The sequence below is a fragment of the Rhizobium sp. Root483D2 genome (assembly GCF_001426685.1).
GTDB lineage: Bacteria > Pseudomonadota > Alphaproteobacteria > Rhizobiales > Rhizobiaceae > Pararhizobium > Pararhizobium qamdonense.
The window spans coordinates 39002-82141 of record NZ_LMFB01000023.1; the positions used below are offsets into that span (position 1 = coordinate 39002).

47 protein-coding genes and 1 pseudogene are annotated in these 43140 nt (G+C 56.7%); 21 read left to right on the forward strand and 27 right to left on the reverse strand.

Going from position 1 to position 43140, the window contains the following annotated elements; genetic code table 11:
• Positions 1-94: 94 nt before the first annotated feature.
• The 3 genes from cysN to ASD32_RS19980 are packed head-to-tail and all read right to left on the reverse strand — an operon-like array spanning position 95 to position 3404.
• A complete protein-coding gene (gene cysN, locus ASD32_RS19970) occupies positions 95-1600 on the reverse strand; it encodes a sulfate adenylyltransferase subunit CysN (RefSeq protein ID WP_060639812.1) in 1506 nt (501 codons plus the stop codon).
• Positions 1600-2553: a sulfate adenylyltransferase subunit CysD gene (cysD, locus tag ASD32_RS19975; RefSeq protein WP_060639813.1), complete on the reverse strand. Its 954-nt coding sequence runs from the start codon at positions 2551-2553 to the stop codon at positions 1600-1602. Before cysD ends, cysN begins: the two co-directional genes overlap by 1 nt.
• A gap of 41 nt (positions 2554-2594) precedes the next feature.
• Positions 2595-3404 carry a phosphoadenylyl-sulfate reductase gene (locus tag ASD32_RS19980; RefSeq protein WP_060639814.1) on the reverse strand — a complete coding sequence of 270 codons (810 nt, stop codon included), beginning with the start codon at positions 3402-3404 and terminating at the stop codon, positions 2595-2597.
• A gap of 315 nt (positions 3405-3719) precedes the next feature.
• Here ASD32_RS19980 and ASD32_RS19985 point away from each other — a divergent pair, with 315 nt between their 5' ends.
• Both ASD32_RS19985 and ASD32_RS19990 read left to right on the forward strand, forming a co-directional pair.
• Positions 3720-3995 (forward strand): YlcI/YnfO family protein, encoded by a 276-nt coding sequence (locus tag ASD32_RS19985; RefSeq protein WP_060639902.1) that lies wholly within the window; start codon positions 3720-3722, stop codon positions 3993-3995.
• Positions 3992-4291: a type II toxin-antitoxin system RelE/ParE family toxin gene (locus tag ASD32_RS19990; RefSeq protein WP_060639815.1), complete on the forward strand. Its 300-nt coding sequence runs from the start codon at positions 3992-3994 to the stop codon at positions 4289-4291. The genes ASD32_RS19985 and ASD32_RS19990 overlap by 4 nt, the downstream gene beginning before the upstream one ends.
• Positions 4292-4293: 2 nt before the next feature.
• On the opposite strand, the gene betA is transcribed toward ASD32_RS19990, so the two are convergent.
• The 4 genes from betA to betI form a co-directional block, all read right to left on the reverse strand.
• Complete coding sequence (gene betA / locus ASD32_RS19995) at positions 4294-5946, reverse strand: choline dehydrogenase (protein ID WP_060639816.1); 1653 nt, start codon at positions 5944-5946, stop codon at positions 4294-4296.
• 157 nt (positions 5947-6103) lie between these two features.
• Complete coding sequence (betB, locus tag ASD32_RS20000) at positions 6104-7567, reverse strand: betaine-aldehyde dehydrogenase (RefSeq protein WP_060639817.1); 1464 nt, start codon at positions 7565-7567, stop codon at positions 6104-6106.
• A gap of 1 nt (position 7568) precedes the next feature.
• Positions 7569-9092 (reverse strand): choline-sulfatase, encoded by a 1524-nt coding sequence (gene betC, locus ASD32_RS20005; RefSeq protein WP_060639818.1) that lies wholly within the window; start codon positions 9090-9092, stop codon positions 7569-7571.
• Positions 9089-9691 (reverse strand): transcriptional regulator BetI, encoded by a 603-nt coding sequence (betI, locus tag ASD32_RS20010; protein WP_060639819.1) that lies wholly within the window; start codon positions 9689-9691, stop codon positions 9089-9091. Before betI ends, betC begins: the two co-directional genes overlap by 4 nt.
• Positions 9692-9847: 156 nt before the next feature.
• Between betI and ASD32_RS20015 the strand changes: the two genes are divergently transcribed.
• From ASD32_RS20015 to ASD32_RS29700, 4 genes are all read left to right on the forward strand, one after another.
• On the forward strand, positions 9848-10285 hold the full coding sequence (locus tag ASD32_RS20015; RefSeq protein ID WP_060639820.1) for an EamA family transporter: 438 nt from the start codon (positions 9848-9850) through the stop codon (positions 10283-10285).
• A gap of 119 nt (positions 10286-10404) precedes the next feature.
• Positions 10405-10953, forward strand: a complete 549-nt coding sequence (locus tag ASD32_RS20020; protein WP_060639821.1) for an HdeD family acid-resistance protein — start codon at positions 10405-10407, stop codon at positions 10951-10953.
• A 155-nt stretch (positions 10954-11108) separates the two neighbouring features.
• Positions 11109-12914, forward strand: coding sequence for an EAL domain-containing protein (locus ASD32_RS20025; RefSeq protein WP_060639903.1), 1806 nt, complete (start codon positions 11109-11111; stop codon positions 12912-12914).
• Between the two features lie 856 nt (positions 12915-13770).
• A complete protein-coding gene (locus ASD32_RS29700; RefSeq protein ID WP_156383256.1) occupies positions 13771-13932 on the forward strand; it encodes a hypothetical protein in 162 nt (53 codons plus the stop codon).
• A gap of 279 nt (positions 13933-14211) precedes the next feature.
• Here the strand turns inward: ASD32_RS29700 and ASD32_RS20030 are convergent, their stop codons facing one another.
• The 3 genes from ASD32_RS20030 to ASD32_RS29070 all read right to left on the reverse strand — a co-directional run bounded on the left by ASD32_RS20030 (position 14212) and on the right by ASD32_RS29070 (position 17092).
• Positions 14212-15039 (reverse strand): M10 family metallopeptidase C-terminal domain-containing protein, encoded by an 828-nt coding sequence (locus ASD32_RS20030; RefSeq protein ID WP_060639822.1) that lies wholly within the window; start codon positions 15037-15039, stop codon positions 14212-14214.
• Between the two features lie 1026 nt (positions 15040-16065).
• Positions 16066-16725, reverse strand: coding sequence for a hypothetical protein (locus tag ASD32_RS20035; protein ID WP_060639823.1), 660 nt, complete (start codon positions 16723-16725; stop codon positions 16066-16068).
• 121 nt (positions 16726-16846) lie between these two features.
• The gene (locus tag ASD32_RS29070) at positions 16847-17092 is read right to left on the reverse strand and encodes a helix-turn-helix transcriptional regulator (RefSeq protein WP_082546844.1); all 246 of its coding nucleotides are present in this window, start codon (positions 17090-17092) and stop codon (positions 16847-16849) included.
• Positions 17093-17255: 163 nt separating this feature from the next.
• Here ASD32_RS29070 and ASD32_RS20040 point away from each other — a divergent pair, with 163 nt between their 5' ends.
• Positions 17256-17924 (forward strand): hypothetical protein, encoded by a 669-nt coding sequence (locus ASD32_RS20040; RefSeq protein WP_060639824.1) that lies wholly within the window; start codon positions 17256-17258, stop codon positions 17922-17924.
• 610 nt (positions 17925-18534) lie between these two features.
• Here ASD32_RS20040 and ASD32_RS20050 read toward each other — a convergent pair.
• Together ASD32_RS20050 and ASD32_RS20055 are read right to left on the reverse strand one after the other, a co-directional pair.
• A complete protein-coding gene (locus ASD32_RS20050; RefSeq protein ID WP_210171111.1) occupies positions 18535-20091 on the reverse strand; it encodes a hypothetical protein in 1557 nt (518 codons plus the stop codon).
• Complete coding sequence (locus tag ASD32_RS20055; RefSeq protein WP_060639827.1) at positions 20022-20942, reverse strand: hypothetical protein; 921 nt, start codon at positions 20940-20942, stop codon at positions 20022-20024. The genes ASD32_RS20050 and ASD32_RS20055 overlap by 70 nt, the downstream gene beginning before the upstream one ends.
• A gap of 395 nt (positions 20943-21337) precedes the next feature.
• On the opposite strand from ASD32_RS20055, the gene ASD32_RS29705 reads away from it, so the two are divergent.
• Together ASD32_RS29705 and ASD32_RS20060 are read left to right on the forward strand one after the other, a co-directional pair.
• Entirely contained in the window at positions 21338-21730 is a 393-nt protein-coding gene (locus ASD32_RS29705; RefSeq protein WP_156383258.1) for a hypothetical protein, read from the forward strand.
• A 188-nt stretch (positions 21731-21918) separates the two neighbouring features.
• Positions 21919-22098, forward strand: a complete 180-nt coding sequence (locus ASD32_RS20060; RefSeq protein WP_060639828.1) for a Flp family type IVb pilin — start codon at positions 21919-21921, stop codon at positions 22096-22098.
• Positions 22099-22383: 285 nt separating this feature from the next.
• On the opposite strand, the gene ASD32_RS20065 is transcribed toward ASD32_RS20060, so the two are convergent.
• The 3 genes from ASD32_RS20065 to ASD32_RS20075 form a co-directional block, all read right to left on the reverse strand.
• Positions 22384-23037: a recombinase family protein gene (locus ASD32_RS20065; protein WP_060639829.1), complete on the reverse strand. Its 654-nt coding sequence runs from the start codon at positions 23035-23037 to the stop codon at positions 22384-22386.
• Positions 23038-23120: 83 nt separating this feature from the next.
• Positions 23121-23336 (reverse strand): hypothetical protein, encoded by a 216-nt coding sequence (locus tag ASD32_RS30080; RefSeq protein ID WP_162252684.1) that lies wholly within the window; start codon positions 23334-23336, stop codon positions 23121-23123.
• Between the two features lie 253 nt (positions 23337-23589).
• Positions 23590-23829 carry a hypothetical protein gene (locus ASD32_RS20075; RefSeq protein WP_060639831.1) on the reverse strand — a complete coding sequence of 80 codons (240 nt, stop codon included), beginning with the start codon at positions 23827-23829 and terminating at the stop codon, positions 23590-23592.
• A 105-nt stretch (positions 23830-23934) separates the two neighbouring features.
• Here ASD32_RS20075 and ASD32_RS29710 point away from each other — a divergent pair, with 105 nt between their 5' ends.
• The 3 genes from ASD32_RS29710 to ASD32_RS20090 all read left to right on the forward strand — a co-directional run bounded on the left by ASD32_RS29710 (position 23935) and on the right by ASD32_RS20090 (position 24895).
• Positions 23935-24240 (forward strand): hypothetical protein, encoded by a 306-nt coding sequence (locus ASD32_RS29710; RefSeq protein ID WP_156383259.1) that lies wholly within the window; start codon positions 23935-23937, stop codon positions 24238-24240.
• A 91-nt stretch (positions 24241-24331) separates the two neighbouring features.
• The gene (locus tag ASD32_RS20085) at positions 24332-24607 is read left to right on the forward strand and encodes a hypothetical protein (protein WP_060639833.1); all 276 of its coding nucleotides are present in this window, start codon (positions 24332-24334) and stop codon (positions 24605-24607) included.
• 90 nt (positions 24608-24697) lie between these two features.
• Entirely contained in the window at positions 24698-24895 is a 198-nt protein-coding gene (locus ASD32_RS20090; protein WP_060639834.1) for a hypothetical protein, read from the forward strand.
• Positions 24896-24897: 2 nt separating this feature from the next.
• On the opposite strand, the gene ASD32_RS20095 is transcribed toward ASD32_RS20090, so the two are convergent.
• From ASD32_RS20095 to ASD32_RS20110, 3 genes are all read right to left on the reverse strand, one after another.
• On the reverse strand, positions 24898-25197 hold the full coding sequence (locus ASD32_RS20095; RefSeq protein ID WP_156383260.1) for a hypothetical protein: 300 nt from the start codon (positions 25195-25197) through the stop codon (positions 24898-24900).
• Positions 25198-25298: 101 nt separating this feature from the next.
• Positions 25299-25532: a hypothetical protein gene (locus ASD32_RS20100; protein WP_060639836.1), complete on the reverse strand. Its 234-nt coding sequence runs from the start codon at positions 25530-25532 to the stop codon at positions 25299-25301.
• 498 nt (positions 25533-26030) lie between these two features.
• Positions 26031-26336, reverse strand: coding sequence for a hypothetical protein (locus ASD32_RS20110; RefSeq protein WP_162252685.1), 306 nt, complete (start codon positions 26334-26336; stop codon positions 26031-26033).
• 498 nt (positions 26337-26834) lie between these two features.
• Between ASD32_RS20110 and ASD32_RS20115 the strand changes: the two genes are divergently transcribed.
• Positions 26835-27110: a hypothetical protein gene (locus ASD32_RS20115; protein WP_060639839.1), complete on the forward strand. Its 276-nt coding sequence runs from the start codon at positions 26835-26837 to the stop codon at positions 27108-27110.
• A 528-nt stretch (positions 27111-27638) separates the two neighbouring features.
• On the opposite strand, the gene ASD32_RS20125 is transcribed toward ASD32_RS20115, so the two are convergent.
• Together ASD32_RS20125 and ASD32_RS20130 are read right to left on the reverse strand one after the other, a co-directional pair.
• Positions 27639-28997, reverse strand: a complete 1359-nt coding sequence (locus ASD32_RS20125; RefSeq protein WP_060639841.1) for a tyrosine-type recombinase/integrase — start codon at positions 28995-28997, stop codon at positions 27639-27641.
• 370 nt (positions 28998-29367) lie between these two features.
• Entirely contained in the window at positions 29368-29628 is a 261-nt protein-coding gene (locus ASD32_RS20130; protein ID WP_060639842.1) for a DUF1344 domain-containing protein, read from the reverse strand.
• Between the two features lie 314 nt (positions 29629-29942).
• On the opposite strand from ASD32_RS20130, the gene ASD32_RS20135 reads away from it, so the two are divergent.
• Positions 29943-30941, forward strand: coding sequence for an NAD(P)H-quinone oxidoreductase (locus ASD32_RS20135; protein ID WP_060639843.1), 999 nt, complete (start codon positions 29943-29945; stop codon positions 30939-30941).
• 328 nt (positions 30942-31269) lie between these two features.
• Here the strand turns inward: ASD32_RS20135 and ASD32_RS20140 are convergent, their stop codons facing one another.
• From ASD32_RS20140 to ASD32_RS20150, 3 genes are all read right to left on the reverse strand, one after another.
• Positions 31270-31581, reverse strand: coding sequence for a type II toxin-antitoxin system RelE/ParE family toxin (locus ASD32_RS20140; RefSeq protein ID WP_082546842.1), 312 nt, complete (start codon positions 31579-31581; stop codon positions 31270-31272).
• An 8-nt stretch (positions 31582-31589) separates the two neighbouring features.
• A complete protein-coding gene (locus ASD32_RS20145) occupies positions 31590-31868 on the reverse strand; it encodes a ribbon-helix-helix protein, CopG family (RefSeq protein ID WP_060639845.1) in 279 nt (92 codons plus the stop codon).
• Between the two features lie 75 nt (positions 31869-31943).
• Positions 31944-32681: a DUF3750 domain-containing protein gene (locus ASD32_RS20150; protein ID WP_060639846.1), complete on the reverse strand. Its 738-nt coding sequence runs from the start codon at positions 32679-32681 to the stop codon at positions 31944-31946.
• Between the two features lie 75 nt (positions 32682-32756).
• On the opposite strand from ASD32_RS20150, the gene ASD32_RS20155 reads away from it, so the two are divergent.
• From ASD32_RS20155 to ASD32_RS20165, 3 genes and pseudogenes are all read left to right on the forward strand, one after another.
• Complete coding sequence (locus ASD32_RS20155) at positions 32757-33764, forward strand: asparaginase (protein ID WP_060639847.1); 1008 nt, start codon at positions 32757-32759, stop codon at positions 33762-33764.
• A 48-nt stretch (positions 33765-33812) separates the two neighbouring features.
• A pseudogene (locus ASD32_RS20160) lies at positions 33813-34129 on the forward strand (HigA family addiction module antitoxin).
• Positions 34130-34284: 155 nt separating this feature from the next.
• On the forward strand, positions 34285-34902 hold the full coding sequence (locus ASD32_RS20165) for a glutathione S-transferase family protein (RefSeq protein WP_060639904.1): 618 nt from the start codon (positions 34285-34287) through the stop codon (positions 34900-34902).
• A gap of 47 nt (positions 34903-34949) precedes the next feature.
• Here ASD32_RS20165 and ASD32_RS20170 read toward each other — a convergent pair whose 3' ends face one another.
• Entirely contained in the window at positions 34950-35147 is a 198-nt protein-coding gene (locus ASD32_RS20170) for a hypothetical protein (RefSeq protein ID WP_060639905.1), read from the reverse strand.
• 92 nt (positions 35148-35239) lie between these two features.
• Here ASD32_RS20170 and ASD32_RS20175 point away from each other — a divergent pair, with 92 nt between their 5' ends.
• Positions 35240-36142, forward strand: a complete 903-nt coding sequence (locus ASD32_RS20175; RefSeq protein ID WP_060639849.1) for a LysR substrate-binding domain-containing protein — start codon at positions 35240-35242, stop codon at positions 36140-36142.
• A gap of 21 nt (positions 36143-36163) precedes the next feature.
• Here the strand turns inward: ASD32_RS20175 and ASD32_RS20180 are convergent, their stop codons facing one another.
• Positions 36164-36829, reverse strand: a complete 666-nt coding sequence (locus ASD32_RS20180; RefSeq protein ID WP_060639850.1) for a glutathione S-transferase family protein — start codon at positions 36827-36829, stop codon at positions 36164-36166.
• Between the two features lie 106 nt (positions 36830-36935).
• Positions 36936-38309: a TIGR03808 family TAT-translocated repetitive protein gene (locus ASD32_RS20185; protein WP_060639851.1), complete on the reverse strand. Its 1374-nt coding sequence runs from the start codon at positions 38307-38309 to the stop codon at positions 36936-36938.
• A 339-nt stretch (positions 38310-38648) separates the two neighbouring features.
• On the opposite strand from ASD32_RS20185, the gene ASD32_RS20190 reads away from it, so the two are divergent.
• Both ASD32_RS20190 and ASD32_RS20195 read left to right on the forward strand, forming a co-directional pair.
• The gene (locus tag ASD32_RS20190) at positions 38649-40841 is read left to right on the forward strand and encodes an EAL domain-containing protein (RefSeq protein WP_082546845.1); all 2193 of its coding nucleotides are present in this window, start codon (positions 38649-38651) and stop codon (positions 40839-40841) included.
• Between the two features lie 217 nt (positions 40842-41058).
• The gene (locus ASD32_RS20195; RefSeq protein WP_060639852.1) at positions 41059-41847 is read left to right on the forward strand and encodes a L,D-transpeptidase family protein; all 789 of its coding nucleotides are present in this window, start codon (positions 41059-41061) and stop codon (positions 41845-41847) included.
• Between the two features lie 89 nt (positions 41848-41936).
• Here the strand turns inward: ASD32_RS20195 and ASD32_RS20200 are convergent, their stop codons facing one another.
• On the reverse strand, positions 41937-42404 hold the full coding sequence (locus tag ASD32_RS20200) for a MarR family transcriptional regulator (protein ID WP_156383263.1): 468 nt from the start codon (positions 42402-42404) through the stop codon (positions 41937-41939).
• Positions 42405-42555: 151 nt separating this feature from the next.
• Between ASD32_RS20200 and ASD32_RS20205 the strand changes: the two genes are divergently transcribed.
• On the forward strand, positions 42556-42978 hold the full coding sequence (locus tag ASD32_RS20205; RefSeq protein WP_060639854.1) for an organic hydroperoxide resistance protein: 423 nt from the start codon (positions 42556-42558) through the stop codon (positions 42976-42978).
• Positions 42979-43140: the final 162 nt, after the last annotated feature.

The window sequence follows — 43140 nt, forward strand, 5'->3', positions numbered from 1 at the left end:
ATAGGTTATTGCTCTCGTCAAACAAGCGTCTACAGGGTTTGTGAGCAGCCTGAAGGGGCCTCGCGGCCCCTTTTATCATAGGCGTTTGGCCGCCTTACCCATCAAGCCCGTTCAGGACGTCGGCGGCCCGGCCGGCGGAGATGCGGCGGATGTCGGCTTCCTCGCGGCGGGCGGCGAAGAGTTCGGTCGCCATCAGCTGGTCGGCGAGATCGGCCGGCAGCGACAGGAGCACCCGGCTTTCTTCGGTATGGATGCCGCCCAGCGACGAGCGCTTGGCGGTAATCATGCCGCCGGCCACCGTATTGTTGGTGTCGGGATCGATCAGGATGAAGGCCCCGGTGGTGCGGTTCTGCTCGTAGGCGTCGAACACGGCCTGTTCGTCGAAGGAGAGATGCACCTTGCCGATGGCGTTCATCGCAAGGCCGTCCGTGTGATGGCTCCATTTGCCGCTCTTCAAGTCCAGCTGGCTCGATGGCTGCACGGTGACGCGCTGGCGGCGCGAGCCGCTCTTCAGCCAATAGCGCTTGCCGGGCTGGATGCCGTCCGATTGCAGGGCAACGAGATGGGCATCAAAGGCAAGGCCGGTCTGCGGCTGGCTTTCCAGCGAAACGATCATGTCGCCGCGCGAGACATCGACCTGGCGGTCGAGCACCAGCGTGATCGCATCGCCGGCAACGGCGGCATTGCGCACGAGATCGAAGGTGACGATCTTGGTAACATTGGCAACCATGCCCGACGGCAGGATGACGACCGAATCGCCGGGCTTCACAGAGCCGCCGGCAACCGTGCCCTGATAGCCGCGAAAGCTTTCGCCCGGACGCGAAACGCGCTGGACGGGCAAGCGGAAGCCGACCGTCTGGGCGGAGCGGACCGTGGCCAGTTCCAGAACCTCGACCAGCGTCTGGCCCTCGTACCAGGGCATGGATGCCTTGCCGTCATAAACGACGTTCTCGCCCTTTAGCGCCGACATCGGGATGGCGGTGATCTGGCGCACGCCGAGCGACAGAGCCAGTTCGCGGAATTCATGGCTGATCTGGTCGAAGCGGGCGCGGTCATAGCCGACGAGATCGAACTTGTTGACGGCCAGCACGAACTGCTTGATCCCCATCAGCGAGGCGATCGTCGCATGGCGGCGGGTCTGCTCCAGCAGGCCGGTGCGGGCATCGACGAGCAGGATGGCGAGATCGGCGGTGGAGGCGCCGGTTGCCATGTTGCGGGTATATTGCTCGTGGCCGGGCGTGTCGGCGACGATGAAGGAGCGGTTGCCGGTGGCGAAATAGCGATAGGCGACATCGATGGTGATGCCCTGTTCGCGCTCGGCCTGCAGCCCGTCGAGCAGCAGCGCGAAATCGGGCAGGCCGAGATCGTTCTGCTTGCCGCTATCACGGCGCAGTGTTGCCGCCTGGTCTTCCTTGACCGCCTTGGTATCCCAAAGCAGCCGGCCGATCAGGGTGGATTTGCCGTCATCGACGCTGCCGCAGGTGATCAGCCGCAGCGGCCGGGTGTCGCGCACAACGCGCGTGGCCTCAGTCGCCGGGAAGGCGGTGACGGTGGCTGTGGACGGCTCGATCGTGTTTTGAGCGATTGCGGAAACGGTCATCAGAAATATCCTTCGCGCTTCTTCTTTTCCATCGAACCGGACTGATCGCGGTCGATGGCGCGGCCCTGCCGTTCAGAAACCGTGGCGATCTCCAGTTCGGCAATGACCTCTTCAAGGTTGGTGGCCTGAGACGGAATGGCGCCCGTCAGCGGGAAATCGCCAAGGGTGCGGAAACGGATCGAGCCGTGCTGTATCTCTTCGCCCGGCTGCAATTCGAGCCGCGGATCCTCAGCCAGGATCATCATGCCGTCGCGCTCGATATAGGGGCGTTCCTTGGCATAGTAGAGCGGCACCAGCGGGATTTCTTCCACCTGGATGTAGCGCCAGATATCCACCTCGGTCCAGTTCGACAACGGGAAGGCGCGCACGCTTTCGCCCTTGCGGATCATGCCGTTATAGACGTTCCAAAGTTCCGGGCGCTGCGCGCGCGGATCCCAGCGATGCTCGGGCGTGCGGAAGGAATAGATGCGCTCCTTGGCGCGGCTGGCTTCCTCGTCGCGGCGCGCACCGCCGAATGCGGCGTCGAAACCGCCGGCATCCAGCGCCTGGCGCAGGCCTTCCGTCTTCATGATATCGGTAAACAGCGCCGAACCATGGGTAAACGGCGTGACGTTCTCGGCCTTGCCGCGCGGATTGATATGCTCGATGAAGTCGAGATCGTATTTTTTGACGATATCGTTGCGGAACGCGATCATCTCGGCAAATTTCCAGCCGGTGTTCACATGCAGCAGCGGAAACGGCACGCGGCCGGGATAGAACGCCTTGCGCGCCAGGTGAAGCAGCACGGACGAATCCTTGCCGACGGAATAAAGCATGACCGGCTTTTCGAACTCGGCCGCCACTTCGCGGAAGATGTGGATCGCTTCGTTCTCGAGCGCCTTCAGATGCGGGTCGAGCGGGGTCTTTGCAGTCTGCGGATTATGCAGTTCCGTTTCCGGAAGAGTACTGGGCATTTCAAGTCTCCGGGAGTGTCTGTGAGGCGGGCCTGCGCGGATTATCGCGCAATGCTGCTGGAAAGGGGGCCGCTGGAAAGGGGGCTGCTGGAAATCGGGCTGCTTGCGGTCGTCTGCGGGATGACCGAAGGTGAAGCCTCGGCGACATGCAGGCCGCATTCGCGCGTCTCGTCGTTTTCCCACCACCAGCGGCCGGCGCGCTCGGGCTCGCCCGGCTTGATGGCGCGCGTACAGGGCTCGCAGCCGATCGAAGGATAGCCGCGCGCATGCAGCGGATTGACCGGGATCGCTGCATCGGCGACATGGGCGCGGATCTTTTCGATGTCCCAATCGGCAAGCACATTGATCTTGATCAGGCCACGGTCGGTATCGGCCTCGGCAAACGGCGTTTCAGCACGGTTGCCCGACTGCCCGCGGCGCAGGCCGGTGATCCAGAAGGATGCCCCGTCAAGTGCGCGCGCAAGCGGCTTCACCTTGCGCGCACCACAACAGGCATGCCTGGCTTCGATACTGTCGTAGAAACCGTTCAGGCCATATTTGGCGGCATAGGCGTCGATATCGTCCTGTTCGGGATAAAAACGCTTGATCAGGATGCCATAGGTCTGCTCGGTCTTGTCGATCAGCGCCACGGTCTCGTTGAAGAGACGGCCGGTCTCGAGCGTCGAAACCTCGATCGGATGCCTGCCGGTGCCGATGGCAGCGGTAATGACCTGATCTTCAATGCCAAGGCTGGTGGTAAAAACCGATTTGCCGTCAAGCGACGCGATCAGCGCCAGCCGGCCGGAGAGATCAAGGCTCTCCAATTGGCTGTTGAGCGCGCTGGCGCGATGTTCAAGCGATGCGGACGTCATGGGAGGATATCCTGTTCTGTTGTCAGGGAATATCGCAGCCATGTGTGACAAAAGACAGAAAAACGGATTTCTAATGTTGGAGGTTCAGAGCAAATATCTCTCCGAACAGCAAAAAACGCAGAATACTCTCTGAAATGACAGAGTTAACGGCTAAAATCTATCAAATTTATAGTTTATTGTTTTAGAAATCACCGATTTTTGCAGGCTGTCGTTCCCTTCCATGACGGGCACCCGTCGATCGCTTTGTCCGGTACGTTGAATTCGTTTGCCGCTTTTGCTATCCTGCATCGCAATTGCGACGCATCGGGTCCGGTCATGAAAACTGCCACGCTTCCTTCGCTCCGGGTCGATCCGGAATTGAGAGCCGCCGCCGAAGGCGTGCTGGAAAAAGGCGAGACGCTGTCGGCCTTCGTGGAAAATGCCGTCAAGGCGCAGGTGCATTTTAGAAAGACACAGGCCGAATTCATCGCCCGTGGGCTTGCATCACGCGAAGAGGCCAAGCGCACCGGAATTTACTACAGCGCAGACGAGGTCCTCGGAGGGCTAAAGGGGATGCTTGAGGCCAAGCGTGCTGAAAACCGTTCGAAATGAGCTATTCGGTCAGGCTGACGGCAAAGGCACGGGAGGATATCAAGCGGCTCTATGCCTATCTGCTGGATCGCGATGAGCCGGCAGCAGGGCGTGCCCCTGATGCGATTGAAAAAGCGGTGACGGTGCTCGAGAGCTTTCCGTTCAGCTGCCGCCAGGCGCCCGGCGACAATTCATTTTTCCGCGAACTCGTCATCTCGTTCGGCTCGTCCGGCTATGTTGCGCTGTTCGAAATCGAGAACCGCGAAACGGTCACCATCCTGGCCGTCCGCCACCAGGGCGAAGACGACTACCACTGAACCTACCGGTCACTCACCTCCCAGCGCGGATTGATCCAGGGTTCCTGGTTGCTGCGGGGCAGGGGCTGTTTGCCGAGGATGTGGTCGGCGGCTTTTTCGCCGGTCATGATCGAGGGGCCGTTGAGGTTGCCGTAGGTGACGTGCGGGAAGATCGATGAATCGGCGACACGCAGATTATCGACGCCGATGACGCGGGTTTCCGGATCGACCACCGCCATCGGATCGTTGCTGTCGCCCATCCGGCAGGTGCCGCAGGGGTGATAGGCGCTTTCCAGATGCTCGCGCAGGAAGGCATCGATCTGGTCGTCGGTCTGGATGCTTTCGCCCGGCTGGATTTCCGGACCGCGATACTGGTCGAAGGCCTGTTGGCCGAAGATCTCGCGGGTGAGGCGCACGCAGTGGCGGAATTTTTCCCAGTCTTCCGGATGGCTCATATAGTTGAACTGAATGACCGGATCGGCCTTCACATCGGGTGAGCGCAGCGTGACAGAGCCGCGCGATTTTGAATGGTTGTAGCCGACATGCACCTGGAACCCGTGGCTCTTGGCCGCCGCCTTGCCATCGTAGGAAATCGCCACCGGCAGGAAGTGATACTGGATATCCGGCTGCTTGACGCCCGGGGCTGAGCGCAGGAAAGCGCAGGCTTCGAACTGGTTGGAGGTGCCGAGCCCGGATTTGGTGAACATCCACTGCGCGCCGGCAACACCCTGCCAGAACCAGGGCAGCCAGGAATAGAGCGACACGGGCTTCAACGAGACCTGCTGGAAATAGAATTCCATATGGTCCTGCAAATTGGCGCCGACGCCTGGGCGGTCGGCCTTGACTTCGATGCCCATGTCTTTGAGATGCGCGCCCGGGCCGATGCCCGACAGCATCAGGAGCTTGGGCGAGTTGAACGAGGAGGCCGAAACGATCACCTCGCGATTGGCCTTCACCACCTCGATCTTGCCGCCGCGCTCGATTTCGACGCCAACGGCCCGGCCGTTCTCGATGACGATCTTGCGCGCATAGCAGCGCAGCAGTTCGACATTGGGACGCTTGAGGGCCGGCTTCAGATAGGCGGATGCCGCCGACCAGCGCCGGCCATTGTGCACCGTCTGCTCCATCAGGCCGAAGCCTTCCTGCTTGGAGCCGTTATAGTCGTCGGTCAGCTCGAAGCCGGCCTGCTGTCCGGCATCGACGAAGGCCTTGAACAGCGGGTTCTTGTAGGAGCCGCGCCGCACATGCAGCGGCCCGCCGGTGCCGCGCCAGCCGTCCTCGCCGCCATGCGAATTTTCCATCCGCTTGAAATAGGGCAGCACATCGGCATAGCCCCAGCCGCGCGCGCCGAGCCCCTCCCACTCGTTATAGTCTTCCATCGAGCCGCGCACATAGACCATGCCGTTGATCGAGGACGAGCCGCCGATCACCTTGCCGCGCGGCGCGGTGATGCGACGGTTGTTGAGGTTGGGCTCCGGTTCGGAAAGATAGCCCCAGTTGTAGCGGCTCATGCTCATCGGCCAGGCGAGCGCTGCCGGCATCTGGATGAACGGCCCGAAATCGCTGCCGCCGAATTCCAGCACCAGCACCGTATTCTTGCCGTCCTCGGACAGGCGGTATGCGAGTGCGGAGCCTGCGGAGCCCGAACCGATGATGACGAAATCTGCGCTTTGCATGGTTGTGTTCCCAGGTTTTATGAGGCGCCTTGTTCACCCTCCCCTTGAGGGGGAGGGTCGGAGCGAAGCGACGGGGTGGGGTGACTTTGTGCGTCCCTGACCGTCACCCCCACCCGCGACTGCGTCGCGACCTCCCCCCTCAAGGGGGAGGTTAAGATCAATACGGCGACTGGACCGGGCTCATCGCCACATAGACGCTCTTTAGCTCTGTGTAGTGATTGAGCGCCGCCAGCGAGTTTTCCCGTCCGAAGCCAGACTGTTTGGAACCGCCGAACGGCACCTCCACCGGCGCCAGGTTATAGGTGTTGATCCACAGCGTGCCTGCTTCCAGCCGGTCGGCGACCCGGTGCGCGCGGGTAAGGTCCGAGGTGAAGACGCCAGCCGAAAGCCCGAATTCGGTGCCGTTGGCGCGTTCGATCACTTCGTCCTCATGGTCGAAATCGAGCACGCACATGACCGGCCCGAAGATTTCCTCGCGCGCGATGGTCATTTCGTCGGTGACATCAGCAAACACGGTCGGCTGGATATAGGTGCCTTCGGCAGAGACGTCATTGGGAATGCCGCCGCCGGTCAGAAGTGTTGCGCCCTCGGCCTTGCCCTTTTCGATATAGGCGAACACCTTGTCGAGCTGGGCGCGCGAGATCATCGGGCCGAGCTGGGTTTCTTCAATCATCGGATCGCCGATGATGATCTTTTCGGTGCGCTCCTTCAGCCGCGACAGGAACCGGTCCTTGATGCCCTTCTGGACGAACACGCGGGTGCCGTTGGAGCAGACCTGGCCGGTCGAATAGAAATTGCCGAGCATGGCGCCGCCGATGGCGCTTTCGAGATCGGCATCGTCAAACACGATCAGCGGCGACTTGCCGCCCAGTTCCATCGTCACATGCTTCAGCTGGGACGCGGCAGCGCCTGCCACCTTGCGGCCGGTCTCGACCGAGCCGGTCAGCGAGACCTTGGCGACGTCCTTGTGGTTGACCAGCAGCGGACCTGTCGAGCGGTCGCCCTGGATGACATTGTAGAGGCCCTTCGGCAGGCCGGCCTCAAACAGGATTTCGGCAATCTTCAAGGCGCCGAGCGGCGTGTTTTCCGAGGGCTTGAACACCATCGCATTGCCGGCGATCAGCGCCGGTGCGCCCTTCCAGCAGGCGATCTGCTGGGGATAGTTCCAGGCGCCGATCCCAACGCAGACGCCGAGCGGCACGCGCTTGGTAAAGGCAAAATCGCCGCCGAGCGGGATGTAATCGCCATTCAGCGCCGCAGCCGCGACGCCGCCGAAGAATTCGAACGCATCGGCGCCCGAGGTCGGATCGGCAACGATGGTTTCCTGGATCGGCTTGCCGGTATCGAGCGTTTCCAGCTCCGACAGTTCGCGGTTGCGGGTGCGCATGATGTCGGCGGCGCGCTTGAGGATGCGGCCGCGCGCCGTCGGGCTCATCGCGGCCCATTCGCCCTGTGCCCGCTTGGCGGCCGCGATCGCCCTATCGACGATGGCGGGCGTGGCGGCATGCAGCCGGGCGATCACTTCGCCGGTGGCGGGATAGATGCTGTCGAAGGCGGTGCCTGCGGTATCTTCGACATAGTCGCCGTCGATGAAGTGGGAGGCTGGTGGCTGGGCTTTCATCTTATTCCCCTCGCGGAAAGCGTTTGGATTCTTCGAGATTGTCGAGATTCATATGGTTGCGCATGTAGCGCTCGGATGCCCTTTGCAGCGGCTGGTGGTCCCAGGGGTAGTAGGCGCCGTTGCGCAGCGCCTCGTAGACCACCCAGCGGCGTGCCTGGCTTTCGCGCACGGCAGCATCGAACGCCTCCATGTCCCAGCGGCTGTCACGCATTGCCTGGAAGGCGCGCAGTGTCGGCGCGTGGGCGGGCACCGCCGCCAGGTTGGTCCTCTCCAGCGGATCGGCGTCGAGATCGTAGAGCTGGTCGGGGTCAAGCACGCAGTGGATATATTTCCACTTGCCTTCGCGGATGCAAACCAGCGGCGCATAGGAGCCTTCGGCGGCATATTCCATCAGCACCGGCGCGATACGCTCTGCGCCGTTGATCAGCGGCACCAGGCTTTCGCCGTCGGTCCAGGGCATGATCTCGTCCATCGAAATCCCGGCGAGGTCGCACAGCGTCGGCGTGAGATCGAGATTGGATGTCGGCGCCAGATGCAGGCCGGGGGTGATGCCGGGACCGGCGACCATCAGCGGCACGCGGGCCGAACCCTCGAAGAAGTTCATCTTGAACCAGAGCCCGCGCTCGCCGAGCATGTCGCCATGATCCGAGCAGAACAGGATCAGCGTATCGTCGAGCATCCGGGTGCGGGTCAGCGTATCCACGAGTTCGCCGACCTTTTCATCCAGGTAGGAAATATTGGCGAAATAGGCCTGGCGCGAGCGCCTGACATTCTCCTCAGACACCGAAAAGTTCTGGTAGTCGCAGGCATGGATCAGCCGCTGCGAATGCGGGTCCTGGTCGGCAAGCGGGATATCGCCGACGTCGGGAAGCAGCTGGCCGCAATCATTGTAGAGATCCCAGAATTTGCGGCGCGCCACATAGGGATCGTGCGGATGGGTGAACGAAACCGTCACCGCCCAGGGGCGGCGGGCTTCGTCGCCGTGTTCGCGGCTGAGATGATAGAGCTTCTGGTTGGCGAGAAAGGCGACCTCGTCGTCATATTCCATCTGGTTGGTGATCTCGGCCACGCCCGCGCCGGTGACGGAGCCGAGATTGTGATACCACCAGTCGATCCGCTCGCCGGGCTTGCGGTAATCCGGCGTCCAGCCGAAATCGGCGGGGTAGATATCCGTCGTCAGCCGCTCCTCAAAGCCATGCAGCTGGTCGGGTCCGACGAAATGCATCTTGCCCGACAGCGCGGTGTAATAGCCCGCGCGGCGCAGGTGATGCGCATAGGTCGGGATCGACGAAACATATTCGGCGGCATTGTCATAGACCTGCGTGCGGCTCGGCAATTGCCCGGCCATCAGCGAGGCGCGGGCAGGGGCGCAGAGCGGCGAGGAGGTGTAATTGTTGCGAAAACGCGCCGAACGCTTGGCCAGTGCCTTCATATGCGGCGCATGCAAAAAGTCCGCCGGACCATCGGGAAAGAACTTTCCGTTCAACTGGTCGACCATGATGATGAGAATGTTCGGCCGGGTCATGCGGCATCTTTCTGTGTCTGGCAGGCATTGAGGTTGAGCGTGATGTAATCGTCGGTCAGCGCGATCGAGGCTTGCGCCGTCACCGGCGAGGAACCGAGCGCCCGGCGAATATAAAGTCCGTCGATCATGGCAGCCGTACCCTCTGCGATGCGCTGCGCATCATCTGCGACACAGAGCGCCTTCAGGTTGGCGACGAGATTGGAATGCAGCCGCCGGGCATAGATGACGAGAAACCGCCGCGTCTCTTCGGAACGTTGCGCCTCGCTGTAGAAGGCAAGCCAGGCGGCGATGGTTTCCGGCGAAAACTGGTCGGCCTGGAAGCTCACCCTAACCATCGCCGACAGGCGCTCGCGCGGCGTTGCGGCTGCCGTGAGCGCCTTCACCGTATCGTCACGCAACTGCTTCAAAAGGGAGCGGACCGTCTCGACCAGCAATTGCTCCTTGCTGCCGAAATAATGATGCGCCAAAGCCGCCGAAACGCCGGCCTGGCGCGCAATGTCGGACATAGTCACCGACAGCGTGCCCTGGTCGCCGATCACATGCAGCGCCGCATCCACAAGCGCCTTGCGGCGCACCGGTTCCATTCCGACTTTCGGCATTCATTGTTCCCTTCGTTGCCGCCACTGTATTTTTGATTGATCCATCAATCAATAAAAAATAAGCGCTGCACCCAAGGATTTTCTTGCCATTCGTAGGACTGCGGCCTCAACTGGCGATGGCCGCGTCACGCGGCGCGGCGAAAGGAATGGGTACCCATGAAAATGCTGTTTTCGTCCTGGCAGGCATGGGCGCTTCTCTCGGCCGCCTTTGCGGCTTTGACGGCGATCTTCGCCAAGATCGGCATCGAGAATGTCAATTCCGACTTCGCCACCTTCATCCGTACGATCGTCATTCTTCTCGCCATCGCCCTGATGCTGTTCCTGACGGGCAACTGGCAGGCGCCTTCGACGGTGTCGGGCAAAAGCTGGCTGTTTCTGGTTCTGTCGGGTCTTGCCACCGGCGCGTCCTGGCTCTGCTATTTTCGGGCCTTGAAAATGGGACATGCGGCGCAGGTGGCCCCGGTCGATAAGCTGAGCGTGGTTCTCGTCGCGCTTTTTGCCGTGCTCTTCCTCGGCGAACGCCTGTCGCCCGCCCATTGGCTGGGCGTCTGCATGGTCGCCGGCGGCGCCGTGCTTCTGGCGCTGAAGATTTAGAGCCTCATTGATCGTACGAGGCGCTAAAAGCCGAAATTTGCAGCCTGGCAGTGCATTTTAAATCCTGTTATTCTATTCAGGATTACATGGAAAATGATCAAATAGCTAGAGGTTGCATCATGGTTGAAGCCGTCAATGTCGCCCTGCGCCCGCCGCTGCGGGAAAAATGGGGCTGGTTCGTCGCGCTGGGCGTGGCGCTGATCATGGGCGGCGGCATCGCGTTCGGCAATGTGCTGGCGGCAACCGTCGCCTCCGTCTATTATGTCGGCATGATCATGCTGATCGGCGGCGCGCTGCATCTGGTGCAGGCGTTCCGGGTCAAGACCTGGGAAAGCGCTCTGTACTGGATCCTCAGCGGCGCCTGCTACACGGTCGCCGGCGTCTTTGCGTTCCTCAATCCGTTGCTTGCCTCTGCCGCCCTGACATTGCTGATGGCAATTGCGCTGGTTATCGCCGGGGCCTTGCGGGTCTGGACGGCATTCAAGCTGCGGCCGCTTGCCGGCTGGGGATGGATTGCGCTCGGCGGCCTCGTCACGCTGATCGCGGGCCTGATCATTGCCGCCGGCTGGCCGGTCAACAGCCTGTGGATCCTCGGCCTGTTCCTGGCGATTGATCTGGTCATGCAGGGCCTCGCCCTCATCGCCTTCGGAGTGCTCGCCAAAGGGTAGCAATGGGTTGCGGTGCTATCTCTGCATTGTATCGCTAACATACCGCAGTCATTGAACTTTCATCAAACTGTCATGCTCTGGAAACGGAAAATTCAGGCTTCCGGACGATCCTTCGCGCGATCTCGAAAATCCGCCCGGAGTTCCGCATGTCCGCCCTGTCCGCCGTCCCTGCCGAAATGCTGTCGCTGCGCCGCTTTGGTGACGACCAGATTCTTACGTTGGCGAAGCTTGCGATCGAAAATGCCTTCCAGCCGATTGCCGAGATCGCCACTGGGGCGGTGTTCGGCTATGAAACGCTGATGCGCGGCTTCGAGCGTCTGGGCTTCAAGTCGCCGGTCGAACTGCTCGACAAGGCGGAGGAGGCGGGGCAGCTTCTGGCGCTGGAGCATATGATCAACACCCGCGCTTTCGCCGGTTTTGCCAGCCTGCCGGATTTTGCCGCGCGTACGCTGTTCGTCAATTTCGACAGCCGGCTGATCGGCCTGGAAGGCGATCTCGTCGAGCGGCTCGGCAATCACCTGAAACGCGCCAATATCCCGCCATCGTCGATCTGCTTCGAATTGTCCGAACGCTTCGACAGCGGCAAGATGCCGGACTTTTCCGGCCTGGTGAAAAGGCTGCGGCTGGCCGGTTTCAAACTGGCGATTGATGATTTCGGCGTCGGGTTCAACGGGTTGAAGCTGCTCTGCGACCAGCCGGTGGATTATCTGAAGATCGACAGGCATTTCATCTCCGGCATCGAATCCAGCCCGCGCAAGCGCCATATGGTGCGCCACACGGTTAATACCGCCCATGTGCTGGGCACACGGGTGATCGCCGAAGGGGTCGAGACCGAAGCGGAATTTGCCACCTGCCGCGACCTCGGCTGCGATCTCGTCCAGGGCTATTTCGTCGCCCGGCCGACCGTGCATTTCGCCGATCTGCAGCCGGCCTATCCGCATCTGGAACAGACCGCCGGCGCAAGGCGCCAATCGACCTCGCTCGACAGTATCCTCATCCGCAAACAGATCGAACAGGTGCCGGCCCTGCGCGAGAACGACGATCTGGACTCGGTGTTCGAACTGTTCCGCCGCTCGCCGCAGCGCAGCTTCTTTCCTGTCCTGAACGCCAATGGCGAGCCGCGCGGCGTGCTGCATGAATATCACGTCAAGGAAATGATCTATCATCCCTTCGGCCGCGATCTCCTCAAGAACCATCTTTACCAGCGCCATATCTCGCATTTCGTCAGCCCGGCGCCGATCGCCGATCTGGAAACGCCGGCCGACGAGATGCTGAAGATCTTTGCCGGCATGGACGGCAGCGACTGCGTGATCCTGACCGAAAACATGCGTTATGCCGGCATCCTGTCGGCGTCATCGCTGTTGAAGATCATCAGCGAAAAGCAGCTGAAGACGGCGCAGGAGCAGAACCCGCTCACCGGCCTTCCCGGCAACCGCGCCATCCGCGACTATGTGCAGGGCGCCGTGCTCGACGCCGACGAGGCGCGCTATTTTTGCTACTGCGATTTCGACAGTTTCAAGCCGTTCAACGATCACTACGGCTTCCAAAAAGGCGATCTGGCGATCTCGCTGTTTGCCGCCCTGATGCGCCGCCATTTCATCGGCGAGGAAAAATTCCTCGGCCATGTCGGCGGCGACGATTTCTTCATCGGCGTCAGCGGCTGGACGCGCGAGGAGGTTTCCACCGTGCTCTTCCGCGTCCTGTCGGAATTCCGCAGCGACGTGCGCCAGCTCTATTCGGCTGAGCATCGCGAGGCCGGCTACATGACCGGCCATGGCCGCAGCGGCGAAACCTCGGTCTTTGCGCTGATGCGCTGCTCGATTGCCGTCCTCATCCTGCCGGAAGGTTTCGTCTTTTCCGACGCCCAGGCCGTCAGCGCCCGCATCGCCGAGATCAAGAGCCTGGCCAAGGACAGCGACGACGGCCTGGTCTTCGAGACATTTGGTGCCGTCGAGGGCTGACCGGCATTTTATGCCTGTATGAAACGAAAACGGGCTGAAACCCATCATGGGTTCCAGCCCGCTTCTTTTAACCTTCCGAGTTCACCGACAAACACGAATTTTGAGATGACCTATCCAGTTGTAACAAAGCAATTTTATTAACTTTGACCCTCGCCGAACAGCCGAACCGTGTCAAGAGGCGAAATTGGCAAAAAATTAACACAAACATTAACAAACCTATCATTCGCTCTACGAAAAAGCCGCCTCAATGGGCGGCTGATAGTCGTTCAAGCTCTTTCAATATTACGAACCTGATTGGCTGGTTGAGATACCTCTTCAGATGCTTCTGCATGGCATCAGGATTTCCCCGGCACTTATCGCGTTTGCATCCTCAACGCTGCTAACAAGGATCAACAGCAAAACTACCGTGGGGTATTACCTGTTGGGGGGGCGGTGGACACGGCGCTATTCATGGGTAGCCGCTTTAATTGTTTGACCATTCGTCACCAAATGGAATTCTATCCATTTAAGACCGTTGTCGCCAGAAATTAATCAGCATGTTCGGGGTAAAGGATTTCGCCTGTCATCAGATCGAATTCGAGTGGTGGTTTACCCGCCTACATCTTGCGGCTTCGAATTTTGGTTTCATTCAAACACGTGGAGAAAACCGCCTTTCCGAACATAGCGCGGGCTTGTTTCGATGTGGAAATGGAGCTTTCACAGAGGGCATTCAGCAGATGCCCAAGTGGAACAATGCCTGATCTAGAAATTTTGCTTAACCGTTTATTTACCTACACCCGCAAGGATTGTGTTGCGGCACAGGGGTGTTGCCGCTGTTACAATTCAGACGCGACTTTTTAGAATGGGGAAAATTACAATGCGATCCAAACACGTTGACGAACTGCTGCGCGCCGCCAAGCTTGCGAGCCTTGCCGAAGGGGACACTATTGGTGCCTATCTCATTGATATGGCGCTTCTGCATAATGCGCAGAATCTAACCGAGAACCGCAAACCGGCTGCTGTCGCAACCGCCGCTTAAGCCGCGAGTATGAGCGAACGGTTCATTGCTTTGGGGCAGTTGATCTCGGTGCAGGAATCATTCCGGGCTTCGGTCGGAGAGGGAGACTAGTTGATCAACGCAGACCAACGCCATCAAAATCTCCGTACCGCCTATGCCACACTTGGCAACTATCAGGCGTGACTGCTCCTCTACAGCTCATCCGAAATCCCGATGAGCGGCGAGCATAGGCAGTTTGGCTGTAGAAGGTTTTGCCCTCGCCAACTTCGGCGATGATCTTATTGGACATGGTACTCAAGTTCAAAGGAGGAAATCGTCTGCATACATCTTGATTTTGCCGTCCAATACAATCTCAAAATCAGCTTTCTTATCGCCGTTCAGATCGCCGTAGATGTGCGTGTCGCCGTCCTTCTCATAATTGTAGTTCAATTGGCCCTTTTTGCCATTGAAGTCTGTCGCACCGAGCCATTTGAAAGGCTGGTTACCCGAATAGTCGGAGCGAGCATCAATTGCACGTAGGTCGATGACATCACGGGTTCCTCCACCCGCAATATGCTGCCAATCGTAGATGATGTCAGGATTTTTCACTGTGCTTTCGTTAATGGCTTTGTAGAGGAAGGTATCAGCGTCTTCACCGCCCCACAGCCTATCACCCCCGGTGCCGCCGTACAGCACATCATCGCCAGCAGAGCCACGGATTTGGTCATTACCCGATCCTGTGATGATATAGTCCATGCTATTGGTGCCAAAGATTTTGTCGGCTTGACCAGTCCCACGGATTTCCTCGATAGCGTCCGTAACTTGAAGCCCGGCGATTGCTCTCGCGGTAGTGCCATCGGACAAAGTCGCGTCTATGGCGAAGTTAGCGTTGTAAGCGTCGAAAGTGTCATATTTCTCGTAATCGAGTCCGGACTTTAGGACAATCTTCGCCCCAACGATCTCGAACAGGTCAGACGGATAGTTTTCCCATTCGAGCATGCCGACATAAACGCGCTCATATGACGAGATCGACACTGAAGTAAAGGAGACCCCAATCATTTCAGTCGAGATGGTGGCGATCTCGGTCCCCAAGGGCGTATCTTCGGGCAGGTCTTTCAAGATCATCGTAATTTTGAGGTTCGCTGGCATTTAATTTCCTCCACAGGGGGCAAATTATCTACGACAAGTATATGTTCGCTGGTGAGTTTCAAAGAAAATCGTTCAATGCTCTGATCCATCCGACCGATAGTTTCGATGTGTTTGCGGATAACTTTTCGTATCGTGTGGTCATTTTGATCACGCAATATTATACAGATGCAAAACAACACCGATAATGTGTTTTGCAAAACCCCTACAAATGTAGTGGTATATCGGCACTCTCGGGAGGGAGGCATCCTTATATTGCAGGCTATGGTATTGTGAGAAATATTGCGCCGCCATCCGGAAACAGGTGGCGGCTTTTTCTCGGTACTACAAACGTCTTGCGAAGTGTTAACGCCTTTCAATCCTTCTAAACGGGCGAGAATGCGAAGCGCAACAGCCTTTGCGTCTTGCGATCACGAATATTCCTATTGCCTTCAGCAATGGCGACCAATAGTGAGCCGAATGGCTGACCGATTTGTCGAGATTAGCGGACCAACGGTGGATGGTCGTGAAGTCCAACGCTCCATTAATCAGCGTCAAGGCCTCAACAGTGTTGATGTAGAGACAAGCGGTGTGTGGCAATAGCCAAGCGAGTAACGATCTTCGGTTAATCGACATGTGTCGTCGAAGATAGAGACAGCCCCAATGTGAGCTTCCTGTGAAGGACGCGATGGCAATTGGCGCAAAGGCACTTGAGGTCGTCTGTGACGGATACATGCCCCGGCTGCATCTCCGCAACATGCGTGCGACTATGATGAACTTCGATACAAGCGGCTCCCGCGTCTTTTCCGTACCGCTCTATTGGATCGAGCCCACAGTCTTCACAAAAAAGCCGTCCGTGCTTTGACATGAACTCCTCGCGTTTCTGCTTTGCCAAACCCGGCTGTCGCTCGCGGACGAGGTGCGATAGGATTTTCGGATTGCCCTCGATCCAGTTTTTCTCTTCCTCGGTCGGTATAAAGCGAACAAGTCCTGCCTGAATTTGAGACTGTTTCGCCTTCGGTCTTCGGACGGAACCACCATCCTTCGGTACTATCCACAAGCCGGCTTTTTCGAGCACGTCGAAACAAATCTGTCCCCACCCGGCGCTGTATGCGCGGGGAAAGCTTCAATGCCAAGTGCTTCTTGAAGCGCGAGACCAAAAACTTTCTTTGGTGCAAGCGGTATCCCATCAGTGGTCATGGCGTCATAATCGCGAGAGGGGGAGAAGTTGGGTGCGTCACCGCCATCGAGTAGAATCTTCACCGCTCGCTCGATTTGATCAATGCTAACCTTTTGAAGTTCGCTTGACGGCAATCGATAAGCATTGCGGTCAGGGTCTTTGGCTCCAATAATCGAAGGCAGCGCCGCAGGGTCTTTGTCCGGAGTTGCTATCAGCAACCGTCGCCATGCGCTGTGGCTGTCGCTTCCCTTGTTCATGTCCTTCACGATAAGGTCAAAGCGTTTCGCGACTGGTGCCTGCCGGTCGAAGGACAAACGTCTCTCGGAAAGAGGCACTTTCTGGACCGGTCTGCTATCCAGATAAATTTCGTAGTTGACGTCGGCATCATCCAGCCTCGCCATTAACAATTCGAGCCCTTCTCGATAATCTCGGTTTCGAGACTTGCCGCTTCGACTATGGAAAATGATACCTAGTTCGTGCGGCTCTACATTTGCGTTGAGCGGCTTTCCATCTTCGGTCGTCAAGATCATCGCAATAGGTCCCTCAAAAGCCGTGACCTAAATGATTACAACGACTCGTATGGGCCTACCATCTCATACCGCCTCCGATATGCGTTTTTCCAGACGGCTCGGATGCCCGAACCGACGTCCTTTACTTTAGAATAATTGGGATGAGATGCCGCAATTCTTCCACGGCATCGAAGCCAATCACGTGTGCCAATCGCACATATTCGATCACATCGATCCGCCTTTCTTTGCTCTCAAGGTGCGCTATCCATGGCTGTGTTTGACCAAGCGCTTTGGCAAGGTCTTCCTGCTTTAAGCCTGCGGCTTTGCGCTTCTCAATGATGAGATCAACAAGAGCTATTTGCCCTTCTGAACGAATAGTTTTCTGCAAGAAAGTAGCCCCTTGATTGAAAGGGCTCTTCAGATATATGTAAAAAATCAATATGGAAAAATTCCATATTAGCAGTTAATTATATTATTGAGTTGTATTTGGGGTGGGGGATACGTTGAAATCAGAAAAGCTGCTCACAGATTGTTCGGCTTGTGGAAAACAGGTGGCAATCAAAGCCAAAACTTGCCCGCATTGTGGGGCGAAGGTCGCTCGTTCTTCCAAGTGGAAATGGATTGTTGGGGGTGTGGTGGTGCTAACCGTAGCCTCATCGCTCGCAGGGACCAAAAAGCCTAGCACCGTTACGGCGCAACCGAAGGCGGACCAATATTCATCTACAGCGGTTGCTCAACCATCTGAAGCGGCAGCTCTACCCGAGAAGCAGCGTGCCTTCCTTGCGATGATCAAAGACTATAAAACGCGGTTCGGTGCGGCAACGAACGAGCTTCAAGAAAGTGCGTTGGAACTTGAACGGGTAGATTCCGTTGCGAAGCTTCTTGGTTCGGGCCTCCCGGTTCAAAATTGGATTGGGAAGATCACCAGTCTTGAAACAAACACTCAAGGCAAAGCCGCGATCACGGTAGAATTGTCACCCGAAGTCAGCCTTTTGACATGGAATAACATGCTCGGCGACATGGCTTACCCGACCATGATCAACGTTGGAACGCCAGTTTACAAATCATTGATGAACATGGCTGTCGGCGACAAAATTATTATCTCTGGCTCATTCGTGGTGACAAACGAGCGCAAAATTTTGGAAGGGAGCATGACAATCGCCGGAGCGATGAAGTCTCCGGAGTTCCTATTTCAGTTTAACGAAGTTTCGAAACTGTAGGAGGATGCCGAAGCGTCGTCGCTGATAAAGGCGACGACACCTGCTACGGTTAAGTCCCGGCTTTCGCGAGAAAGCGTATGTAAGTTAGTAATATTCAATATACGCTGGCCTCCCACTCAATGTACCAATCTAGTGACTGCGCTGATACGTCAAGCAAGGCTCCTATTTGCCAGACGGCAGTTTCATCATCTCCTTGTCGGCGAGCCGACGTTTTCACCTCAAAGCGAGCACGTGGCGGTTCGCCGACAGTCTCCGATATAGGGGTTCTGAGGCGTCGTTCTGCCTCCTCCGCGTCCGAAGCTGCGACGGAAACCACGATCCGGGGATGGAGAGTTCCGTAGCCATTCGACTGCAGCATTCTGATTTTCCTTTCGATTGTTCGATGTTGCCAGAGGGATGAATCTCTTTTGTAAAGCCTTCGCCGGTCTCCGGACACTTCGCGGACGATGGAAACTCGATTTTGGGGGCAGAATATTCGCGGGCGTATGCAGAATATCAAACATCCTCTCACGAGAACGACACCGCAGCCGGAACGTATTCGAGGTGCGGTGTCTGCTGGTCGTAGTCGTTGTGGAGGTCAATGCTCCTTTCTGGTGATTAGAGTTGCGATTCAATTCGTGATGAGGGCGGTCAAGGACGTTTGCCTTGACCGATTGAGACTGCCTACCAGCCGCTTTGCTGCACCTCGATCTTTACCGAACAAATTGACGGCGGCGTTAAGTGAGCGAATTGCCTCATGGTCCGGAACCTTATGGGTATAAACAAGCGCAATCCCTGCTTGTTTGAATGCGTCATCACGGTTGCCGGGAGCCGCAGCGGCGGCAATATCACGAACAATTGCATCGATATCAGCCGATTCAAGTGCTGTTTGATCAGCCTTGGTTTCAGCTTCCGTTTCCTGTTCCGGTGTTTTCGGAACCTGTCTGGTGAGATAATCTTGCACATCCAACAAGGAATATTCCTTGGTCATGATGTTCTTCCAGCGACGCTTTGCAATGACGAAACCTTGCCCAAACTTCGAGTCGCATGGCATCGCAATCCATTTGTTGATTGAGCCGTACTTGGCTTCAATCGGCAAATCCTTCTTACCGAACCGAGATTCGAGAAGCGCGCGAACAACCTTGAAGATGTGACGATAATTGCCTTCGTTTACCGCCCGCGACAACGGAATGAGAACGTGGAAACGATACGGGAAACCCTTGTGGCTGAAACTGTTGTAGATGAAGTTCGTGAAGCCTAAAGACGCGAGATAATCGGATACTGCTTCCGGCTTGTGGATTGAGTCATCGATATCGAAAGCCAGCATCTTGGATGTGGTCAGATTGCCAGCGATTTCGGCGGCACCAAGGTCACTGAACGCACCTTCTCGGAATTGGGAGCAATGAGCCTTGAACTTCAAAGGCATCTCACCAGCGCGTTCCATGAGACGGAACAGGTCTTCAATAGCATACGTCTGATAGGTCGGTTCTTTATCGGCGCCAGTTGACCAGATACGAGCGCCAAAGCCTTCATATTGTGGTGTGGCTTCATCGGCGGCAAGACGCTCCTTCTCAGCCTCATTTGCCCGATAGCGAGCGTTTGCGCCGACAGCAGCCGCCTTCGGATCGTAAGGAGCTTTCTTCTGTTCCTGAAGCTTCTCAATGCCAAGATCGATAAAGGTCGGTTCACCGCAACCGATCATGGCTTGCATCCGCATTGCAGTTTGACGGTCGAACACGATCAGGGTCAGTTCTTCACCTTCACCATAGACGCGGTCATAGTCGCGCAAGCTGGTCCTGCCCAAAAACTGGTAAATCCGCTCAAAGGTCATGGAACGAACGGCTTCGTCACGCGAGATGGTCAGGAAGTCATCGAAGAAGTGGAAATCCATGGGCGTGTAGTTCAGCGCCGCCATATGAATTGCCATGTCATAGTCAGCCAGACCATTCCAGCCACGCGGGTCGGGCGAAACCCTGAGACTGGTCTTGTCTTCAGGATTAGAGGTGTTTTCAAGCGACCAGCGGTAATCGTCCTGTTCAACCCATTTTCCATCGATCTTGACGGACTCCGGATTGTTCATTGTGAAGATGTGGCGTTTGTTCGGGAACATCTTCGCAATCATCGCGGCGGCTTTATCGAAGAATGTCTGAAACCCAACTTCCGCGTCATGAGCAAAGTCTTTGAGCAATTGCGGTGTGAGAAATAGAAAATCTTGGTCTGCTTCGCTTTGTGCGAATGGTCGTCGTAAAAGCCTTTGATTATGCCGTGCGGGACAAATCGAATGTTTTGCTCATGCACCATGTAAAGGAAACTATCCCTGAAATTTGCACCAAGGATCGTGACCGATTTAAAGCCGAGAAAGACAGACGGTTGCATCAAGGTGCAAAATGTCAGTCGAATGCCGTCACTATCAATGAATTTGTTGTGCGCTTCCGTGTCGATGACCATGCGGTAATGCTCGCACATCAATGTTTCCAGGATTTTTGGTAGCGATGGCTTATCGTTGCCTCTTTTATCTTTCTGTGGGGCAAAGCTGACCAGTCGTTCCGCACGCCATTTGGAAAGAAATTCAACACCCTCATTTGAGATGCACAGATCAAGGAAAGCGGCGTTCTCTTTTGTAGGAGACACCGTGAAATAGTTGCGAACGTCCTTTTTGGAAAGCACCATCCCTTCAACATAAAACGACTCATAGATGTTGGGGATTTCGTCAATGAAGAGATGGTAATCCGCCATGTACATGCGGTTGAGCTTCAATATGACATCAAGGTTCGCAATGATCACCTTATGTTCGCCAGTGCCGGTTGCCGCAATCAACGCTTGCTGACAATTGGTCCCGTTTTCACTGTCGATCTGAAGGACGGAAACGCCAGCCTTTTCAAGCTTTGCAGCGGTCTCTTTGCTCAGCGTGGTGTTGGGAGTGGCAATCAGAAATTTATCTGATGCAGGTGATGATGCGATAAAATCAATTGTACGGCTGGTCTTGCGAGCGCCAACGAGAGCATCAACGAATTGTACGGTAGGTAATTTTTGTGACATGAATCCTTTCTGCCTTGGTGTTGAAATAGAAAAAGGTCTCGCGCCGGTTGGACATTCGCGAGACCTTTGACCAAATCTATTCAATGGCATTAAGGATTGCGGAACTAACCGATTGTCTTGACCTATGGAAAAATAAGCCAAGCGTCCAACCGGCTTCGTTCCAATGTTTTATATAGCGTTCTGGGGAGTTGCATTCGGGTCATCTAGACCGGTTTTGCAAAAATAACTATACAGATATAAAGATTTCTTGGCAATCGATATTGTAAGATTTTGTAATCATACTTCCCGACAAATAAGCTTCAAATCGCATTCCAACTTATGGGTAATCGAAAAAACTTAGCAGGAAATGCTCATAGTAAGCCTAAGGAATTCCTTAGACTCGTTATGAGCAAAAAGTGACAAATTTTTCGACTTCCAATCGGTTGGAATGCCACCAATTGCTTTCTGTACCCCATGGCGACCAGCTGCCCACATGCTATGGCGCTGAAGACGACTTGAGAGTTGCCCGTCTCGCTACCGATCAGCCGCCGCTTGCCGCTCGATATGCCGCCGTTCGCCGGGAAGATGCCGTTCGTCTTAACACACCCGGAATTCCACACGGTTCATATAAAAACTTAGAGCAGGGGCATGAGCCCCAACTGCCCGACCGTTATGCCGCTAAAAATCGTCCAGAAAAATTCGGCGTACCAAAAAGCGACAAGAATATTGTTTTCCTCACATCCATCGACGTTTCGCCCGGATTCGAAACACTCCGCTTTAATCCAGCCGAAATCCCGCAAGCAACGTGATCCTATATGGTGCAGAAAATGCGAAAATACACCGCTTGCGAGGGCAGATACCGCGCCTCGACAATTTGATGCTTCAGTTTCATTTTCGGTTAACTGATCTTATTAGCAAAAATTCAAACAGCCTCGTTTAAACCTCTTCTCACGGCGGAACAAAGTGGTTCCACGGCAACGAGATCAGGAGAGATTTAATGTCGAAGATTTTTGCACGTTTCATGAAAGACGAATCTGGCGCAACCGCAATTGAATACGGTCTCATTGCCGCTCTGGTTTCGGTAGCCCTGATCGGTGGCGCAACAGCACTCGGTTCCTCGCTCGACGCGACGTTCACAAAGCTGTCCGGTGATCTGGACGCTGCGAAAACCAATTAAGCGATTTACGAGGCGTTAAGGTTTACGCCTTATACAGATTTTGACCTCCACCACGTGGTTGTCAGCACAAACTTACACCGGACAATGAGGGTTCCCCCGTTGTCCGGTTTTTTGTGTTTGGTCTCCGGTGGGGCTCGTCATCTGGCAGAAGCTCGAAGTTCAGCGCACGATTCATAATATGGACGACCATATTCATATTTCGCGAAAGTCCAGCCGGGGTGGTGGGGTGCAAATTTCCAGCACACAACCTTAAATCGTGGTGAAATCGACTGGCTTGGCTGCTGATCAACTCCTATCAATAATCCGCTTGACTGATGTTGATGTCCACTCGCCACCGCGTGGTGTCTGCTGACCAGCTGTGTTCAAGGCATCTGCTATTGCCTGCAATGTCTCGCCAGCATCCCGAAGCCTAGCGATGATGGGTAAGACTGATGATGCGAAGCGATCCGCCTTAGCTTTTGCTGCCTTGTTGCGTTCATTGGTCTTGTCTCTCAATCCACCAAGCTTCACGCCACGCGCCTTCGCTGCCTGAAGCGCTGCCTTGGTTCGGATGCTGATGAAATCGCGTTCCTGCTCTGCCAGTGCGGCATAGATGTGGAGCGAGAATTTATCGGCATGCGGCATGGAAGCCACGCGAAGCTTTACCTTTGGATCATCCATTACGATTGCGATGAAGGAAACCTTACGGGAAAGACGATCAAGTTTAGAAACCAGCAGTTCAGCGCCGGTCTTTCGGGCTAGAGCGAGTGCCTTGGTCAGTTCAGGGCGATCATCGTCGGCACCCGATTGGACTTCCGTGAATTCGGCGATGACTTCGAAGGGAACATCGGAGAAGTTGTCGAGGTAGATGGCAATGTCGCGCTTCTGTGCTTCGAGACCAAGCCCTGATTTACCCTGATCCGCCGTGCTCACGCGAGTGTACGTGATGTATTGCTTCATTGAATGGGTCACTCTCTGTTGACGAAAGTATATCAATCACAACAGCCTATGTCAAATAACTACAGTCGTTGTGAATGATATATTTAGCCAAAGCGACCTTCAGCCACCAGGTGAAAGTAGTGAGGGACCATCCTATTATTGTTGGATTGTTCAGCAATGAACAGTCTTGTGGGGAGTTTTGGCGATGCCAGCAGCCGGGGCGAGAAACGTGGTGACGCACAGAAACTATTTCCGTCGATAACAGTTTCGTGCTCGTAACGCGCCAGTGCTGACAACCCCTTTAGGTGATCATCGGTCATGCCATCTATCAACGAAGCCATCATCGAACTCTTGCAGAGGATCGGAGCAACGACTGCCGAGCCGGTAAGCTGTTTCGATATCGGTGTGCCCCTTGTTGCGAGAGGCTTCACCGAAATGGAAGTTTTGAACGGGCTGCTTAGGCTACAGGGTGAAGGACTATTCGATTTCGTTGGCGGCAATAGGCTGCGGTTAGTGAAAGCTTTACCCGACCCTCGGCAGCCTGCCACAACAGTGCGAACACCGACACATTAGTCATATTCGCTTGTCGTCCATGAGCTGAACGTCGCCCAATGCCCATTCATTATCTTTCGAGCTTGGACGCGTCTCTGTGCCATCCCATCCGAGGTTATGGCAATATGCTTCACCAGCTGCGATGCCTACCGCACGATTTGCATATGGACCGGGCAAGTTCTCAAATCTGTTCCGGAATTCGACAAAGACGCCCTTTGTCACAACGTCGAACATGATGAGCATGCCCGCTTCATAAGCCATTTCGCAAATACTCCGCTACGTGGATCAGACGATGACAGGTCCAACGCGAATAAGAAGACTGTGTTCCGAAGTTTTTCTCTTATCCACAATTAGCGGTAGAGAGCGTTGGACGGCGATCCTTACCATGATCCGCCTGATCAGCACCCGATCCGCCCAACATTCGCCCATTTGATGCATCTTTATTCGTCGCCAGTAAGTGCAAACTGGAAGTCTCAATTGATCAAAAAACGTCCATCTCCGGCGCAGCTTCGACTGTGGCTGGCAAGAATAAATGCCAATGGTGCCAAGGGCGTCTCTATCGAAGAGACCGCAAACACCTTCAACGAGATGATGAAATGTTGGGAAGCCGTTGAGGGCATTGGCGGAAGCGACAACGATCCCACTGAGGGAATCAAGCCAACCAAAAGCTGATTTCGACACCCTAACCATTTTAGATAGGTTGTTCTTCAATTCTGTCCGATATACATCCCACGTCCAGAAGTTTCGGAATTGATCCTTAGTCATGGAATTCACTCTTTTCGCGTTTGAAATACCTCCGGTTCGTTCCGGCACTTTGATATTTGCAGACAACTTGAAAGAGTGTGAGAGTGCTGCTTTAGAGCTTCGCCGAGAACTGAAGCAACTGGACGCAGATGACGTCCCTGCTATTGGTATATTTAAGTGCTGGATGCGCGTGCCCGATGTTGACACAATCAAGCATGTTTTGAACGGTGATGTCGAATTATTGCAGTCATGTTTGATGGAGCGTAAGCTAATAGCGGTCGTTTCGGATAGCTAATCTTGAAACGTTCTTCCGCCGTTCGTCTTACGTTTCTTTATATTTCTATTTTTTAATATACGCCTTATTTCAGAATGTGGAACTTTAACAATGAAAGAGCCATCGGAGGCGCAAAAGCGACTTTGGCGTGCCCGCGTGAAGTCGGAGCTTATCAAAGGAACGTCGCCGGAAGTGACGACCGAGATCATTGAGACCATGATTGATGCGTGGCGGGCGGTTGAGGACCATGCTGTTGAACGCCCTGATAAGGCGTTATCGAGGCGAAAGAAGAAGCAGCCTTTACAATAGCCTTACGAAGCGTCCTTGCCGAGCTTCTGGCGTGCGGTGAGCAAAGCCGATCCGCTTTCCAGCAGAACGATATCGCCATTCCACTTTGCATCTCGTGCCGCCTGTAGGTCAGGCAAGAGTGAATCCGCTTCGCGAAATAGGGCGAGGGCGGTCTCTGCATGCTGAATAGCCATGATTGCCGCCACCTTGGCTTCATCGTTTCCGAGCATTTCAGCGTCTTGAACAGTTTCAGTTGCATGGATTCTGTGAATTCTCGCTAACATAACAGCGTCAACGACCTGTATCGAGAATTTGTCCTGCATTGAAATATGGCCCTCTTGCTGTGGAGGGAACATAATTCACAATTGCTAATATTTCAGTGTGCTGGAGAAATGCATGTGGGATTGCGCAACAGACCCCTACATTAACTGTGAAGGATGTCCCTGAAAACCAGCTTGAAAATTACGACATGGTCACCTTCGCAGACTTCGAAGATCGGATTGCCAATTGGCGCACCAAGCGTAATCTGCTCTGCCAGCATTTCACGTGCCGCTACAATGGCTTCAGTTCTGGCGCTGTCCACATCTTCTAATTCAACCCCGACCGTGTCTTCTTCGAACGTTTCGCCGTCACGTAGATGAAAAAAGTAGATCGCCATGGCGTGCCGCTCTGTCCAGAGTTGAGACAGTTAACGGGATCAAGTGTTTGTTGTTCCGAGTTATTTCTTGAAGGGGAGGATGATCGCAGATTGGGTTTCTCGCTGCGGTTCCATACGATCGAAAATCTCTTCGTACTCGTTGATCGCCTCTTGAGCGGACGATAGCCGCCTCTCGTAACTATTGAACCGCCGTACTGACTGCGATTGGGCACCATTCAAAGCTGCCCTCAAGGCGTCCAATTCCTGTCTGGCGTCGATCATCTTTTGCAGATCACGCGCGTTTGCTCGGTAACCAACCGCCAAGCCTATCGCGAAAACTATCATAGTAAGGCTGATTATCGCGAATGTGAGCATGCGAACCTATCTCATTCAAAGCATTGCCCGCACCATAGCCCAATCGAGATATCTGCACCACGCCAAACCAAACGAGTGCGGTAATCGGCGAACGACATGGCTACATCGCCGTAAATGGCGGACGTCAATTGGCGCGCTATGCTATCAGGGGGCCGGTTTATCCAGTTTATACCGAGCAGCCAGCAACGCCGATCTGCTGATGATCAGGGTGAAATCAGCTTCGAGTTTTGCTTTCACGGCGGCATCTAAGTCGGGCAGAAGCGGCAAGACCCCAAGATAGCCAATTAAAGCCCTTTCGGAACCTTCAAACGCTTCGTCTGCTTTCAGGAGTGCTTCTTTGTGAGATTTTGCTTGGGCTTCATCAATTAGTTGCAAGGCACTGGTACGGTGCAGCCCTGCGAGGATCATTGCTTCATCTATTTGATCGACGAGATTTTCCTCAATTGCCATCATCAACTCCGAGTGTGTTCGCGAAGAAAATGTGACGAAGAACGCGGTCCAAACCATCTTGTTCCAAGATTTTTTGCTGTGTCCGCTATCGGACAATTTGGAGAACCAAAAACTCGAAATTGGCACCACAATCGCGCGTATAGCTCGCCGATGTGTATCAATATGGTACAGATTTAATCACGAAATTATGAGTAATATTTAGCTTTGAAATATTAGTAATTAGTGATTTAATAGTCCTGTTAGCCGTTTCATTGATATATAGCATCGATATTTAGTAGTGTTATTCTGCAACTTTCACGGATATTACATAAGACCGTTTACGACGGTTAACAATGCTCTTCTGGAACTATCGCGCTTGCAATCAGCGCGGTAGTTCCAAAATTCAACAATAGATGGTGATACATCTGTGGGAAGGCAACCTAAAAAGGAAAATATACCTTTACAGACTCATGTATTCGGGTTGATATGAGGAATTAAATCCTTAATCTGGAGAATCCCATGAAGCATGCTCGCGGCATCGATCTTCGTGCGCCGTTCTCGCCATCGGAGTTTGGCGAGCATGACGGCAAGCAATTTCAAACCTTGAAAGGCTTGCGTGAATGGGAAGTGCTTGGGGCGAGATGCGGGAAGTGTGGGCGCGTGGCTTGGCTGGATAAGACAGCAGTGTTGCGGCAATGTGGGGATCGGTATTTGCGAAACCTTCGCGGCATGCTGAAATGCCGGTGTGGCAACCGGGAAGGCAATCGCGTATTGATCGGAACGTTGCCGCGCTAAAGCACGACATCACCAGCCAGCCGGTTCCGTCCGCTCAAAGGATCAGCTGAAACGCGACCGATCCGGCAATGGCGACAATGACCGCAAGGACGATGCAACCGAAGATCATTCCCAAATTTCCGCCGATCTACCATATGCTGTCCGCAGCATTGTCAGAAGCCCATTTCCTTGCCGAGTACGTAGACGAGATAATTAGTATGACCAATTGCCAGATGGCGATGTCGATTATCACGCTGCATTCCTCCCTTGTATAAAGTCGTCTCCGATAAGTGAATAGATGTCTTCTTCAATAAGTTTCAGATTCCGTTTCCACGTGGATGCAAGTTCATATTCCTTGTCGTCCATCATATCTTTGATCATCATTCGCATTGTTCTGAAAAATTCGTCTCGTTTATTCGAATTCTCGATAAGAATTTCGTAAGTGTATGTGAGTTCGTTGGTGTGCAATTTTCATATCCATTATTGGATATGACTTATTCATAACGTAGAGAGTGTATTTCGCCTTTAAGTCATATTAGTTGATGTTGATTATATCGATGTGTCTTGGTCGTATTTTGGTATCACGTCATCTAATGCTTCTTTCATCTGTTGTAGAGTTACCAAGCCGCCGTAATATCCAGTCATGCCTTTAGTTGCATGACCGAGAATTGCATCTTGTACTTGGTCTTTGTGTATGCTTGTTCTCAAGAGCGTTGCCATGCGATGGCGATATGCTTTGAGGGATTTTGTGGGAACGACAGTTTTGATCAACTTCCGGGTTTTATCGTTCAATCGCTGAACGCCCTTGTCTCCGTGAAACCGAGCGGAAAACCCCAATCTAAATTCCTTCATGACAGCCAAAGAGTCGCCTACCAAAGGGATATCACGCGCTCTTTGCCCGCTCTTTAGTTCCGTGCGATACGGTCCTAATCTGATTTTGATGTGGGAAATTCCAGCGTCGTCAATAACGATATCCTCCGGTGCCATTAGTGCGAGTTCCGAGACGTAGCAACCGGTATTCTGCGCAATCAATAGCATTGCTTTTACTTCGGCACCGGCATTGGATATTTTGATTTTGTCACGAATTGCACGGACTTCGTCTTCCGTGAATTCTTCACCCTTGCCCGCATCAGTGGCTTTGATCCGCTTTATATCGCGGAATGGGTTCTTCAGGTCGCCCGGATGTTCGTCCAGCACCGCATCAAGAATGGAGCGAAGGTGTTCGATGTGATCGCTTGCACGTTCGCTTTTGAACCTGCCGCGATTCACTTCGCCAACGAGACCGGAGCGGAAATCCTTCGCGTTTGCGATAGTCAATTTCAAAACATCGGCATCGCCGCTGATGAGTTCGGCATAAATCTCAACAGATAGCTCAAACTTGCGCCAGAATTTCTTCGCCTTGTCTTCGCTCTTTCTCATGACCTTATCGACGCAAATCACCTTAAATCGCTCAAATGCCTGCATCCATGACAGACCGGGTACATCAACAGCGCCAGCCATGGCGGCACGCTGGATACGGCTTGGGTTGGCTATGCGATTGCGAGCGTCAAGAACCGGTGAAGCGAGAGCAATCATCTCGCGAATGGAGTCCTTCCGGTATTCCGGGGCAGTGCGATATGGAAAGCCGAGATAGCTGGCTGCATCGACCGCATTTTCATATGTCGGCGGCAACGGATTGTCGTTCTCGCCAGCCGGGTACCAATTCATATGATTCTTCATATGTGGTCCGACCTTCATAAGAGCTTCACGCCGGTCGCGGGTCTTTAAGCTAATCCAAATCTGTTTGATCTGTTTGCCGGATTTCGTTTTGCCCACTTTCTTCCAGCTTGCTTTTGGCACCGTGTACATGAAGTACCACCAGCCGCCTTTACGTTCTTGAAGATATGTGCGGTATTCTGCATTAGCCATAAGTAATATCGCCGCCTATAAGACGGTCTCTGCCAAACTCTGATTTAAGGTGAATGGCAGGCTTCTATGGCAACGCTGGCAAGGTGTCAACTGTACATGAGCATGTTTCGAGCCGGTTAAGCGACTCGAAAGCTATGATCTATTACGAGGTTGGTTTAGAATTTGGAATTAAATCAAATTCATGGTTCGTAATACTTGTATGACTACGCAAAACATTAACAAAAAGATGCATGAAGGTTAACGAAAACGGGCTGAATGATTGAAATCGTTGAGGAATTTACTATTCTTCAAAACCCATCATGGGTTCCAGCCCGCTTCTGCATGATCCCGATCGCAGCGAACCGCGGCGGGTACGCTCATGCTGGCGGTATCAGTACATGACCGGCGTGATCGACGTGGCCTGATGCTTCTTGCCCATCGCCTGATAGGCGATCGTGACTTTCTCGCCGACCTTCAGGCCCGGATTCTTGAATGCCGCCGGCAGCATGTATTTGGTGCCGTTCTTCAAGGTTACCGTCATCGCCTTCATGTCATAGGCGCGGATGGTTCCCGTCGTGGTGCTGGCCGCAAAGGCGGCGGATGACAGGGTGATGGCGGAAAGGATCGTCAATGAGGTCAGAAGAGCACGCATGGGTGTCGTCCTTGGTTGGTCCCCGCATCGGGGCCGGTCGTCTTGAAACCGACCGAAGCCCGTCGCGTCGCAGCCTGAAGCTGCCGGCGGCTCCCGGTTCGATTGTGACGCTAGGCCCGGTTTCACATCATTTCAAATTAAAGAAACTTAATCTTTCCAAGGCTGAAGACGGCGCAATTTCGCCATGATGCGGCGCTGGGCCTGCCGCTTAAGACTTCCGAATCGAGCCGCCCCGGCTGGTGGCGGCAACAACAGCTTTGCCGTTTTCGTCCGGCGCGCTAGATAACCGGTTAACATCCACCAAGGAGAACACCGTGACCCTGCCGAGCGAAATGACCTATGTCGATCTTCCGTCCCCCGGCGGCCCGGAAAAGATGGTTTTGGCACGCGGGCCGCTGCCGGAGATGAAGCCCGGCGATATCCTGATCCGGGTCGAGGCTTCCGGCGTCAACCGTCCCGATGTGCTCCAGCGGCTCGGCAATTATCCGCCGCCGCCGGGCGCGAGCCCTGTTCTCGGCCTGGAAGTGGCCGGCGAAGTGGTGGCCATGGGCGAGGGGGCCGAAGGCTTCATCGTCGGCGACAAGGTCTGTGGCCTTGCCAATGGCGGCGGCTATGCCGAATTCTGCGCGCTTCCGGCAACGCAGGCCATGCCTTGGCCGAAAGGGTATGACGCGGCGCGCGCGGCGGCACTTCCCGAAACCTTCTTCACCGTCTGGGCCAATGTCTTCCAGATGGCCGATCTGGTCGAAGGCGAAAAGATCCTCATCCATGGCGGCTCCAGCGGCATCGGCACCACCGCCATCCAGCTTGCCCGCGCCTTCGGCGCCGAGGTCTTCGTGACGGCCGGCAGCAAGGACAAGTGTGACGCCTGCGTGTCGCTCGGCGCCAAGCGGGCGATCAACTACCGCGAGGAGGATTTCAAGTCGGTCATCCTCGAGGAAACCGGCGGCAACGGCGTGGATGTCGTTCTCGACATGGTCGGCGCTCCCTATTTCGACCGCAACATCGCCTCGCTCGCCAAGGACGGCCGCCTGTCGATCATCGCCTTTCTCGGCGGCGCCACCGTCGAAAAAGCCAACATCGCAGCCGTCCTTGCCAAGCGCCTGCACATCATGGGCTCCGCCATGCGGCCGCGCACGGCGGTCGAGAAAGAGGCGATCCGCGACGATCTGGAAGACAATGTCTGGCCGTTGCTGGAAGATGGCGACGTGGCGCCGGTGATGCACGCGATCGTGCCGTTCTCTGAAGTGGCCGAAGCGCACCGCCTGATGGAAGCCGGCGATCATATCGGCAAGATCGTCATGACATTCTAGAGTCTGGACTTCTTCGTCTTGCTATCGCTCTCGTGCAATTGCCCCCCCCCTTGCAATCGCCCCCTTGCAATCGCAAAGAATCGGATTACCTTTACCTCATCTTCAACGAAACGAAAGGAAGGTGATCCAGTGTCTAATGAGATTTTAAACCTCGTAACGGGCATGGGAGTTGTGATGGTAGGAACGAGGCAGCCCTCGATCTGAACCACCCTTCCGGCGGGTCGTGTCTTTGAGAAGATACGGTCCGGGCCTCTTACCTGGCCAAAACTCATGGAGGGCCGCTTTTTAAGCGGCCCTTTTTGTTTGTCTGGAGAGTGGCTTTCAGCGTTTAATTCTGATTGCCGGGCTCAGGCAGGTCTGCGGGATCCAATGGACACCGTTTCGAACTGTAGATCCGCAAAATAAAAACCGTATCGTCGATGACGGTGTAGGGAATGATAAATCCGTAGCGGGGTTCAACAAGCTCGCGGATATCCTCCCTCATGGTTTTGCGCCCGATGGCTTGATGCTTGGCAAGCGGCCGGATGGTTTTGGAAATGTGGCTTACGACCGATCGGAAACCGGAGGGATTTTTGAGGCGGAGCCATTCTTTGAGATCATCGAGATCAGACATGGCCTGAGGCGTAAACCGTATCCGCATCGGCAGGTTTAAAGTTTTGAGGGCTTGGGTCTGGCCTTCTTCGCGCCGCTATCCCAACTTTCCAGCCAGTCCAGCACTTCCGGGCCATCGAATGAGTGGCCAGCTTTGGCATCAGCGATGGCGCTATCCATCTCGTTAAACCAGCGAAGCTGATTGTTGACATAGGTGCCGATGGCATCGTTGACGATCAAGGAGCGCGAGCGTCCGGTCTTTTCGGCCAGTGACGCGATTTGTGCTTCCAGGCTTTCTGGAAGTTCGACCAACGGTCTTTTGAGCGGCTGCGTCATCCTTGTCTCCACGCGAATTCCAAGTCTCATCCTACCATAATTTTTTCCGTCTGCACCGGAAAGCGCGACGAGGCTCTAAACCCCAAACCGCCCCAGCGCCGGAATTTTCACCGCCGGACGCATGACGTCGATACCCGCCACCAGCCCCATGAAATGCACCTCCAGACCGCTGCGCACGCCCGCCGAAATGCCGAGCAGGCCATAGAGCGTCGCGTGCATATCCAGCCCATCGGCATCGACCGAAAACAGCTTGCCCTCCGGCAGATAGTCGCGGCCGACCGCGTCCGGCGGCAGGACGGCGCCAAGCTCTGGCACCGAGCGCAGCACATGGGCGACGAATGTATTCGAGTTCGGCCCCGGCCAAATCCGGTAGGCGCCCGGCGTCGCATAGGGATAAGACTGAATGGCCTGTTCGACCTTGGCTATCAAACTGATGGCGGCCTCGCCCTTGACGCTAGCAACCAGGTTCGGCGTGTTTGAATACCAGCGTGCATCGGCGAGATAGCCATTGCGGCGGATCGGCGAACCCCAGCCCACCTTGTCATAGCGGTTATAGACCGTATCGCCATGTCCCTTGGTGACGATCCAGGAATGGCTGGCGACTGCCCCTTTCATGCCGCCTGTCGTGGCGGAAAAGATATAGATGGCCGCGTCCTGGTCGTCTGCCGGCCTGGGCAGGATCCGGGCCGAGGTCCAGTCCGCCTCCCGCCAGTTTGCCGGTCTTTCCTTGACATACCACCAGCCGGCCGAAGCCAGCGCCGGTACGAGATAGACGAACAGGATGGCAAGAAGCAGCCAGCGAAAAAATTTCATGGGTCCGTCCGGGTTTTGCGTTGTCTTGTCTTCGTCTAAAGACAAGGGAGAAGTTGGATTTTTGAGGGCACAACCATGTCGAACCCGGTTCTTGTTGAAGTCACGCGCGGTAATCTCGTCGAAAGCCGCCATCGCGGCATGGTGATCGTTGTCGATGGCGATGGGAAGACGGTGTTTTCGCTCGGCGAGACCGATGTCGGCGTCTTTCCGCGTTCGGCCTGCAAGGCCATGCAGGCGCTGCCCTTGATGGAGACGGGAGCCGCCGATGCCTATGGCTTCGACAAGCGGGCTTTGGCGCTGTCCTGTTCCTCGCATAATGGCGAGCCGGAACATGTGGCGCTGGCGGCCGAAATGCTGGCGGCAGCCGGCCGGGATGTCTCGACGCTCGAATGCGGCGCCCATTGGTCGTTCCAACAGGATACGATCATCAACCAGGCGCGCATGCTCGATCATCCGACGGCGCTGCATAACAATTGTTCGGGCAAACATGCCGGTTTCATCTGCGCCTGCTGCCATAGCGGCGAGGAACCGGAAGGCTATGTCACCTATGATCACCCGCTGCAGCGCGACATCCGTGGCGTCATGGAAAGCCTGACGGGTGCCGTGCTCGCCCATGACAATTGCGGCACCGACGGTTGCTCGATCCCGACCTATGCCGTGCCGTTGAAGGGCCTTGCCCATGGCTTTGCGAAAATGGCAACCGGCAACGGCCTGGAGCCGCTGCGCGCCAAGGCCTCGAAGCGCCTCATCGAAGCCTGCATGGCCGAACCCTTCTATGTCGCCGGCAGCCGGCGTGCCTGCACCCGGCTGATGCAGACCGCACCGGGCCGCATTTTCGCCAAGACCGGCGCCGAGGGCGTCTTCTGCGCCGCCATCCCGGAACAGGGCATTGCCATCGCACTGAAATGCGAGGACGGCACCACTCGCGCCGCCGAAGCCATGATCGCCGCCACGCTCGCCCGCTTCTTCACCGATGAGCCGGAATTGCACGATAACCTGATGGCGCAGGCCAATAACGCGATGAAAAACTGGAACGGCATCCATGTCGGCGATGTCAGGGTGACCAGCGCTTTTGCGGCTTGAGCGCAGGCTTGAAAGCCTTTTTTAGATGGCAGGAAGGTGAGGCACGGTATGTCGAAATTGCAGTCTATCATTGACGGGGATTTGCTGCCCCATCCGCGTCCGGGTGAAATCCTCCTCACGACTTTCTGGTGCCGATGGCGTTGAGCCAGAATGGTCTCGCGCGCGCCATCCGGGTGCCGCCGCGCCGGATCAATGAAATCGTGCTCGGAAAGCGGATCGTGACGGCTGATACCGATCTGCGGCTCGCCCGCTATTTCGGCCTGTCCGAAGGATTTTTCCTGCGGCTGCAGACGGACCACGATATCATGCAGACACGCCGGACGCTGGGCGCAGAGCTTGATCGCATCACGCCGAGGGCCGCCTAAGCCTCGATCATGCGTGAGCCTTGGCCCACCGAGTTGCGACCGCAGCGGCACCCGGCCGGAACGGCGAGATCGCAGGCTGGAAAACGGCCGGCGCCATCGTTATGGTCAGCGCGGGATCACGCGGTGCGCCGGTCAACAATCGATGGGAAGCCTGGATGTTAAAACTCTATTTTTCACCGGGAAGCTGCTCGCAGGCATCCCATATCGCCCTTGAGGAAGCCGGTGCGGTCTATGAGGCTGAACGGATCGATTTTGCCGGCCAGCAGCAGCGGTCGGAAGAGTTTCTGCGGCTCAATCCGAAGGGCCGCGTTCCAGCGCTTGTCACCGAGCGCGGCATCCTCACCGAATCGCCCGCCATCCTCACCTATATCGGCCAGCGCTTTGCCGGCACCCCGGTCAGTCTGCCGCAGGACCCGTTCGAGTTTGCGCGCATCCAGTCGTTCAACGCCTATCTCTGCTCGACGGTGCATGTCGCGCATGCACACAAGCGCCGCGGCAGCCGCTGGGCCGATGATCCCGCCGTCATCGAGGCCATGACCTTGAAGGTCGCCAGCAATATGAGCGATTGTTTCGAGCTGATCGAAACCACCATGTTCACTGGTCCCTGGGTCATGGGAGAGACATACTCGATCGCCGATCCCTACCTGTTGACCTTCACCGGCTGGCTGGAAGGCGACGGCGTCGATCCCAGGCGCTTTCCCAAAGTCTATGCGCACAGCCAGCGCATGGCGGAACGCCCCGCCGTGCAAAAGGTCCTGTCCACCGCCGGTTGATGCGGCAAGATCCCGACGTGCCGGCCGCCGTCAGTGGCGGATAGGGTTCAAGCCCGGCACGCCTCGCAGGGGCGGTTTGCCGGCACCCGCACAATCCTCCCCGGAAAGGGCAGGTCGCCCAGTTCGCGTGTGTCCATCCGGGCGATATCGGGGTGGCGCAGGAGGTCGCGGCTCCAGTTTGCCTGAGTGTCTTCGTCGGCGGGGGCGGCAAGGAGCTGGTCGAGCATCGAGAAAATCTTCAACATGGGATCACCATCCTTCTTCGATATCCGCATCATCCTCCTTCACATCAGCAATTTCAATTGAGATTGCCGCGTGTCCGGTATAGAAAAACTATATGAAAGAGCTGAACGGTATTCACCTCAATGGGTTGCGCGCGGTCGAGGCGGCTGGCCGCCTTGGTTCGCTGCAGGCGGCGGCCAGTGAGCTGGGCGTCACCATCGGTGCCGTCAGTCAGCAGATCATCAAGACCGAAAAGCAGCTTGGCCGCGTCCTGTTCGAGCGCGCTCCGCGCGGCCTGGTGGCCACGCCCTTTGCCCAAAGGTTTCTGCCGCGCCTGACCGGCGGTTTCGAAACGCTGGATCAGGCTGTCGGCTCGGCGAGGCGGCGGGACGAGACCATCCTGACGATTTCGGTGGCGCCGGTTTTTGCCGCACGCTGGCTGGTGCACAGGCTGGATCGGTTTACCGAAAAACACCCGGATATCCGCCTGCGCATCGATGCGACCACGGCGCTGGTCAATCTGGAAAGCACCGGCGTGGATATCGGCATCCGTGTCGGCGCCGGTGATTGGCCGGGCGTGAAAGCCGAGCTTCTGCTTGCGCAGGAAGCTTTTCCGGTCTGCTCGCCGGCGATTGCCGCGCAGTTGAAGGAGCCTCGGGATATCCTCAATATCCCGGCCATCATCGATGGCCATTCCACGCTCAGCTGGGAGATGTGGCTGCGCCAGGTCGGCCTGTCGGGAGAAAAGATGGTGACGCGCCACGTTTTCAACGATGCCTCGCTCTGTCTCGATGCGGCGATTGCCGGGCAGGGCGTGATGCTCGCCTGGCAGACGCTGGCGGCCTATTCGCTGATCGAGAAGCGGCTGGTCAGGCCGTTTCCCGTGCGCGCAAAGACGGGCTTGGCGCATTATTTCGTCACGCCGCCATCGCGCCGGGAAACCAAGACGGTCACGGCCTTCAAGCAATGGGTGCGCGACGAAATTGCCGAAAGCATGCGGCGTCTCGATTTTGAGTAGACGCCAGATTTCAGCGGGTCGTCAGGCGGCCTCAACCTCCTTGCGCCGCCCGGCCATCATGGCTTCGAAGGCCGGGCGTGCATGGCAGCGTCCAAGCCAGGCCTTGACGGCAGGATGCCGGTCAAACAGATCGGTTTCGCTCATTGCGTAGCGCAGCACTTCGGCCAGGTTGAGATCAGCGACGGTGAAGCGTCCGCCGACGACGTAATCCTGGGTCTGCAGGTGCTGCTCCAGCCGCGCCAGCGGACGCTCCAGCCCCTTGACGCAGGTCTCGATCAGCGCCTTTCCGTCCGGCGTATTGTCCTGCCCGTTATCATAGGTCAGCACGATCTTCACGGTATGTGGCTCGACCTCGGTCGCCGCCCACAGCGTCCAGGCGATGATCTCGCCCTCTTCGCGCACGTTTGCGCCGGCGAGCGGGCCGCCATGCTTGCGGGCGAGATAGAGATTGTTGGCGAGCGATTCCGCCAGCACCAGCCCGTCATCCTCGATCGCCGGGATCAGTCCCATCGGGTTGACTGCAAGGAAGGAGGGCGATTTCGTGTTGACCGGAGCGCTGGCCGAAAGCGGATCGGCAAGGCGCCGCGCCTGGATGACCGGCACGGACTGGAAGGGAAGGCCGAGTTCCTCCGCCATCCAGTAGTTGCGCGAGGCGCGCGAGCAGTACACTCCATAGATCGTCAGCATGTCCGTTTCCCTTTGGCTGCGTTTCACCGCACGCTATGGCATGCGCACCGGCGCTTGAAGCGCATGGCGTTGATGCCAGCCATGAAATCTTTTGATGTGACGGCGATCAGGCCAGCCGGTTGCCGGACAGCGTGAGATGCGCGAAGGCTTCGCTGCCCCCTTTCAAAAGATCGCCGGTCGCCTTGTCGTTCCAGCGGTAGCCGAGGATCGCGCCGTCCCGCACGTCCTGAAACAGGTTGTTGGCAATCAGCGCCGTACCGGCCCCTTCCACGACAGTGACGGCACAGCCGCCACCGGCGCCGCGCACCAGATTTCCGCTCGCCGCAACCGCGCGCATAAAAGGTCCCCAGCCGAGCATCAGGCCCCATCTCGGCGCGTTCTCGATGACATTGCCGGATATGACCGTGTCGGCTTCCGCAGCAATGCCGAAGCCGAAACCGGCGCCATCATGCACATAGGGACCGGTCAGGTGCAGGTTGCGGACGATATTGCCGCTGACGGTGGCCAGCCGTCCGCCCTCGTCGAAATTGACGATCAGGATGCCATTGGCCGCGCCATCGATCAGGTTGCCGGAAACCACGGCGCCCTGAAAACCGAATTCGGAATAGATCGCCGTTTCGCCAGAGCGCAGGCACTGATTATCCGAGATCTGCACATTGGTGGCGGCGTTGGCGCGGATGGCGGAAAAAGCGCAGTCGGAAACATGATTGTCTGACACCAACACATTCCAGGCACGGAAAATATTGATGCCATTGCCGTTTTCGCCGGTGCCGCCGTCATCCGCTGAGATTTTGAACACCCGGTTGCCGCTCACCATCGTGCCATCCTCGCCGGCCTCCCAGCGATGCACGAGAATGCCGCCATTGCCGCAATCCGACACGGTGTTGGCGGTGATCGAAAGCCGCGCGCTATCGACGGCATAGAGGCCGGCAAAGGCCGCCTTTGAAATGCGGTTGCCGGTGATGCGGCCGCCGCAGCGCTCTGCATGGATGCCATGTTTCGACGCGCCGGTGACCGTGCAGTTCTCGATAGCGAGATCGGCAATATCGCTCAGATGCAAAAGCCCGCCCGTTTCAGGGGCGAGCGCCTCTGCTTTGCCATCGAAAACGAGATCGGACAAGGTGAGCCTGCCAAGCGCCTGTCCGGTCAGAAACGGGCCGCCGCCGGTGTGGATCAGCCGGGTGCGGCCGGGGACGCCGCTGACAAACAGCGTGTCGGGCAGGGTGATGCCAGACACGCGGTAATCGCCGGCCGGCAGAAACACCGGCATGCCCTGTTCCGCCGCCTCCCTGAACAGACGGTTGATGGCGTCGCTCTGCTCGCCTTGGCGATCGGGGGCGACGCCATAGCCGGAAATATCGATCGTGCCGCGCAGGCCATCCTGCCGCGGCTTCATCGATGCGGCACTCGAAACGCGGCTCACGCCTGCGCAAAAGCCCATGGCGGTGATCGAAGACAGGAGCAGGCGGCGGTTCAGCATGACAAATCCTTTGGGTTGACGAAGCATGGATCGTGCCAGGCTGCGATGTGCCAAAGCGGCACACAAAGAGAAAAAATTAATACAATCTTGGATTGATTTTATGTTGGCGGACATCGGAATGCGTTTATTTCGCCCTTCTATCTTTAGGGAAGAATAACTTATGCCTGCTAAAAATTGACGCGGGGAACAGAGAGACGGACTGCCTGTCCGTCTTTGGAGGCGCGTTTGACGAAGAATTTCAGCCGCTATCGAAGGGATAGCGGAGCCAGGATTGTCAGCAACGACGACACGCAGCGATTGATTGCGGCAAGCCAGCGGCTTGCGGCCGAAGTCTCGCGCATGTTCGCCCCCGAACCCGCCATCGCCGATCGCCATTACTGGCTGGAGACGATGATGAATCATATTCCCGATTACATCTATGCCAAGGATCTCGACGGCCGCTTTCTCATCGCCAATCAGGCGACGGTGACCGAAAACGGCTTCCGTGAGGCGCATGAGATCGTCGGCAAGTCCGACTACGATATCCATACGCTGGAAAACGCCCGCCATTTCGAGCAGGCAGAGCGCAGGGTGATCGAAACCGGCGAGCCGATGTTCGGCATCGAGGAGCTGAATGCGGTTAGCAAGGACGAGCGCTGGCTGATGACATCGAAAGTGCCGCTGCGCGACCAGCAGGGTGTCACCATCGGCGTTGTCGGCATCTCGCGTGATATTACCGATCGCAAGCGGGCGGAGCGGCTTCTGCTCGGCCAGGCCCGTCTTCTGGAACTGATCGCCACAAGCACGCCTCTGTCGGAGTTCTTCAATGAACTGATCCTGATGATCGAGGCGCATCTGCCCGGCATTATCGGCTCGATCCTGCTTCTGTCGCCCGACGGGCGGCATCTTCTGACGGGTGCGGCCCCTGGGCTCGACGGCAGCTATTGCAACGCCATCCACGGCATCGCCATCGGGCCGAAGGTTGGCTCCTGCGGCACTGCGGCCTTTCGCGGCGAGCCGGTCTTCGTCAGCGATATCCAGTCGGATCCGTTGTGGGAAGACTATGCCGGTCTGGTGCGGCCGCTCGGATACCGGTCCTGCTGGTCGATGCCGATCCTTGCCTATCAGGGCCAGGTGCTCGGCACCTTCGCGCTTTACTCGCATCAGCCGGGGCTGCCCTCGCCGGAGAAGGTCGATCTCATTTCCATGGCGGCGCATCTGGCAGGCATCGCCATCGAGCGGCGCCAGTCGGAAGAGCGCATCCAGTTCATGGCGCATCACGACGCGCTGACGGGACTGCCAAACCGGGCCATGTTCGACGAGCGCGTCGCCATTGCCCTGGAAAAGGCGCGTGTGTCCGGCCAGTGGGTGGCGCTGGCCTTCCTCGATCTCGATAATTTCAAGCTGATCAACGATACGCTCGGTCATCATGCCGGCGACGAATTGCTGCGCGTGGTGGCCGGCCGGATGCTCGCCTGCGTGCGCAAATCGGACATGATCGTGCGGGTCGGCGGCGACGAGTTCATCATTCTCATCAACAGCCTGCCGCCCGAAAGCGGCGTCATGCTGGCGCGGCTGGAAGCGATCCGCGCGGCGATCGGCGCGCCGGTGGTGCTGGCCGGCCGCAGCCTGCAGGTCAGCTGCTCGATGGGCGTCGTCTGTTATCCCGAACATGGCGACAGCGCCACCGAACTGCTCGCCAATGCCGATTCCGCCATGTACCGCGCCAAGGAGGCCGGCCGCAACAATCTGCAGGTGTTCGATGCCGAGATGGCCGCCGCCGCGCACGAGCAATTGCGCCGTCACGAGGAGCTGCGCGATGCCGTGATCGGCAGCGAATTCGTGCTGCATTATCAGCCGCAGATGAACCTGAAGTCCGGCCGGATTTTCGCAGCCGAATCGCTGCTGCGCTGGCAGCATCCCGAGCGCGGGTTGATTTCGCCCGGCGATTTCATTCCGCTTGCCGAAGAAACCGGCCTGATCGTGCCGATCGGGGATTGGGTGCTAAACGAAGCCTGCCGCCAGAACAAGGCCTGGCAGGATGCCGGCCTGGCGCCGATCGTTGTCAGCGTCAATGTGTCGGCCCGCCAGTTCAAGGAGCGCAACTGGGTGTCGAAGGTGGCCGAAGCGCTGGAGGACAGCGGGCTTGAGGCCTGTTATCTCGAGCTGGAGCTGACCGAAAGCCTGATCATGCAGGATGTCGCCTCCGCAGTCGCCACCATGTACGAGCTGGAAGCGCTTGGCGTCCATCTTGCCATCGACGATTTCGGCACCGGCTATTCCAGCCTGAGTGCTCTCAAGCGCTTTCCGGTGCGCCGTTTGAAGATCGACCGCTCCTTCGTCCAGGATATTCCAGGCGATGCCGACGACCGGGCGATTACCGGCGCGATCATCTCGCTGGCGCAGAAGCTGCAGATGCAGGTCATTGCCGAAGGCGTGGAAACGCAGGAGCAGGTGGATTTCCTGGCGGCCAGCGGCTGCGACGACATCCAGGGCTATTTCTTCAGCCGGCCGGTGGCCCCTGCAGTCTTCGTTTCCCTGCTGTCGAAATAGGCTGACAAGCCTGTCAGTAGCGGGGTTTTTGTGTCGTTTTTGCATCGCATCTGCGCCCTCGCGCAGTCGTGATGGTTTGCGGAGCCCACAAGCCCCGATCCAGCCGCAATTGCCATACTTGTGGCAAGAGATCGGTATTGTCTGCCGGGATAGAATACCTGTGCGGAACTTTCGCCGCGCTTTCGCCTTTATGCGTCAAACGGAAATACAGAGTTCAATGACCCCTTCAAAAGCACTCTCCCGCCGGCAGTTTCTCAACATGTCCGGACTTGCGGTCGCGTCCGCTGGCCTTGCCGGCTGTACGTCCTCGATGAACACCGACCGCTTCCGCGCCGAAACCGCGCCTTACTTTCGCAACCCGGCGCTCGAAGGCCGTTTTGCCGATCCGCGCTATGGGGCCGAGCTCGAAGGCCCAGTGGGCGATGGCATGACACCGTCGGGCCTGCCGCCACAATCGGCCTATTATGCCGAAATGTACGGCCCGAAATTCGAGGGCGGCTTCAACATCCCAGCCGTACCCTACCAGCAGATCGACGCCCGCTTCTATCGCCAGGAGGTGGACAACACGTTTGGCGAAAGGCCGGGTACCATCATCGTCGATACCGGCGAGCGGTTCCTCTATCTCATCCTTTCCAACGGCTCCGCGATGCGCTACGGCGTCGGCATCGGCCGCGAGGGCTTTGCCTGGTCGGGCAGGGGCGTCCTGCAGTGGAAGCAGAAATGGCCGCGCTGGAAGCCGCCGAACGAGATGGTGGCCCGCCAGCCGCATCTGGAAAAATACTCGATTGCCAATGGCGGCATGGCGCCCGGCCTCGACAATCCGCTCGGCGCACGCGCCATGTATATCTTCCAGAACGGCGAAGACACGCTCTACCGCCTGCACGGCTCACCGGAATGGCAATCGATCGGCAAGGCCGTCTCGTCGGGCTGCGTCCGTCTGATCAACCAGGACGTCATCGACCTCTACGACCGCGTGCGCGACAAGGCACCGATTTTGGTGATCTGAGCGGGGTCTGAACTTTTGAAATGAAGAGGCCCGCCGCCTTAAGGCGGGCTTTCCTGCGCGCCCGTCACGAGATGGGCCAACCGGGCATGCTAGTCCCCGGACGCCTGATTATCCCCAAGATGCGTGTTGAGATCATGCAGCGCCGAGCGCAGGGCGGCGGCTTCCGCCATGCTGCACCCCGTCGCCTTGCCGATCTCCGTCAGAATGCCGAAAGCATCGCCCTTCAGCGCTTCGCCCTTGTTCGTCAGCGTGACGATCACCTGGCGCTCGTCGCCCTTGTCGCGGATGCGGCTGACGAAGCCTGCGGTTTCCAGCCGCTTGAGCAGCGGCGACAGCGTGCCGGAATCCAGCCCAAGCTCTTCGCCAATTCCCTTCACCGTCATCCTGTCCTTCTGCCACAGCGCCAAGAGCACCAGATATTGCGGATAGGTCAGGCCGAATTTTTCCAAGAGCGGCTTGTAGGTACGGTTGAAGGCATGGGCGACCGAATAGACGGCGAAACAGAGCTGCTGGCCAAGCGCCAGCGCATCGCCTTCTTTCAGATCGTCCTTACGCATGTCTTGATCCTTGGTCATACTGCGTATTCTCGCAGTTTTAGCAGGATTTTGCAATTTGCAAAATTATATTGCGTCCAATTAAATTTTGCGCTATTAGAACTGCAGGCACTCTACCGCCCCGCAATCAACCGCTGAACCAAGGAGACAGACAATGCCAATTCTTTACACGACCAAGGCATCCGCAACCGGTGGCCGCGCCGGCCATGCCGTCAGTGAAAACGGTGTTCTCGATGTGACGCTGACCGTTCCGAAGGAACTCGGCGGCGATGGCGCGACCGGCACCAATCCCGAACAGCTGTTTGCAGCCGGCTATTCCGCCTGCTTCCTTGGCGCGCTGAAATTTGTTGCCGGCAAGGAAAAGGTGAAGATCCCGGAAGACGCAACGGTGACCGCCACCGTCGGCATCGGCCCGCGCGACGATGGCACCGGCTTCTACATCACCCCATCCATCTCCGTCAGCCTGCCGGGCGTTGACCGCGAAGTCGGCGAAAAACTCGTCGCCGCCGCCCACATCGTCTGCCCCTACAGCCATGCCCTGCGCACATCGACGGAAGTCGAAGCCAAGCTCGCCTGATCTGAGGCAGGTCCGGATAAAAGAAACGGCGGCTCCATGGGGCCGCCGTTTTGCTGCCGGGAAGGTGGTTTTGTCGGTTTTTGCAGGTTGATCGGGAAGCATGCGATTGCCCGCTCTTGGCCGGGTCCCTGGATCCTCGCCTCAAGGGCGAGGATGACGGAG

Bases quoted from the DNA above. Each gene is read 5' to 3' on its own strand.
- ASD32_RS20140 (WP_082546842.1), bottom strand. From the start codon at position 31,581: ATGCGGATACGGTTTACGCCTCAGGCCATGTCTGATCTCGATGATCTC.
- ASD32_RS20130 (WP_060639842.1), bottom strand. From the start codon at position 29,628: ATGCGTGCTCTTCTGACCTCATTGACGATCCTTTCCGCCATCACCCTG.
- ASD32_RS19985 (WP_060639902.1), top strand. From the start codon at position 3,720: ATGAAAACTGCCACGCTTCCTTCGCTCCGGGTCGATCCGGAATTGAGA.
- ASD32_RS19990 (WP_060639815.1), top strand. From the start codon at position 3,992: ATGAGCTATTCGGTCAGGCTGACGGCAAAGGCACGGGAGGATATCAAG.
- cysD (WP_060639813.1), bottom strand. From the start codon at position 2,553: ATGCCCAGTACTCTTCCGGAAACGGAACTGCATAATCCGCAGACTGCA.
- ASD32_RS20085 (WP_060639833.1), top strand. From the start codon at position 24,332: ATGGAATTCACTCTTTTCGCGTTTGAAATACCTCCGGTTCGTTCCGGC.
- ASD32_RS20150 (WP_060639846.1), bottom strand. From the start codon at position 32,681: ATGAAATTTTTTCGCTGGCTGCTTCTTGCCATCCTGTTCGTCTATCTC.
- ASD32_RS20145 (WP_060639845.1), bottom strand. From the start codon at position 31,868: ATGACGCAGCCGCTCAAAAGACCGTTGGTCGAACTTCCAGAAAGCCTG.
- ASD32_RS20060 (WP_060639828.1), top strand. From the start codon at position 21,919: ATGTCGAAGATTTTTGCACGTTTCATGAAAGACGAATCTGGCGCAACC.
- ASD32_RS20190 (WP_082546845.1), top strand. From the start codon at position 38,649: ATGTTCGCCCCCGAACCCGCCATCGCCGATCGCCATTACTGGCTGGAG.
- ASD32_RS20180 (WP_060639850.1), bottom strand. From the start codon at position 36,829: ATGCTGACGATCTATGGAGTGTACTGCTCGCGCGCCTCGCGCAACTAC.
- ASD32_RS30080 (WP_162252684.1), bottom strand. From the start codon at position 23,336: ATGACCGATGATCACCTAAAGGGGTTGTCAGCACTGGCGCGTTACGAG.
- ASD32_RS20020 (WP_060639821.1), top strand. From the start codon at position 10,405: ATGGTTGAAGCCGTCAATGTCGCCCTGCGCCCGCCGCTGCGGGAAAAA.
- ASD32_RS29700 (WP_156383256.1), top strand. From the start codon at position 13,771: ATGCGATCCAAACACGTTGACGAACTGCTGCGCGCCGCCAAGCTTGCG.
- ASD32_RS20090 (WP_060639834.1), top strand. From the start codon at position 24,698: ATGAAAGAGCCATCGGAGGCGCAAAAGCGACTTTGGCGTGCCCGCGTG.
- ASD32_RS20165 (WP_060639904.1), top strand. From the start codon at position 34,285: ATGTTAAAACTCTATTTTTCACCGGGAAGCTGCTCGCAGGCATCCCAT.
- ASD32_RS19980 (WP_060639814.1), bottom strand. From the start codon at position 3,404: ATGACGTCCGCATCGCTTGAACATCGCGCCAGCGCGCTCAACAGCCAA.
- ASD32_RS20170 (WP_060639905.1), bottom strand. From the start codon at position 35,147: ATGTTGAAGATTTTCTCGATGCTCGACCAGCTCCTTGCCGCCCCCGCC.
- ASD32_RS20185 (WP_060639851.1), bottom strand. From the start codon at position 38,309: ATGCTGAACCGCCGCCTGCTCCTGTCTTCGATCACCGCCATGGGCTTT.
- cysN (WP_060639812.1), bottom strand. From the start codon at position 1,600: ATGACCGTTTCCGCAATCGCTCAAAACACGATCGAGCCGTCCACAGCC.
- ASD32_RS20125 (WP_060639841.1), bottom strand. From the start codon at position 28,997: ATGGCTAATGCAGAATACCGCACATATCTTCAAGAACGTAAAGGCGGC.
- ASD32_RS20075 (WP_060639831.1), bottom strand. From the start codon at position 23,829: ATGGCTTATGAAGCGGGCATGCTCATCATGTTCGACGTTGTGACAAAG.
- betC (WP_060639818.1), bottom strand. From the start codon at position 9,092: ATGACCCGGCCGAACATTCTCATCATCATGGTCGACCAGTTGAACGGA.
- ASD32_RS20030 (WP_060639822.1), bottom strand. From the start codon at position 15,039: ATGCCAGCGAACCTCAAAATTACGATGATCTTGAAAGACCTGCCCGAA.
- ASD32_RS20115 (WP_060639839.1), top strand. From the start codon at position 26,835: ATGAAGCATGCTCGCGGCATCGATCTTCGTGCGCCGTTCTCGCCATCG.
- ASD32_RS20055 (WP_060639827.1), bottom strand. From the start codon at position 20,942: ATGTCACAAAAATTACCTACCGTACAATTCGTTGATGCTCTCGTTGGC.
- ASD32_RS20205 (WP_060639854.1), top strand. From the start codon at position 42,556: ATGCCAATTCTTTACACGACCAAGGCATCCGCAACCGGTGGCCGCGCC.
- ASD32_RS20100 (WP_060639836.1), bottom strand. From the start codon at position 25,532: ATGGCGATCTACTTTTTTCATCTACGTGACGGCGAAACGTTCGAAGAA.
- ASD32_RS20200 (WP_156383263.1), bottom strand. From the start codon at position 42,404: ATGCGTAAGGACGATCTGAAAGAAGGCGATGCGCTGGCGCTTGGCCAG.
- ASD32_RS20195 (WP_060639852.1), top strand. From the start codon at position 41,059: ATGACCCCTTCAAAAGCACTCTCCCGCCGGCAGTTTCTCAACATGTCC.
- ASD32_RS20175 (WP_060639849.1), top strand. From the start codon at position 35,240: ATGAAAGAGCTGAACGGTATTCACCTCAATGGGTTGCGCGCGGTCGAG.
- ASD32_RS20095 (WP_156383260.1), bottom strand. From the start codon at position 25,197: ATGCAGGACAAATTCTCGATACAGGTCGTTGACGCTGTTATGTTAGCG.
- ASD32_RS20065 (WP_060639829.1), bottom strand. From the start codon at position 23,037: ATGAAGCAATACATCACGTACACTCGCGTGAGCACGGCGGATCAGGGT.
- ASD32_RS20035 (WP_060639823.1), bottom strand. From the start codon at position 16,725: ATGATCTTGACGACCGAAGATGGAAAGCCGCTCAACGCAAATGTAGAG.
- ASD32_RS20015 (WP_060639820.1), top strand. From the start codon at position 9,848: ATGAAAATGCTGTTTTCGTCCTGGCAGGCATGGGCGCTTCTCTCGGCC.
- betB (WP_060639817.1), bottom strand. From the start codon at position 7,567: ATGAAAGCCCAGCCACCAGCCTCCCACTTCATCGACGGCGACTATGTC.
- ASD32_RS20110 (WP_162252685.1), bottom strand. From the start codon at position 26,336: ATGGCAATTGAGGAAAATCTCGTCGATCAAATAGATGAAGCAATGATC.
- betI (WP_060639819.1), bottom strand. From the start codon at position 9,691: ATGCCGAAAGTCGGAATGGAACCGGTGCGCCGCAAGGCGCTTGTGGAT.
- betA (WP_060639816.1), bottom strand. From the start codon at position 5,946: ATGCAAAGCGCAGATTTCGTCATCATCGGTTCGGGCTCCGCAGGCTCC.
- ASD32_RS20155 (WP_060639847.1), top strand. From the start codon at position 32,757: ATGTCGAACCCGGTTCTTGTTGAAGTCACGCGCGGTAATCTCGTCGAA.